Source organism: Flavobacterium franklandianum (assembly GCF_007097365.1).
Classification (GTDB): domain Bacteria; phylum Bacteroidota; class Bacteroidia; order Flavobacteriales; family Flavobacteriaceae; genus Flavobacterium; species Flavobacterium franklandianum.
Genome location: NZ_VJZR01000005.1, coordinates 1 through 57671, shown reverse-complemented (window position 1 = coordinate 57671; position 57671 = coordinate 1). Strand labels below are relative to the sequence as shown.

Genomic DNA, 57671 nt, shown 5'->3' with positions numbered 1-57671 from the left:
TTTCGATATCCACGGTATTTCGACTGCATTTCCACTTACTAATACCACTCCAATATTTGAATTTACTTTTAAAAGCTCATTCAAAAGTTCATCTTGTCCAAATGGTAATTTATATTCTGTTCTATCTACTCCTTCACAATCTTGAAGGTGATTTTTATTTAATCCGCCAAAAAACAATACAATATCTGCTTTTGAAGCGGCTTCAATGGCCTCTTTTTTTAGTTGATTTGCATCTAAAGTCGAAGGTATAACTCTACCATAAGCAGAAGGGCCAGAAGCATAACCCTTAGCATGTATTATAGTGGCGTTTTTGTATCGATTTTTCAATCCATCTAAAGGAGTTATTTCATTCAAGGCTTTCAATTCAGACGAACCACCACCAATGGTCATTGATTTTGTTGCATTTTCGCCAATCACTGCAATAGTAATTTTTTTGGAGGTATTAATTGGAAAGAACGATGCCTCATTTTTTAATAACACAATTCCTTCTCCTGCAATTTTTCGAGCAACATCAATATGTTCTTGATTGTTTATTCTTCCTAAAGTACGATCCTGGTGCATATTGGTTCGGAACATCAAACGTAAAATTCTTCTCACTTTATCGTTTAAAATTTCTTCTTTAATTTCGCCACTTTTAAGCATTTTCAAAAAGGGATTGGCTAGATAATACGAATCGTAGGCGTTTTTAGTAGAGGTTGTTAATCCATCTGTACCAGTTCCCATTTCTATATCTAATCCATTCAGGGCTGCTTGTTTAGTATCATGTGCGCCACCCCAATCGGTGATTACTACTCCGTCAAAATTCCAATCTTTTTTTAATATTTTATTCAATAATAGATCATTGTGGCAACAAAATTGTCCTCTAAACTGATTATAGGATCCCATAATAGACCAAACCTTGCCTTCTTCGACAGCAGCTTTAAATGCAGGTAAATAAATTTCGTGTAAAGCTCTGTCACTAACTTCTACGTTGATATGACCTCTCCATAATTCTTGATTGTTGAGTGCATAATGTTTGACACAAGCTGCAACTCCATTTTGTTGAACGCCTTGAATGTAAGGAACCACCATTTTTGAAGCCAAATAGGGATCTTCTCCCATATATTCAAAATTTCGACCATTTAGCGGAGTTCGATACATATTTACTCCAGGACCTAATAACACATCTTTTTTTCTGTAACGTGCTTCTTCACCAATGCTTATTCCGTAATCTTTAGCTAATTTCGGATTAAATGTCGACGCTAAACATGTTAAAGCTGGAAAGGCAGTTATAGAATCATTAGTCCAATTGGCATATCCCCAATTGTCCCAATTTATTTCTCCTCGAACGCCGTGAGGCCCATCAGACATCCATAATTCTGGGATGCCAAGTCTTTCTACTCCAGGCGAACTAAATTTGGATTGAGCATGACACATAGCTACTTTTTCCTCTAAAGTTAAGGAAGATATTATAGCATCTATTTTAGCTTCAATTGACTTTGAGTTTTTATTTTCCTGGGCTTTGGTGCTTATAACTAGCATAGTGTTACAAATAATTACAAATAATAATTTTTTAAAAGTGCTCTTAAACATAAATGTCATTTTTTTTTGTTTTTGTTTTGTTTCCTAAATTTTATATTTTGTTACTACTAATTCAACATAAACAGGCAGGTGGTCAGACGGATATTTTAAATCTTTAGAATCGCTTAAAATGGCATATTTCCAGACTTTGAAGTTGCTGTTTTTTGAAATAAATATATAATCTATGCATTCTGTCACGGGTTCATTGTGTTTAAAATCATTGAATGTTCCGGTGGGTCCAAAAGGTTTTTCTCTTGAAATTTCCCTTGTGTCTAACATTTCTTTTTTTAGAGAAATAATCCGCTCTTCTTTTGGTTTTGAATTAAAATCACCCATAAAAATCACGGGATATTTTTTTGTATTCAGTGACGCTATTTTCGAAAGAATGAGTTGAATTCCGTTTGTCCTAGCCAATTCTCCCATATGATCTAAATGGGTATTGAAAACCCAAAAGCTGGTTTTTGTTTTCAAATCTTTAAATAAAGCATAGGTGCACACCCTATTGAATGCTGCATCCCAACCCTTAGAAATTTTATCTGGGGTTTCTGATAACCAAAAAGTGCTATTTTGTACTACTTTGAAACGCTTTTTTTTATAATAAATATTCGAAGATTCGCCTTGGTTTACACCATCTCTTCCGATGCCAATTACATTATATTGAGATAGGGCAGCAGCTATATCAATAACTTGATTGGGTTTTGCTTCTTGAACTCCAAAAATATCGGGTTCGTAAAAATGTAGTTGCGATGTTAAAAACTCTTTTCGATTTGACCATTTATTTTCTCCATCACTCTCAATGTCTAAACGGATGTTGTAGGTCATTAACTTTACTGATTGTGCATTCCCTAAAAAGAGAAAGAATAGTATCATTAAAGTCCATGAATATTTCATTTGAATATCGTAAATGTGAGTAAAGAAAACTGAAAAAGATGATTTGGGGTTTAAAACATTTTGTTTTCATTATTGCTTCTGTTAAGGGAAACAGAAGCAAATAATGAAAAGCTAACTAACCAAAACCATTAATTATAAACTCTAATGTAATCTACTTGCAAGGTAGAAGAAGTAAAATTCGGATCTACAGGTCCTCCCCAAACTCCTCCCATTGCTAAATTTACAATTAAGTAAAAATTTTTGTTGAATGGAAATTTATCTGAATTTACGAAAGTGTAATAAACCACATCATCAACAGAAAATTTTATATAATCTGCACGCCAATCTGCTGTATAAATATGAAATTCTGTGTTGTCATTTGGTACCTTAATAGTGCTTGTATCTGGTGTATTTCCAGAACGTCCAGGCGAGTGTAAAGAAGAATGATTTTGGTTCGGATTTTTCCCAACAGATTCTAAAATATCTATCTCACCACAAGCAGGCCAACCAACACTGCCAATATTACTACCGAGCATCCAGACTGCGGGCCAAGTCCCAACTCCTGTAGGTACTTTTGCTCTAATTACTATTTTGCCATAAGTAAAATCAAATTTTCCATTGGATTCTAATCTAGCTGAAGTAAAGTCTCCTTTTCCATATTTTTCTCGGATAGCTTTTATTTTCAAAACGCCCCCTTCTATAATTACGTTTTCTGGACGATTGGTATAGGATTGAAGTTCGTTATTAACACGCCCTGGATCCCATAATTGAAGAGCCCATTTATTACTATCTGGAGCGCCATCTATATTAAATTCGTCGCCCCAAACTTGGATAGTAGCAACAAAAACTACAATTGATTTTGTAGCGGTAAAATATTTTAAACCATTGAAAACGGTAACATCTATAGTGTAAGTTTTTGTTCCACTTGATTTATACGTATGCGTAATTGTTCCGGTAGTGGTTTCTGCTATTTCACCGTCACCAAATACAATTTTATAAGATACTCCACTACTAGGTGTAATATTAAATTTCACCAATCCATTTCCATCGCCATTTAGCATTTGAACAGTAGTTCCTACTATTTCGGTGTTTATTGCAACATTTATTTGTGGATTGTCTGGGGTTTTACCACCTCCGCTATCGCCAGAGCTACAGCTTATTAAAACACACAACAGTAACGTTGGAAAAACGAGAATTTTTTTAAACATTTTTATTATTTGGATTGAATTTTATTCAGGAAATAACTTAAAAATAATTTTAACCAATACCGTTTTAGTTCTTAGTTAAGATTACTTTTCTTTGGATTATTTAAAAATAAAATTTTGTTAGAATAAGTAGTAATCAATTTAAAATTTCTTATAAATTGCTATTATTATAAAACTAAAAAATTTGTTATTCAAAAAAGGGAAGCATTATAACTTCCCTTTTTGATAACATATTAATTCACTAATTCACTATAGCGGTTTGAAAACAAAAGTCCAACCTGTGCCATTTGCTTCGTTATTGCTTAAATAAAGAACCATTTTAGTTGGTGTAAGTTCAATAATTTGATATACACCATCTTTGTTTCCAGCTGAATAACCTAACATTTTTGATCCAGTAATAATCAATTTTTTATTAGGCACATCTAATACAAAACTTCCTTTTTTAGGTGTAGCAGAAGTAGTTTCATAATGGTTGAAATTGGCCGCCCCATTTAAATCGAAGTGCATTTTTCCACCTGCATCAGAAGGAGGACAACAATTATTTGCATCCCACCAAGCTCCCATTGCGCCATCAGGGTTGTTTGGAGCAGACATGAACCACCATAGATTTACAGCTCTATCAAAAACCCAAGTTTTACCTGTAGCAGTGTTATTACTTACTAAATCATACCAATCTTGATTTAAAGGTGTATCTAGTTTGTCGATTTGAACATCAATAGTTTTTGAGAAGAATTGTGAACCTAAAGTACCTACATAAGTAAATGTGTTTTTTCCTGGTATAGGATAAACAACTGTTACTTCATTCGTTAGGGCTTTTCCTAAGTTAAAATTCCAATATCCTGTAATGCCAGGTGTAACCATTTTAAGAGTTACCTTATTTCCGCCTGGGGTACTTTGGGTAGCTACTAATTGAACACCCTCAACATTAGTAGAGTCTACTAAGCTTGTTTCATCTACTATAGGTTCGCAAGCCGAAAAAATCAGCACAAACGAAGCTAGTAAAAGATACATTATTTTAATATTTTTCATAATTATATTTTTTTAATGATTATTAAATATTACCAACCTGGGTTTTGAGTATAAACTCCATTTGACAATCTTATTTCCGTTTCCGGAATTGAAAGCAATCCTTTTGTTTCAGCTCTATATTTTGCACTATAAGTGGCAGTTACTCCTACATTTTTTACAGGAAAAGAATCGTTATAAGCTGTAGTTACATCTCCCCAACGAACTAAGTCAAACCAGTGTAATGCTTCGAATGCAAACTCATGTAAACGCTCTTCTTTTATAGCGTCCACAGAATAGGCAACAGCTGGTAATCCTGCTCTAGACCTTACAGCATTCATGCCAGTAGCTGTTTTAGTAATTTCAGAGTGCATTAACAATACATCGGCATAACGCATATAGATAAAATCTTGTGCATGCATTAATTGCATATCAGCGTTACCCCAACCATACATTTGTACAAACATTCCTTTAGTTCCTGTTGATGAACCATGTTGCAAAGGAGTGTATTTTTTGTTCCAATATCCTGTTTCGTGAAAACCTTTGTCTCCTACGTAACCGGCTGTTCCTTGTGCTGCTTGCCCCACTTGAAGAATAGATCCTTCTTTTCTTGGATCGGCATCAGACCATGTGTTCCATATTTTTGGATTTACAGTACACCATCCCCAACCTTGACCAAACGGTATGAGTGAATTATCACGCATTCCGTTAAATAAGCAAAGTCTATTGGTGTAGATATTTCCATTGCTCCATCCCCAATCTCCAAAAGAGAATCTTTGAGAGAACATAGTTTCGCGATTCCCTGTTCCGAAAGTGGGTGTGATACCATCTTGTCCAACCCAAGACAAATTATTAGTTTTTGCCCAAGGCAATATATCTGAACCAGCACTTTTGTTTAAATAAGAGTAAGGCCATAAATTTCTAAAATCAGACACTAAAGCGTGTCCACTATTTGTCATACAGTCACTCAAATAGGCAGTAACATCTGTTGCAGATAATTTTGCACCACCCACTAAAGGTAAATCAGTGGTTGCAGCTTTTTCGATATTGGTCATGTAACCAGTATAAAACAAGTAAACACGTGCCATATAGGCTTCAGCAACCCATTTGTTGGCATGGCCATATTGCGATGTTGGAATGCTTGTAAATGGAGTAGCTGGAATTGTCTCGATTGCTAATTTCAAATCACTGGTGATTTGTGCAAACGTTTCAGTGTAGGTAGCTCTTGGAACAAATCTGTCACCGTCTGTTTTTACAATAAGAGGAACGCCTCCAAAAAATTTGGCCAATCTAAAGTAAAAGAAGCCTCTCATAAATAAAGCCTCACCAATAGCTTGCTTTTTAAATTTATCAGCTTCTGCTTTAGTAGTAAAAAAGGTAGAAAAATCTGCAACCTCAGTTTTTTCAATAATAGCATTGGCTCTCGAAATTCCATTATAAGATTGAACCCAAACATCACGATATGTATCGTCTGTCGGATCTTCAAAGTTATCAGCTCGTTGTGCTCCTGCATCATCTGCACCACCACCACCAAGCATCATATTATCCATCAAATTGGCAGCCATTTGTTCTTCGCTAAAAATTCCACTCACGTAAATTGCGTTGTAAACACCTGACATTGCCTCGGTAATATCTGTTGGAGTTTTATAATAAGTCTCCAAACTTTTTCCGTAAAGATTCTCAGAGTCTAAGTAGTCTGAGCAACTTGAAGCAACAAAAAGGGTTGCAATTGCTACAAAATTTATTATTTTTTTCATGTTCTTTATTTTAATATTAAAAATCTGCACTTAATCCAAACATTACAGTTCTGGCTTGAGGATACAATCCAAGGTCAACTCCTGATGCCCAGCCGTTGTCTCCAAAACGAACCTCAGGATCCATACCGTCATATTTTGTAAAGGTATATAGGTTATTAACTGCCATATATAATTTTAGGTTAGACAAAAATTTGACTTGCGAAAGAAGTTCTTTGAAATTATAGCCTAAAGTTAAATTATTAATTCTTAAATAATCTGCATCTTGCATAAAAATATCGGAAACATTTTGTGTGTTTCTATTGGAAGTTGCAGACAATCTAGGCATTGTATTCGAAGTGCCCTCACCATGCCAACGATTAAATACATCAGAGGTGTAATTTTGTTTAGGACTATCAGCAAATGATCTGTATGATTGCATTACTTGCATTCCAAATTTACCAGCCATAGTAGTATTCATATAGACTCCTTTGTATTCAAAGTTCAATTGGATACCCAATTCGAAATCTGGATTAGGATTTCCTAGATATACTTTGTCTTTATCGTCAATTGCTCCATCTTGATTTTGATCTACAAAACGAACATCTCCGGGACGTTGATCCGCAAAGTATGGAGCTCCATCAGGAGTTACATAAGCGTTAACCTCTTGTTGGTTTTGTAAGATACCATCAGTTTTGAATCCATAGAAAAATCCAATAGGTTGTCCTACTTGTACTCTAGAAACTGGCGCTGTTCCTTGTGCGAGAACATTGCCTGGTCCTTGAATTATTCCATCTGAGTTTGCAATTCTTGTTACTTTATTTTTGTTATGAGCACCACTTAGAGTGATTCCATATTTAAAATCACCCGCTTTGTCATTCCAGTTTACAGAATATTCAAAACCTGAATTCTCCACATCACCACCATTAACGAATGGAGCGCCAGCACCAAATGTTCCTAAAATAGGCGCTACTACCAACCAGTCTTTGGTTACTTTTTTATACCAGTCTAATGTCAATCCTAATCTTGAATCAAATAGTTTGGCATCAAGACCAAAATCTAACTGCTCAGAAGTTTCCCATTTAATATCAGGATTTGGCACTGTTTGAGGATAAGATGTTGTGCCAGAAACTGGTTTGGTATCTCCAAAAAAGTATCCTGGAAAAGCATAAGCAATTTGTGAAGAATATTGAAAAGGACTAATAGATTGATTTCCGTTTTGTCCCCAACTTGCTCTAAATTTGGCAAAATTAAGAACACTTGAAGTGCTTGACATAAAATCTTCTTTTGTAATTACCCAACCCGCAGATACTGAAGGAAAGTAACCCCATCTATTCTCTGGAGCGAAATTAGAAGATCCATCAGCACGCATTGTAGCAGCAAGTAGGTATTTTTCGTTATAATCGTATTGCGCTCTAGCAAAGAAAGAGTGAATGCCACCACCACCTGCAGCCCAGTCAGCACCATTAGTGTTAATATCACTGATTGTTTTAGGAGATGAAGTATTGTTTAGATACGCATATTTTGGGTCTTCACCAAATAATAAATTGTTTCTAGAACCGCTAACGTTGTTGTTAACTTGATTTTGTAATAATTCTGTTCCAATTACACCGTTAATTTTATGTTCTCCAATTTTTTTGTCATAAGAAACAGTATTGGTCCAAGTGGTATTCGCCCCAAAGTACGAGTTTTGAGAAGCGCCATTTACAGCATCATTATACAGTACCCCTAAATGATTGGTTGGATTCATAGATCTACCATAACCAAACCAAGAATCAACGCCATAAACAGATCTAAATTTTAAATTTAAAAAAGGCTCAATTTCTAAAAACGCATTTCCTATAATATTGTTTCCTTTACCGTAATTAAAGTTGTGTCTGTAAAACATCACCGCTAATGGGTTGGTTTGCCCAGTTGACAATCCGTCTAAAGTAGGAGTAAATCCAAACGGACTTATGTTTCTATCAATTGAAGTTTGCCAATAAGCAGGTTGCAAAGGATTTTGAACTAAGGCATTGTGTAAATCGTTATAATAAATGTTACCAGTTCCTACACCTCTATTTTGTGTATTTGTATAAGTGAAATTTTCACCAACAGTAATAATGCTGTGGCTATCATTCTTTTTCAATACCATTTGAGTGTTGAATCTTGCAGTCAGTCTTTTGTAGCCTGCATCTGTAAGATTACCTCCAAGTACACCATCTTGATCAAAATACGAAAGACCAGCTGCATAAACAATGTCATCACTACCACCAGTAATATTCATAGAGTGATTTACTATCGGTGCATCTTTTTTGGTCATTTCTTTTATCCAATTGGTACCTAAACCACCAGCCTGTATATTCGCCCAAACCTCATCGCCCAATTGTTTTCCTGCGCCTGGGTAATTTGTTTCTAACCAACTGTTGTTATGAACAATGGTGTTCCAGTCGTTTGGAGCTAAACCATCATTAACCATTCCCTCATCCATAATATACATGTATTCTTGGGCATTCAATGGATCCAAGTTTTTGTAGGTGTTTTGGATTCCATAATAGTAATCATAGCTAATTTTTGCTGGACGACCTTTACGACCTTTTACAGTAGTAACTAAAACAACACCATTTGCTGCTCTAGATCCATAAATTGCTGCTGATGCCGCATCTTTTAAAACATCAATAGACTCAATGTCCGATGGGTTTAAATAATCGATATTTCCTACAGGTACTCCATCAACAATGTATAATGGATTTGAGTTACCAATAGTTCCTATACCACGAATGGTTACTCTAGTTCCTGCCCCTGGGGATCCATTATTTTTCGTAATGTTTACACCCGCTGCAATCCCTTGAAGAGCATCCATTGCCGATCCGGTATTCAAAGCTGCAAGATCTTCCCCCTTAAAGTTGGAGCTAGCTCCTGTAATAAGGCCCTTTTTTTGTGTACCATATCCTACAACAACAACCTCCTGTAACGATTGCGATTCAGGATTAAGTTTTGCATTAATGGTAGTTCGTCCTTTAATGGATTCTTGAACTGTTCCGTAACCTACGAAACTAAAAACTAAAGTGCCATTTGAATCTGCCTTTAATTGATAATTTCCATCCATGTCCGAAGATGTTGCCTTAGCGGTTCCTTTAATTAAAACGGAAACACCTGGAACAGGTAATCCGTTTTCGTCAATTACTTTTCCTTTAATGGTAAGATCTTGTGCTTGCCCATAAACTGAAAATAGAACGGATAAGAAACAAAAAATAATTAATTTTGTTAATTTCATTTTTCTAAAATTTTGGTTAGTTATTTGTTAATTGTATTGTTTCCTTATTAGAAAAAGCAATACATTTACAAATGTAAATATTATGTTAAAGTTATATTAATTGATTTTTGTCATTTATTAATCAATTTTTTACTAATCATGAAATTAATTCCACTATTAATTATTGTATATAAAATTTAATTATGATTAAGGACGCCTACAGAGAAATTACTAGACTGATCCCTGAAGATAGTTTTTTGGTGGAGCAAAGGGTAAAAGATGATTTTGATTTTCCCATACACTTTCATCCCGAATATGAACTTAACTTTATTTATAGAGGAAAAGGAGTCAGACGAATTGTTGGAGATCACTCTGATGAAATTGACGATTTAGAGCTGGTAATGGTTGGCCCAAACGTGGTTCATGGTTGGGAGCTTCATAATTGCACTTGTAAAGAGATTTATGAAATCACAATTCATATTCACAATGATTTGCTAGATAAAAAAATGTTATCTAGAAGAATATTTAAACCTATTAGTGATATGTTTAGTAGGGCAAAACATGGCATTCTTTTTTCTCGTGAAACGACAAATCTAATGATGCCTAGAATAATGCTTTTGTCTCGAATAACAGGTTTGCAATATTATTTAGAGTTTATCTCTATTTTGAATGACCTAGCCATTTCTGATAGTCAAAAATCACTTTCTATATCAAGTGATGAAAGAGAAGATTTCCATAATAGTGACAAGATTAAGAAAGTGTACGATTACATTCAGGAAAATTTTTCGAAGACCATTACTTTGGATCAAATTTCAGAATTGGTCAACATGAGTTCTGTTTCATTCAACAGGTTTATCAAACAAAGAACAGGAAAAACTTTTATTCATTATTTAAATGACACCCGAATTAGTTTTGCCTCTAGATGGTTATTAGAAACCGAATTAAGTATCGGTGAAATAAGCTTTAAATGTGGGTTTAACAATATTGCTAATTTCAACAGATTGTTTAAACAGGCAAAAAATACAACGCCTAAGGAATTTAAAAAACAGTTTATAGGAGTAAAAAGAGTGTTGTAGTTTACCAATAAAAAAACTCCCAAAGATTAAATCCAAGGGAGTTCTCACTACTAACTAATCAAAACTAACCCATGATTACTTTAATTTCATGAGTTTTATTTTTCTCTAATATTGGAATAATAGTAGAATGTATTGCTATCCCGTTGACAACTATTTTTTCGACCCCTTTGCTGATGTGTTTTGGGTTTACTACTTCGATGTTATAAGTTGCTCCTCTGAATTTTCTTGTCATCTTGAAACCATCCCATTTTGCTGGAATACAAGGATTTATTGAAAGTCCGTTGTAATCAGGTTTTACTCCTAAAATATATTGGGTTATGGCATAAAAGTTCCAAGAAGCAGTTCCCGAAAGCCAAGAGTTTTTTGCTTCGCCCGGTTTAAAAGCTTCTTTTCCAGCTATCATCTGGCAATACACATAAGGTTCCACTTTGTGCAATTCCGATATGTCTTCTAAAAAGCTTGGAGCAATTTTAGTATAATAATCATAAGCCGCATCGCCACGTCCTATCATCGTTTCGCCAATCATAATCCAAGGATTGTTATGACAAAAGATGCCGCCGTTTTCTTTGTAACCTGCCGGATAGGTTGAAATCTCACCGTATTCGATATAATATTTAGTAAATGCTGGACTGTTCAAAACAATTCCGTATTCGCAATCCAAATGTTCTTTCACTGAATTTAAAGATTTTTCGACCAAGCCTTCTTCTTTGCCAATCTCGGCCATTGAGCACCAACCTTGCGATTCTATAAAAATCTTTCCTTCTTCATTTTCGTTTGAACCAATTTTTTTGCCATAATAATCATAAGCTCTCAAATACCAATCGCCATCCCAGCCGTGTTGTTTCACGGCTTCAATCATATTATTTACATGATTTTCGGCTTCTAATGCTTCGGCGTCTTTTCCTATTTGGCGACATAATTTCACAAATTCTTTTCCATAAACTACAAATAAGCCAGCAATCATTAGCGATTCGGCAGTCTCTCCTTTTTTATTTCCTGTAGTTTGAAAAGATTCATTAGGATCATTAGAAAAACAATTCAAGTTCAAACAGTCATTCCAATCGGCTCTTCCTATTAATGGTAATTGATGAGGTCCTAAATTATTTACTACGTGGTAAAACGACACTTTTAAATGTTCGAAATGGGTTTTTGCTTTTGATGCATCATTATCGAAAGGCACTAATTCATCAAGCAAAGTAAAATCGCCAGTTTCTTTGATGTATTCGGTAGTTGAAAGAATTAGCCAAAGCGGATCATCATTAAAATCGCCTCCAATTGCTGCATTTCCTTTTTTGGTCAAAGGCTGATATTGGTGATAGCAAGATCCATCTTCAAATTGGGTGGATGCAATATCTATGATACGTTCTCTAGCTCTTTCCGGTATTTGATGTACAAAACCAATTAAATCTTGATTAGAATCTCTAAAACCCATTCCGCGACCAATTCCTGATTCGAAAAACGAAGCAGAACGCGACATATTAAAGGTAACCATACATTGATATTGATTCCAGATATTGACCATTCTATCAAGTTTGTCATCACGGGATTTGATATTAATGGTGCCAAGTAAGTTATCCCAATAAGTTCTCAATTCATTAAATGCGGCTTCCACTTTTTCGACAGTATTGTATTTCTCAATCATTGCCTTTGCAGGTTTTTTATTGATGATTGATTTACTTTCCCATTTATCATCTGCTGCAACCTCAACATAACCAAGCATAAACACATAATCTTTGCTTTCGCCAGGTTTCAATTCGACTTCAATGTAATGTGAAGCGATTGGAGACCATCCGTGAGCAATCGTGTTTTTAGGCTTTCCATCAGTCACTACTTCTGGAGTATCAAACCCATTGTATAAACCTACAAATGAATCTCTATCGGTGTCAAAACCCTTGATGGCCTCGTTTACCGAATAAAAGGAATAATGGTTTCGGCGTTCTTTAAACTCAGTTTTGTGATAAATTACTGAATCTTCAACTTCAACTTCTCCCGTGCTGAAATTCCTTTGAAAATTAGTCATATCGTCTTCTGCATTCCAAAGAGCCCATTCTATGAATGAAAATAATTTTAGTTTTTTTGTTTCGCTGGAATTATTGGTAAGACTCACTTTTTGAATTTCACCCCAAAATCCTAGTGGAATAAACTGTAAAACTTCGGCTTGAACTCCGTTTTTAGAGCTTTTAAATTTAGTGTAACTCATACCATGACGGCATTCATAACTGTCCAATTCGGTTTTTACGGGTTTCCAACCTGGAGACCAAACTGTATCTCCTTCTTTAATATAAAAATATTTTCCACCATTATCCACAGGAACATTATTGTATCTGTAACGCGTTAATCTTCTGAATTTGGCATCTTTATAAAAAGTATATCCACCTCCAGTATTTGAAGTTAGTGAGAAAAAATCTTCATTTCCCAAATAATTAATCCAGGGGTAAGGTGTTTTAGGGTTGGTGATTACATATTCTCTCGAATCATCATCAAAATGTCCGTATTTCATTTTTATTTTTTTAAATCAACTTCAAAAACGTAAGCAATGCTTTTTTTTGGGGTTAATAGTAATTAATTCGTATTTTAGTATTGCTTTTTTTGTTAATTTATCAGTAGACGGCTAGGATAATTTGTATTTTTCAAAATTAATTAACTAACTAATTATTTCTTTATACTATTTTGTCTATTATATATCCTTTTTTTACTTAAAAAGTTATAGGAGGAGTTTTTAAGTTTCAAAATATTTTAAGGTTTTTAGTTTTATTCTTAATTCCTTTACTCTGTTAGTTGATATTTTATAATTTTATAAAAACTACATTTCTGTTCTCTTTTTTTGTAATTTTATACCTCAAAAAAATAATATGCGATTATTTATTAGCAGTTTTCTTCTACTCTATATTATTCCAGTTTTTTCGCAAGAAAAAGCGACTGCAGAGGAAGTTCCCAAAATAAAAATCGACTCTTTATACAGAGAAGATCAATTTTATTTTAGTTTTACTCTCAACACCTTGCAAAACAAACCTATGGGTTTAACTCAAGATAAATTTTCTTCAGGATTTTCTGTTGGGTTTCTTAGGGATTTTCCTGTCAATAAAAATCGGACGGTTGCAATAGCTCCAGGAGTTGGGCTTTCATACAATAACTACAATCAGAATCTGAAGATTACAGAATTGAATCAAATTCCTGTTTATTCCATTATTGAATCGAATGCTACGTATAACAAAAACAGATTCAGTCAGCTGCTAGTCGAAATGCCAATTGAGTTCAGATGGAGGTCATCGACTTTTGAAAGTCATAAATTTTGGCGAATTTATGGCGGATTTAAAGTAGGTTATTTAATTTATGACAAATCAATTTATGAGGATTCTATTGGTCAAATGGAAGTACATAATAATAATGATTTTAATAAATTTCAATACGGAACTTATATATCAGTTGGATACAATTCGATAAATATTTTCGCTTATTATGGTTTGAATTCGCTTTTTGAATCAGCAAAAACTACTACTGAAACTATAGATATGAATTCCTTTAATGTTGGAATTATGTTCTATATTTTATAACCAAAAAGACAACAAAAACAATTGCGGAAGCAGACCTGATATAAGGCCAATCACCAATTCTTTGGGTGTATGCGCTTTCATTTCTAGTCTTGAGGAAGCCACAAAACCATTCATAAGCACAAGAAAAGCAATCACATCGATGTTCCGAGCTTGATTGTGAATACTTAATCCAATAACAAAAACAGTTAAGGCACTTACAGCAATCATATGAAGGCTGGCTTTTATTTTGTAAAACAAGAAAATCAAAGCTATAATAGTACTTAGTAAACCTGCCAAAAAGAAAAAATACAATTCAGGAAAATGGTAGATAGTGATACTTTTTTGTATCAATAAAATAGTCAAAAAACACTGTATAACTAAAGGTATTTTGCGCTGCGAAATGTCAGCGAGCATTATAGAGTTGACTTTTCCGGTAGCACGCAATAAGAAAAAAATAAGAATCGGAAGAATAATCGTGACAATAACTATCTGAAAAATGGCAAAGTATTTTTCTGAATTTGTATAGTAGGAATCGTAGCCAAAAAAGTAAAACATGGCGGTATAAACCGGAATGAATATCGGATGAAATAAATAGGAAAAAATAGGAAGGATTTTTTTTAAATTCATTACTTTTAATAAAAAGTTTATTTGTCATTTCGATAAGCGGAAGAAATGACAAAATCTCAATTCCAAAATCTGCGAACTAAAATCTGCAATCTTACATTTTCTTCCTCATTCTCGCCACAGGAATGTCCAATTGTTCTCTATATTTTGCAATGGTCCTTCTTGCAATAGGATAGCCTTTTTCTAATAGTATTTCAGCCAATTGATCGTCGGGAAGTGGTTTTTGTTTGTCCTCGTCTTCAATTACATTTTGTAGAATTTTCTTGATTTCAAGCGTTGATACATCTTCGCCTTGATCGTTTTTCATCGCTTCGGAGAAGAATTCTTTGATCAATTTAGTGCCATAAGGTGTTTCTACATATTTGCTATTGGCAACTCGAGAAATGGTCGAAATATCCAAACCAACCATATCGGCAATGTCTTTTAAAATCATCGGTTTTAGCTTGGTTTCATCGCCTTCCAAAAAATATTTATTTTGGTAATGCATAATCGCATTCATCGTTACATAAAGCGTTTCCTGACGTTGTTTGATGGCATCAATAAACCATTTGGCCGAATCTAGTTTTTGTTTGATGAACTGAACTGCATCTTTTTGCGCATTCGATTTGTCTCGGGAACTTTTGTAAGTCTGCATCATTTCCTGATAATCTTTGGAAACGTGTAGTGATGGAGCATTTCTTCCGTTTAGGGTCAAAACCAATTCGTCTTCTACAATTCGAATGGCAAAATCAGGAACTACATGTTCCGTGATTTTGTTGCTTCCCGTGAAAGAACCTCCAGGTTTTGGGTTTAGTTTTTCTATTTCGTGAATGGCAGTTTTGAGTTGCTCATTCGAAACAGCCTGTTTTTGCAACAGTTTGTCGTAATGTTTTTTGGTAAAAGCATCAAACTGGTTTTCGATAATATCCATTGCCAAAGCAACGTATTCCGTAGGGGTTTTGTGTTTCAATTGCAACAACAAACATTCTTGCAAATCGCGCGCGCCAACGCCCGAAGGTTCTAATTCGTGAATGATGTTCAGCATTTTTTCGACGGTTTTTTCATCGGTATAAATACCTTGAGTAAACGCCATATCATCCACTAAATCGGGAATGCTTCGTCGAAGATATCCAATATCATCAATACTTCCGACCAAAAATTCTGCAATTTCACGCTCGGAATCATTCAATATAAAAGTGTTCAACTGATTGATTAAATCTTGGTGAAAACTAATTGGGGCTACCAATGGCGACTCACGTTCCTCGTCGTCTTCGCTGTAATTATTGGCTTGGGTTTTGTAATCGGGCGTTTCGTCACTGCTAAGATATTCGTCAATGTTAATGTCGCTAGTATCTTCGCTGTCGTTATCATCATAATCATCGAATTCGTCGTTAGTGTCATCGTTATCAAATTCATCTTTATCGTAAATCTCTTCCTCCTCGGTTCCTGTTTCCAATGCTGGATTTTCGTTCATTTCTTCCAACAAACGTTGTTCGAAAGCCTGCGTTGGCAATTGAATTAACTTCATCAACTGAATTTGTTGAGGAGATAATTTTTGGGATAATTTAAGATTTAGAAATTGTTTTAACATAATAAGACGCTAATTTAATTTGCCACTAAGGCACTAAGGCACTAAGGCACTAAGTTTTTTGTTTTATTAAAAAGAAAAAGTCTGCAAGTTTTATTAATAATTTGACTTTGTATTTATGAATCTTTTAATTCCGTTTTTTATTAAGGGAACATTAAAATTAATTAAAAATCCCAATTGATTATCAGTTAATTTTAAATGACTTATGATTTGTGCTTGCCAAACAGGATTTACAGTTTCGACAGCTTTTACTTCCACAATCACTGAATTTTCAACTATTAAATCAAGTCTTAATTTCTCTTTAAGGGTTACTCCATCATAAATAATTGGTACATCAATTTGACTTTGAACATTTAATCCTGCTTTTTCTATTTCATAGGCTAAACAAACTTCATAAACTCTTTCCAATAGTCCAGGCCCAAGATTTTTATGAACCTTGAAGGCAGAATTTACGATTATTTTGGCTATTTCCTCTGTTCTTTCGTCTATCATTTTTTATCGCCGCTAAGACGCAAAGGCGCCAAGTTTAATTTATTTAGTATATTCTATAAAAAATTTCATTTAGAATAATTATTGAAAAACCTTTGTGACTTTGAGTCTTCGTGGCAAATCTCTCGTGTCTTAAAAATCTGCATTTTGCGGCGTTCTCGGAAAAGGAATTACGTCACGAATATTGGACATTCCAGTTACAAAAAGCACCAATCTTTCGAATCCAAGTCCAAAACCAGAGTGAACCGCGCTTCCGAATCTTCGGGTATCAAGATACCACCATAATTCTTCTTCGTCAATTCCTAAGGCTTTCATTTTTTCGACTAAAACGTCAAAACGCTCTTCTCTTTGTGAACCTCCAACAATTTCCCCAATTCCTGGGAAAAGGATATCCATAGCTCGAACTGTTTTTCCATCTTCGTTCAAACGCATATAAAACGCTTTTATGTTGGCTGGATAATCGAATAAGATTACCGGACATTTGAAGTGTTTTTCTACCAAATAACGCTCGTGTTCTGATTGTAAATCAGCGCCCCATTCGTTGATGATGTATTGAAACTTTTTCTTTTTGTTTGGGGTACAATCTCTCAAAATGTCAATCGCTTCGGTGTATGAAACGCGTTTGAAATTGTTTTCCAAAACAAAATTTAGTTTTTCCAGTAAAGCCATTTCGCTTCTTTCGGCTTGTGGTTTTGATTTTTCTTCGTCCAATAATCTTCCTTCTAGGAATTTCAAATCATCACCACATTTATCCATTGCGAATTTGATTACATATTGGATAAAATCTTCGGCCAAATCCATATTGTCGTCTAGATTATTAAAAGCCACTTCTGGTTCAATCATCCAAAATTCAGCCAAATGACGAGAAGTATTCGAGTTTTCAGCTCTGAATGTTGGTCCAAAAGTATATATTTGACCCAAAGCCATCGCGAAAGTTTCGCCTTCCAATTGTCCAGAAACAGTAAGATTGGTGTGTTTTCCGAAGAAATCTTTCTTGTAATCGATATTGCCTTCTTCATTTTTAGGCAAATTATTCAATGGTAACGAAGTTATTTGAAACATTTCGCCAGCACCTTCAGCATCGGCTCCAGTGATGATTGGCGTGTTGACATACACAAAACCTTTTTGTTGAAAGTAGCTGTGAACGGCGAATGACAAAACCGAACGAATTCGCATAATTGCACCAAAAGCATTAGTACGAACTCTTAAATGTGCATTTTCACGCAAGAATTCCAAGGAATGTTTTTTGGGTTGCATTGGGAATTTCTCTGCATCTGAATCGCCAAGAATTTCCAGTTTTTTAACCTGAATCTCATATTTCTGTCCAGCACCTTTGCTTTCAACCAAATTTCCCGTAACCGAAATCGCAGCTCCCGTGGTAATTCTTTTCAAAGTTTCTTCGGCTGTGTTTTCAAAATCGACAACACATTGTATATTATTGATGGTTGAACCGTCGTTCAATGCGATAAATTGATTGTTCCTAAAAGTTCTTACCCATCCTTTTGCATTTACTTCGTGAAGCGTATTGTTACTGTTTAGTAGGTCTTTAACTCTAGTATGTTTCATTTTCATTTTAGATATTAGATTGTAGGTTTCGGATTTTTCAATCGAATTACAAATATAATTGATTATTGTGATTTTTAGCCCCGATAGCAGTGGAAATCCTTTTGTGCCGGAGTTCGGCACAAAAGATTAAAACGGATAGCGGGATTAGCTCCAAATAAAAAAAACTATTTTTTCTTTTCTAAATTGTCAATTTCTTCGTCGCTTGGTTCGATGATGTCAATTTTTGGTTCGATGAATTCCTGTTCGTTGGCCAAAGTTTTGTTCAAGGTTAAAACTAAAGCCGGCAACAACATTAAATTCGAAAGCATTCCGAATAACAAAGTCAATGAAATCAGTCCGCCAAGGGCAATTGTTCCTCCAAAACTTGACAACATAAAGACCGAAAATCCAAAGAACAAGACGATTGAAGTATAAAACATACTCAACCCAGCATCGTTAAAAGTAGCATAAACGGATTTGCGAATTTTCCAGTTATTTTTCTTTAATTCTTCTCGATATTGCGCCAAGAATCGCACGGTATCATCGACCGAAAGTCCAAAAGCGATTCCGAAAACCAATATGGTTGACGGTTTCAACGGAATGTCAAAAAAGCCCATAATTCCTGCGGTAAGCAACAACGGTAAAAGATTTGGGATTATGGAAACCAAAATCATTTTGAACGATCGGAACATAAATCCGATTAAAAGTGCGGTCAGGAAAAAAGCAAAAATTAAGGACGAAAGTAAGTTGTCTAGCAAGTAGTTTGTTCCTTTTTGGAAAACCAAAGCTTTTCCGGTAATCGAGACATTATATTGATTTTTTGGAAAAATTTTATCAGCTTCTTTTCGGATTTCAGTTTCAATTTTCGGAATAGCATCCCCATTTTCATCACGCATAAAAGTGGTAATTCGAGCAAATTGACCAGTCGAATCTACATAGCTTTTCATCAGGTTTTGTTTCGAGTCTTTGGTCGCATTTTTAGCATACGACAAAATGAAAGATTGCTCTTGTGAAGTGGGTAATTCGTAGTAATCTGGATTTCCGTTATAATAGGCTTGTTTAGAATATTTGACCAAATTGACAATCGAAATGGGTTTTGATAACTCTGGAATTTCGTCAATGGTTTGTTCAAGTTCCTCCATTCGCTTGAGCGTTGACAGTTTCATAACGCCTTTTTTGCGTTTGGTGTCTATCATAATTTCAAGGGGCATCACGCCGTCAAATTCTTTTTCGAAGAAAATAATGTCTTGAAAAAACGCTTCTTTTTTTGGCATATCTTCTATAATACTGCCCGAAATCCGCATTTTATAAATCCCTATAATACTAATGACAAGTAGAGAAATTGCAACTACGTATATCGAAAAGCGGTTGTATTTCACATTTCGTAGAATCCAATCCATAAATGATTTTACATAACCTCGATCTAAATGCTCGATGTGACGGTCTTTTGGAGCGGGAATGTAACTGTGAAAAATGGGGATTACGATGATGCACAAAAAGAACAATGCCATAATGTTGATGGAAGTCACATTTCCAAATTCAATAAGAAGTTTGTTATTGGAAGAAATAAAGGTAAAAAATCCAATAGCGGTGGTTACGTTGGTTAGTAAAGTTGCCATACCTACCTTGGTAGTTACGCGTTGTAGGGCTTTGACTTTGTTTCGATGGACTTTGTATTCCTGATGATATTTATTAGTCAAGAATATACAATTGGGAATTCCGATGACAATAATTAAAGAAGGAACCAGGGCGGTTAAAACCGTTATTTCATAATTCAATAATCCTAAGAAGCCAAAAGACCACATCACACCAATAATCACAATAATTATCGAAATTAAAGTAGCTCTAAAACTTCTAAAAAAGAAAAAGAAAAGCAAGGAAGTTACCAGTAATGAAGCTCCAATGAAAATGCTGATTTCGCCAATAATAGTCTGCGCATTGAGCGTTCGAATGTAGGGCATTCCCGAAACGCGAAGATCTATTTTGGTTTCTGCTTCGAATGCTTCTACTGCGGGAACTAATTTATTTAGGATAAAATCTTTTCGGGCAGGAGTATTTACAATTTTCCTATCCAGATAAATGGCAGAGCGAATCGTGCCTGATTTTTTATTAAAAAGTAATCCTTCATAAAAAGGTAAATCATTAAAAAGTTCCTTTTTTATTTTCTCTAGATAAAACTTATCGGTGGTTCTATTTAGATCGACAAAAGGAACTAATTCGAATTTTTCAACCGATTCGTTTTTTTGTAATTTTTTTAAATCGTTTATAGAAATTACTAAATCAACGGCTTTGTCCTCTTTCAGGCTATTCATTAATTTAGTCCAAGATTTAAAAGCTCTTGGAGTAAAAAATGTCTTGTCCTTTATGCCAATGACAACTAGATTTCCTTCTTCTCCAAATTTATTTAAAAAAGCATTGTATTCTACATTGACAATATTATCGTCGGGAAGCATATTGGCTTCAGTTTGGGTAAAACGGATGTTTTTCCATTGCAATGCCAATAAAACCGTTATCACTAAGATAATCGACAGCATTAAAATTCTATTTCTAAGTACGACGCGGGCGATTAATTCCCAAAATCCTAAACTAAACCACTTGATCATTATTTAATTTTAAATGCTGCAAAGGTAGTTAATAGACCCTGTATTTTATTGGTTTTAAACGAACCTTTATGTTAATTTATGTGTTAATTTTTTGTTTTTATTTTACAATAAATTAAATGTATGGGATGTAATTTATATATTTGGATTTTGCATCTTTGTTTGAAAAATATTGACATAGAACCTTATGAAAAACCATAGAAACACCATATTTTATTTAGTAATTACAGGAGGATTTACCGCTTTGATTTATTGGTTATTGAGTATAGGAAAAGGTTTAGAAGTTCATAAAAAATTCTTGTTACCCGTAGTTGAAAACGGTCATTGGAATGATTTTATCGATTCGATGTCACTCAATTTACATCATCCTCTTGCTATCCTTTTGGCACAAATTATAACCATAATAATAGTTGCCCGTTTTTTTGGTTGGGTTTTTAGAAAAATTGGACAACCATCTGTAATTGGTGAAATTATTGCTGGAATAGTCCTTGGTCCATCGCTGTTGGGTTTGTATTTTCCTGAATTTTCATTAACCTTGTTTCCTGTTGAATCGTTAGGAAATTTGCAGTTTTTGAGTCAAATAGGGTTGATACTTTTTATGTTCGTCATAGGTATGGAACTCGATTTAAAAGTTTTGCAAAACAGAGCCAAAGATGCCATTGTGATTAGTCATGCTAGTATTATATTCCCTTTTGCGTTGGGTATTGGTCTAGCTTATTTTGTTTATTTTAAATTTGCTCCAGAAGGCGTTGCTTTTATGCCCTTTGCTCTGTTTATGGGAATTGCGATGAGCATTACTGCCTTCCCAGTCTTGGCGAGAATAGTACAAGAAAGAGGGATTCATAAAACCAAATTGGGAGCGATAGTTATTACCTGCGCTGCTGCCGACGATATTACCGCTTGGTGCATACTTGCCGCAGTAATTGCCATTGTAAAAGCTGGAACTTTCGTGAGTTCGCTATACATTATTGGAATGGCAGTTGTTTATGTTCTTGTGATGCTTTTTGTAGTAAAACCATTTTTAAAGAAAATTGGGGAATTATACGCGACCAAAGATAGTTTGAACAAACCTGTAGTTGCCATTTTCTTTTTAACATTAATAATCTCCTCTTACACTACCGAAATTATCGGGATTCACGCCCTTTTTGGCGCTTTTATGACGGGTGTAATTATGCCAGATATAACTAAATTCAGGAATCTTTTTATAGAAAAAGTCGAAGATGTTTCTGTGATATTATTGCTTCCTTTATTTTTTGTTTTTACAGGTTTGCGAACAGAAATAGGCTTGATTAACGATCCTTATCTTTGGAAAGTTACTGGATTTATAATACTTGTTGCTGTTGTAGGTAAGTTTTTAGGAAGTGCTTTGGCGGCCAAATTTGTTGGGCAAAGCTGGCGAGATAGTTTAACTATTGGCGCTTTGATGAACACACGTGGTTTGATGGAATTGATTGTTTTGAATATTGGTTTGGATTTGAAAGTGCTAACTCCCGAAGTATTTACAATGATGGTAATTATGGCATTGGTTACTACTTTTATGACTGGACCTACGCTGAATATTATAAATTATATTTTTAAGACTAAAGATGACGTTGTTTTAGAAGAAATTTCTAATTTTAAAAAATATAAAATTTTACTGTCATTTGGAAATAACGAAAAAGGCAAATCGCTTTTGAGACTAGCAAATAGTTTGGTGAAAAAGCAAAAAGACAAGTCGACCGTTACCGCAATGCATCTTACATTGAGTGACGAAGTGCATGCGTATAATTTAGAACAGTACGAAAAAGACAAATTTTTACCTTTGATTGTCGAATCCAAAATGTTGAATCAAGAAATTACAACTTTGTTTAAAGCTACGGTAGATATCGAATCTAATATAGCTGAAGTTGCTAATAATGGAGAATATGACTTGCTTTTGGTGGGTTTAGGGAAATCTATTTTTGAAGGTTCTTTGCTTGGAAAAGTGTTAGGATTTACTACTAGAATTATAAACCCAGACCGTTTGATTGATAAATTTACAGGAAAAGAAGGCTTGTTCGAAAATTCTCCTTTCGATGAAAGAACAAGACAAATTATCTCTAAAACTAAGACTCCGTTGGGGATTTTAATTGACAAAGATTTGCAGCAAGTAAATCAGGTTATTATTCCAATTTTCAGTCCAGAAGACACATTTTTGATTGATTATGCGCAGCGATTAATTTACAACAATGATTCCCAAATCATGATTTTGGATGTAAACGGAAACATCAACACTAATTTTGTACTGAAAAGCGCCATCGATTCATTGAAAGAAAAATATCCTAAAAACATCACTTTTATGGACACTAAGATCATAAAAAAAGATTTTTTAGCAAAGTTAGATCTAATGATTATCAGTGTCGAAAGTTGGAAAGTGCTTTTGGATAAATATAGTATTTGGTTAAGGAGAGTTCCTTCGGTATTGATATTTAAACATTAAGACAATAAAAAATCCGCTCGATAGCGGAATTTTTATTGTTTTTTCGAAAGAAGTTATACTTTCATAATTTCGGCTTCTTTAATAATAAGATGCTCGTCAATTTTTTTGATAAAACTATTGGTTAAGTTTTGAACTTCTTCTTCGGCACTTTTGCAAATGTCCTCGGAGGTTCCTTCTTTTTCTAGTTTTTTAATTTCATTATTCGCGTCTTTACGGACATTTCTGATTCCTATTTTTGCGTCTTCAGCTTCTGATTTTGCTTGCTTTGCCAAATCGCGCCTTCTATCCTCGGTCAAAGGAGGAACACTGATGATAATTAAATCTCCATTATTCATAGGGTTGAAGCCAAGATTGGCAATCATAATTGCTTTTTCTATTGTGTGCAACATGTTTTTTTCAAAAGGTTGAAGTGTAATGGTTCTAGCATCGGGAACGCTAATCTTGGACACTTGAGAAAGCGGAGTAGCGGATCCGTAATAATCTACAAAAACGCTTCCTAGCATTGCAGGAGATGCTTTTCCAGCACGAATATTCAAGAATGCTTTTTCTAAATGCAATATAGAACCCGCCATAGATTCTTGGGTACTGTCTAAAATAAATTCAATTTCTTCAGTCATAATTCTTAGATTTTAGATTTGCTTCGCCAGTTCGTTGGCGCTCGAGTCAGATTTCAGATTTCCTGCTATCTGTAAACTGCAAACTATTATTTATATATTTACTTCAGTTCCAACGTTTTGTCCTTCACAAATTTTCAATAAATTCCCTTCTTTATTCATATCAAAGATTACTATAGGAAGTTTGTTTTCTTGGCTCAATGTAAAGGCGGTTGTATCCATAACATTTAGTCCTTTTTTAAGTACGTCATCAAAAGAGATATAATTGAACTTTGTTGCTGTAGCATCTTTTTCTGGATCAGCGGTATAAACACCATCAACACGAGTCCCTTTCAGAATTACATCAGCGTTAATTTCTACTCCACGCAAAACGGCAGCAGTATCTGTAGTGAAATATGGATTTCCAGTTCCAGCTCCAAAAATCACAATCCTTCCTTTTTCAAGATGTCGGTCGGCTCTTCTTTTTATATAGGGTTCAGCAATAGATTCCATTTTTAGTGCAGTTTGTAAACGAGTTTTCATTCCTTTATCTTCTAATGCGCCCTGCAATGCCATTCCATTAATCACAGTTGCCAACATTCCCATATAATCACCTTGAACGCGATCCATGCCATTGCTAGCGCCAGCAACTCCTCTAAAAATATTTCCTCCGCCAATTACAATGGCAATCTCAATTCCTTTTTCATGAATTTTTTTAATTTCATTAGCGTATTCAGCTAATCTTGCAGGATCAATTCCATATTGTCTATCGCCCATTAAAGCTTCGCCACTTAATTTAAGAAGAATTCTTTTATATTTCATTTTTGATATTATTTAAAATTTGGAGTCTTGCATCTGCTAGCTCAAGTCTTGGCTTGTTGAGTTGTGCAAATATAGTTATAATCTGTTTTTTTAAAATAATGTTTTCTAAAAAAAAATTGTTCATATTTTTTTTATCAATTTTGGTAAAATATTTTATTATTAAAAAATAATTTGTAATTTTGTTATCCCAACCAAATCTACTATTTCAATTTACTTTTTTTATTGGTGTTTAATATTGTTTAACAATTTAAAAAACATCCAAATGAAAGATTTATTTGAAAAATTTTATGATTATATTTCTACTCTACTTTTCGGAGGTAAGAACACCAGTCATTATTAAATAAATGGCAAAATATAATCTCGTAAAGGTTTAAAGTATAATATAAAAATACTTTGATACTAATAAAACGCATCCTGTTTAAGTATGTGTTTTGAATTTTGGATTTCAATTTAGTGGGGCAAACTTTGTTCAAATAAAGTTATGTCAATCGCATTGTCAACGTCATAGTTGCCAATTTTTGTTCTTCGCAATACTATTAAGTGCGAACCAGAATGTATTGCTTTACCAAAATCGTAAGCTAAGGAGCGAATATAAGTTCCTTTACTACAAACAACTCTAAAATCGACTTCAGGCAACGCAATTCGGGTGATTTCGAATTCGTGAATGGTAGTTTTACGGCTTGCTATTTCCACATATTCTCCAGCACGTGCGTGCTCATAAAGACGGATTCCGTCTTTTTTTATGGCCGAAAAAACAGGTGGTTTTTGATCAATTTCTCCCAAAAATTGTTTAACCGTTTCCTGAATCAAAGATTCATCAATATGTGAGGTGTCGAAAGTTTGATCTATTTCGGTTTCAAGATCATAAGATGGTGTAGTGGCTCCAATGAAGAAAGTTCCAGTATATTCTTTGGCTTGACCTTGAAATTCAGTGATTCTTTTGGTAAATTTTCCAGTGCAAACTAGTAATAATCCACTGGCTAAAGGGTCTAAAGTTCCTGCATGACCTATTTTGAATTTTTTAGGAAGCCCAACTTTGTTGATTAAAGCATATTTCATTTTATTGACCGCCTGAAACGAAGTCCAATGCAAAGGCTTATCAATCAAGATGATTTGTCCGTTTATATAATCTTCGGCAGTTTTCAATGTGATTTATTTTATATATGAAAAGTAAATCAACAAGAATGTGCCCATAATGATTCGGTACCAACCCCAAGGTTTAAATCCAAATTTGTTAATGATTCCAATGAAAAACTTGATGGCTATTATGGCAACAATAAAAGCGACTATATTTCCCATCAAGAACATCATTATGTTGTCATTTGATTTTAAAATTAGTTCATAACCTTTCATTTGTGAAGTTTCATAAGTTTTCAGAAACACCGAATAACAAGTAACCGCTAACATCGTTGGAACTGCCAGAAAAAACGAAAATTCTGCAGCTGTGTTGCGTGATAATCCTTGTTGCATTCCGCCAATGATGGAAGCCGCTGACCGACTTGTTCCTGGCATCATTGCCAAACATTGCCAAAAACCAATGATAACCGCTTTTTTTACAGTAATATCTTCTTCATTAACAATTGTAGTTTTGTCTTTGAAATGTTGGTCAACAAAAAGTAAAACGACACCTCCAATAATCAGCACAACGGCAATTGGAATTGGGTCTCCCAAAACGGCTTCAATTTTATCGTCGAATAATTTTCCTAAAACCAAGGCTGGGATTACGGCAAATGCCAATTTAGTATAAAAATTCATTCCGATTTTTAGAGTAGGAAAAGCCAAGAATTTCTTCCAATACAAAGCCACAACGGCCAAAATGGCACCAAATTGAATCGAAACCTGAAAAAGTTTCACAAAATCGTCTTCTTGAATTCCAAAATAGGAACTAGTAAAAATCATATGTGCTGTGGAAGAAATAGGAAGATATTCTGTTAGGCCTTCGACAATAGCAATAATAATAGCTTGGAGTGTATTCATTTTAAATTGTTGATTTTAGATTTCAGATTTCGTTTGTGCTAACTGAACACTAAAAACTGAATACTGTTTACTGTTTTTTCGGGTTTTTAAGAATGGCATAAATGGTGATTCCAAAACCAATTAAAACGGTTGTTGGAGCCAAACGAATTCTTCTGAAATTAAAGATTTCTTCGTTAAATACATTAGGATCATCGCTGCCGCCGCCAGACATCAATATAAATCCTAGTGTAATTACGGCAATGCCAATGAGTAAGATGATATAATTAGTTTTCTCAAAAAGAAATTCTTGTTTTTGTTCTTTGTTTTTCATTTTCAATTTGTTTTTTTTACTGAACACTACTACTGAACACTAATATAAATCGTCGGTTCTTAAATTCAAAAATCGTTGTGTTGCAAAATAAGTGCTTATCCAAGTAATCAAAACGCCTAAGCCGAAAACTAGTAATAACACAATAGCAACAAGCAATTTGTCGTCAAGAATTCCTAAATCAGGAAAATTTGTTTGAAGATAAACTAAAACGCTAATTAACGCAATGATAGCCAATCCCGCACCAATCATCCCTAATTTTATACTTCGTATTACAAATGGTTTTCTAATAAATGCCTTAGTAGCGCCCACCATTTGCATGGTTTTGATTATAAATCGGTGGGAATAAATTGATAAACGCAATGAGCTATTAATCAATAATACGGCAATAACAGTCAAGAAACCACTGATTATTAAAATCCACATACTTACTTTTTTGATATTGTCATTCACCAAATTCACCAATTGTTTGTCATAAACTATATCCGAAACCATAGGGTTTTTATGTAAACGACTCTCAATTTTTGCAATACTATCTTTCTCGACATAATCGGCTTTCAAGTGAATGTCATACGAGTTTTGCAACGGATTTGTGCCCAAGAACGTCATAAAATCTTCGCCAATAATATCGGTATGTTCCTTTGCAGCTTGTTCTTTAGAAACATAAACAAAGGATTTAGTGAACTTGGCCACTTTCAAATCATTTGCAAAAGCTTTAAGAATAGTATCATTTGCATCGTTCTTAAAAAACACTGTCATAGCAATTTCTTCTTTGAAATTGTTTGCTAGTTTTTGAGAATTTATAATAAAAAATCCTAGAATTCCTAAAAGGAACAAAACTAAGAAGACACTTAGTACAACTGAAAAATAGGAGGAGATTAACCTGCGTTTTTGAAACTTATCAAAGTTAGAAGCCATAGTTTATTGGAATTATGGGGTAAAAATAACAAACAATTTCTTTATTTAAAGTTAATAACGCTCAAACTTTCAACTTTCGTACAATAAATGTAAATTTGCCACTCATTTTTAGTTTGTTGTTTATAGTTTTTGGTTTGTTGTTATAAGCCAGAACCCTAAACCACAAGCAATAAACCATTAACAGAATAATGACTTGAGTGTGCGAAAGCATGACTCCATTAAAAAACAATAAAAATCAGGAATGAAATACAATCCGAACGAAATAGAGGCCAAATGGCAAAAACATTGGGCAGACAATCAAACTTTTGCAGCTGAAAACAATTCCGAAACCCGAGGCGAAGCCGAACTGAGCGTAGCTAAACCAAAATATTATGTTTTGGATATGTTTCCTTATCCTTCTGGAGCAGGATTGCACGTGGGACATCCGCTGGGTTACATCGCTTCGGATGTGTATTCTCGATACAAAAGACATCGCGGATTCAATGTTTTGCACCCAATGGGTTATGATAGTTTTGGATTACCAGCCGAACAATATGCCATACAAACGGGTCAGCGTCCAGAAGACACTACTTCGGTAAATATTGACGGTGGCGTGGACAAAGAAGGTAACAAAATTGCTGGATACCATAAACAATTGGATAAAATTGGATTTTCATTCGATTGGAGTCGTGAAGTGCGTACTTCGAATCCTGATTATTACAAACACACGCAGTGGATTTTTATCCAATTATTCAATTCTTGGTACAATAAAAACACGGACAAAGCCGAAGATATTTCGACTTTGGTTGCCATTTTTGCATCAGAAGGAAATGCAAATGTAAAGGCAGTTTGCGACGATAATATTCGAACTTTTTCGTCAAACGAATGGAACGCTTTTTCATCAGAAGACCAACAAAAAATACTATTACAATACCGATTAACTTATTTAGCAGAAACTGAAGTGAATTGGTGTCCCGGATTGGGAACTGTTTTGGCCAATGACGAAATCGTAAACGGCGTTTCGGAACGTGGTGGATTTCCGGTTATTCGCAAGAAAATGACCCAATGGAGTATGCGAATTTCTGCTTATGCAGAACGTTTGTTGCAAGGTTTGAATGATATTGATTGGAGTGAAAGTATCAAGGAAAGCCAAAGAAACTGGATTGGAAAGAGTGTTGGAGCGATGGTTTCTTTCAAAGTCAGCAGTCAGCAGTCGGAAGTCGGAAGTGAACCGCAATACATTGATGTGTTTACCACAAGACCCGATACAATATTTGGAGTTACATTTATGACTTTAGCTCCCGAGCATCCTTTGGTTCAAGAAATAACAACTGCGGACAATTTAGAAAAAGTAAATGATTACATTTTTGCATCATCTAAACGTTCCGAAAGAGAGCGTATGGCGGATGTAAAAACTATTTCGGGCATTTTTACAGGAGCTTATGCCGAGCATCCGTTTACCAAAGAAGCGATTCCGGTTTGGATTGGGGATTACGTTCTCGCAGGTTACGGAACAGGTGCTGTAATGGCAGTTCCTTGTGGCGATGAAAGAGATTATGCTTTCGCTAATTTCTTCAAAGGCAATCCCGAAACTTCGGGAGGAATGCAAGTAATCAAGAATATTTTTGATAAAGATATTTCAGAAAGTGCTTTTGGAGCCAAAGAAGGTTTCCAATTGGTTGATTCTGATTTCTTGAACGGATTGGGATACAAAGAAGGGACGATGAAAGTAATTGCAGAATTAGAAAAAATAAACCAAGGAAAAGGGAAAATCAATTACCGTTTGCGTGATGCGGTTTTCTCTCGTCAAAGATATTGGGGAGAACCATTTCCGGTATATTACGTGAATGGCTTACCGCAAATGATTGATGCGAAACATTTGCCAATCGTATTGCCAGAAGTAGAGAAATATTTGCCAACCGAAGACGGACAACCGCCTTTAGGAAATGCTTTGGTTTGGGCTTGGGATAGTATTCAGTGTTCAGTTGTTAGTGTTCAGTTGATTGATAATTTGACAATATTCCCCCTTGAATTGAACACAATGCCAGGTTGGGCGGGAAGTTCTTGGTATTGGATGCGTTATATGGATGCACACAATGACGGAGAATTTGCTAGCAAAGATGCCTTAAAATATTGGGAAAGCGTTGATTTATACATTGGCGGAAGCGAACACGCAACCGGCCATTTATTGTATTCCCGTTTTTGGAACAAATTCCTGAAAGACAAAGGTTTTGCGCCAACCGAAGAACCCTTCAAAAAACTGATTAATCAGGGAATGATTTTGGGAATGAGTGCGTTTGTTTATATATTAAATCAAAATATCTTATTAAAAAATTCTTCAGAAGGTTTAAAATCATTTAAAGTAAAAAATACAAATTATATTTTTTCAAAGACTAAATATTTAGAATTTTTGAAATCTGGAAACAACGAGATAATTGAAAAGATACTTAAAAACTTTGATAAAGCAGAAATAGATGTTAATTGGTTGAATTCTGAAAACCCTTTTATTATTAAACACGTTGATATTTCATTAATAAATGATGTCACAAATGAATTGGACATTCAAGCTTTTAAAAATCATTCATTATATTCAGATTATAAAGATGCTGAATTTATTACTGAAGAAAATGGAAAATATATAGTAGGTCGCGAAATCGAAAAAATGTCGAAATCCAAATACAATGTGGTAACTCCGGATGATATTTGTAACGAATACGGAGCCGATACGTTGCGTTTGTATGAAATGTTTTTAGGACCATTAGAACAAGCGAAACCTTGGAACACAGCAGGAATTTCGGGAGTTTTTGGTTTTCTTAAAAAATTATGGCGTTTGTATTTTGACGAAAATGGTTTGATTGTCACCAATGATGAACCAACGAAAGACAACTTAAAATCGTTACACAAAACCATCAAAAAAGTAGCAGAAGATATTGAAGGCTTCTCTTTCAATACTTCGGTTTCACAGTTTATGATTTGTGTAAATGAATTGTCAACGCAAAATTGTCATTCTCGTGCCATTTTAGAACCATTAACGATTTTGATTTCGCCTTATGCGCCACATATTGCCGAGGAATTGTGGAGTCAATTAGGGAATTCAGGTTCGATTTCGACAGTAGCTTTTCCAACATTGGACGAAAAACATTTGGTAGAATCAGAGAAAGAATATCCAGTTTCTTTCAACGGTAAAATGCGTTTTACTATGGTTTTGCCTTTGGATTTAACTAAGGAACAAATCGAGGAAATCGTAATGAAAGACGAAAGAACCATCAAGCAATTGGACGGAAAAACACCAAACAAAGTGATTATCGTTCCGGGGAAGATTATCAATTTGGTAGGGTAAAAAATCTAATTTTGAATAGATTAAGAATCTCAAATTTCAATTTCACGATTGGGGTTTGGGATTTTTTATTGTTATGGAATCTTTTTTAAACACATAGAAACATAGATTTTTTTGTTTTAAAAAAGGCGTTTCACTTTATTATAGTAAATCATAGCTATGTGAACCCAAAAAATGGGCTATCAAACTCTTTTTTCTATGTTTCTATGTGTTTCAAATTTTTATTATCTTTTTAAAGAATATTTAACGGATGTCAAATTGACATTTTCTAAATTTGGTTCATAATTTGATGTTCTAGTTTGAAACACATTAAAAAATAAAATTATGGGAATGGGATATATTATTTTAGCAGGTTTAATTATGCTAGGGAGCTGGTTAGTAAGCTCCAGATTAAAAAGTAAATTCGAAGAATATTCTAAGTTGCATTTGCAAAACGGAATGTCTGGAAAAGAAATCGCCGAGAAAATGCTCGCCGATCACGGAATTCGTGATGTAAAAGTAATCTCAGTTGAGGGACAATTGACCGATCATTACAATCCAGCAGACAAAACAGTGAATTTGAGTGAAGCGGTTTACAATCAAAGAAATGCAGCTGCAGCAGCGGTTGCGGCTCACGAATGCGGACACGCAGTGCAACACGCCACAGCTTATAGTTGGTTGACTTTACGTTCTCAACTAGTTCCAGTGGTAAATGTAGCTTCGTCTTATATGCAATGGATTTTGTTGGCTGGAATATTGATGATTAACTCTTTTCCATCGCTATTATTGATAGGAATCGTGATTTTTGCTGCCACGACTTTGTTTTCAATAGTTACTTTGCCGGTAGAATATGATGCGAGTAATCGCGCATTGGCTTGGTTAGAAAACAAAAGAATGTTGACACAACAAGAGCAAGCAGGAGCGAAAGATGCCCTGAAATGGGCTGCCAGAACCTATGTTGTTGCAGCTTTAGGCTCTATTGCTACTTTATTGTATTACGTTTCTATATATATGGGAGGACGAAGGGAATAATAAATAGTTCAAAAAAAAATTCCAAATTCCAATTGTATGTGGAGTTTGGAATTTTTTTATGTTTTTTGAGTTTTATTTTCCTTTATTGGCTTCTGAAATATATTTTTCTAATGCCATAGTCATCGAAGGAGTTTCTGGAGTTGGTGCAAGAATATCAATTCTTAATCCTTTTTCTAAAGCCGCCTTTTGAGTTGTGCTTCCGAAAACTGCAATCCTAGTATCATTTTGTTCAAAATCAGGGAAATTGCTAAACAATGATTTAATTCCTGATGGACTAAAGAATGCCAATACATCATAATAGACATTGGCTAAATCAGATAAGTCACTTACAACTGTTTTGTAAAAAATAGCCTGAGTCCAATCTACTTTAAGATTGTTTAATGTTATTGGAGCATCGGCATTGAGCTGATCCGAAGCGGGCAATAAGAATTTTTCGTCTTTGTATTTTTTTATCAATGGAGATAAATCTGCAAAATCTTTTGGGCCAACGTAAATTTTGCGTTTACGATATACCACATATTTTTGCAAATAAAATGCAATAGCTTCTGATTGACAAAAGTATTTCAATCCCTCTGGTACTTTGTAGCGCATCTCATCGGCCACTCTAAAAAAGTGATCTACAGAGTTTTTGCTCGTCAAAATAATAGCTGTAAAATGATTTAGATCGATTTTTTGAAGTCTAATCTCTTTAGCATTAACCCCTTCAACGTGGATAAAAGGTCTAAAGTCAACTTTTACTTTATGCTTATTTTGAAGTTCAAAGTAAGGGGAATTTTCCACTTTAGGCTCGGGTTGTGACACCAAAATTGTTTTTACTTTCATATTTTACATTTTCTAAGCAATACCTTTTGTGAACCAATAATACATGAAATAATAAGGTCCTATTTCGAGAGCGCAAAGATATAAAATAAAATAAAACAACTTGCTAAATATTACATTTTGATAATTTTTTATTGACACTAAATATGTTAAAACGCACGATAACAATACAATACATATAAGTATAGCCATAAAATTTCTTGAAACAGCTTCGTTGTAGAACAGAATGATGTTAAATGGCAATAAGAATATGCCTATATATGTCCTAAAAACAACTTTTTGAAGGTTGAATTGTTCAACAACCTCTTCAATATCGAAAGCATTAGCAATAATTTTTTCAATTAAAAATTTTGATAAAACGAAGTAAATCAGGAATGTAATTATCTGTATAAATAAAATCCAATCTGTTTTTGAAGCATAGCCAAAGTAAGAAAGCGAAATTTGAATAAAAAATGCAAATGAAATAAGTTGTACCAAAAATAACGCCACGGTAAAATTACTGTTAAGATGACTTCCGTCTTTATAAACATTAGTGTATTTATCGGAATAGATTAATTTTACAAAGTCGGCAAATCGATTTTCAAAAGCCGATTTTGTTATTGCAATGGTGGCAAATGAAAAGACAAACAAGATTGTAGCCCAATCTTTGTTCTCGATTATCCTTAAATGAAGTAAATTGTCAATCATATTGGCGCAAAATTACTAATTTTTTATTTCATTATTTTCATTATAAATTAATTATGAAATCGATGTGAAACAAAAAGATAAATTCATTGAATGAATGGCACTCTAAATTCCTAAATTATATACAATTATTAGCTTTACATAGGAATCAAATCGTATAAAAAGTTTACTTTTGCGGTGAAATTAATCGAAAATATGAATGATTGTATTGTTATAATTCCTACCTATAACGAAATTGAGAACATTGAAAGCATTATTAGGGCTGTGCTTTCTCAACATAAACCATTTCATGTCCTTGTTATCGATGACAACTCGCCAGATCATACTGCAGAAAAAGTCAGCTTGCTTCAATCTGAATTTGAGGGAAGATTGTTTTTAGAAAAAAGAATCGGAAAATTAGGTTTAGGAACTGCTTATGTACACGGTTTTAGATGGGCTTTGGAGCGAAATTACAATTATGTTTTCGAAATGGACGCTGATTTTTCTCATAATCCAAACGACTTAGAAAAATTATACGATGCTTGTCATTTTGGCGGAGCAGATTTAGCGATAGGTTCTCGTTATGTTACAGGTGTAAATGTGGTAAACTGGCCTTTGAGTCGAGTTTTAATGTCTTATTTCGCATCAGTTTATGTTCGATTTATAACTGGAATGCAAATTCACGATGCCACAGCTGGATTCATTTGCTATAAGAGCGAAGTTTTAGTGGGAATCAATTTAGATAAAATAAAATTTGTGGGTTATGCGTTTCAAATTGAAATGAAATACAGAACTTTTTGCAAAAAATTTGAGATTGTAGAAGTCCCAATTATCTTTACCGACAGAACAAAAGGGCAATCCAAGATGAGCAGTGCCATTTTTAAAGAAGCTGTTTTGGGGGTTATCGCTTTACGTTTAAAAAAAATATTTAACACCTTATAAAAGAACTCACAATGAATAAGGTTTTAATCAAAAATGCCAAAATAGTAAACGAGGGAACTATTTTTGAAGGCGATGTTTTAATCGAAAACGACTTAATTGTTGAAATTTCGGAAAGCATTAGCGCAAAATCATCCGAATGTAAGATTATTGATGCCGAAGGAAATTATTTAATTCCAGGTGCTATTGACGATCAAGTGCATTTTAGAGAACCAGGATTGACGCACAAAGGAGATATAGAATCTGAGTCAAGAGCCGCAGTAGCTGGTGGGATTACTTCATTTATTGAACAACCCAACACGGTTCCAAATGCGGTAACGCAAGAAATCCTAGAGGATAAATATCAAATTGCTGCCCATAAATCGTATGCGAATTATTCGTTTATGATGGGTGCTACCAATGACAATCTCGATGAAGTTCTAAAAACAAATCCGAAGAATGTTGCAGGTATAAAAATATTTTTAGGTTCTTCGACTGGAAATATGTTGGTGGATAATGAAGAAGTTTTAGAAAAAATATTTTCAAGTACACCTATGCTAATTGCTGTGCATTGCGAGGATGAAACTACCATAAAAAACAACTTAGAAAAATTCAAAGCCGAGTTTGGCGAAGCAATACCAGTAACGGCGCATCATCTAATTCGAAGCGAAGAAGCTTGTTATATTTCGTCTTCCAAAGCGATTGCTTTGGCCAAAAAGACAGGCGCTAGATTGCATGTTTTTCATCTTTCGACAGCTAAAGAAATGGAATTGTTTACCAATAAAATTCCATTAGAAGAAAAGAAAATCACTGCCGAAGTTTGTGTTCATCATCTTTGGTTTACCAATGATGATTATGCTACCAAAGGCAATCTCATCAAATGGAATCCTGCTGTAAAAACGGCCAATGATAGAAAAGCGTTGTGGGAAGCCTTGAATGACGGTAGAATTGACGTGATTGCTACAGACCACGCACCACATACTTTAGAGGAAAAAAAACAATCTTATTTGAAAGCTCCCTCTGGCGGACCACTGGTTCAACACGCTGTTGTTGCTATGTTTGAAGCCTTTCATCAAGGAAAAATAAGCATTGAAAAAATTGTCGAAAAAATGTGTCACAATCCCGCCAAGATTTTCAAAATCGAAAAACGTGGTTTTATCAAAGAAGGTTATTATGCTGATTTGGTTATCATAAATTCAGGTTTGCCTTGGAGTGTGAAAAAAGAAAATATTTTGGCAAAATGTGGATGGTCACCTTTTGAAGGATTTACTTTTAAATCTCGAATTACACATACTTTTGTCAACGGACAATTGGTTTATTCCGCTTTTAAAGTAAAAGATATTCGAGCCGGAAAACGATTACTATTTGATCGATAATTTGCTTATATGAAAAAAATAATATCATTTTTTATTCTTTTGATAGTTCTAACTGCCTGTAAAAAAGAGCTAGTCAAGGAACCTAAACGTCTTATCGAAAAAGAAAAAATGGTAAACATTATGTGTGATTTGTCACTTTTAGATGCAATGAAAGTCGAGAATCCCGCTCTAATGGACTCTTTTAAAAATAATTCGAACAAATACATCTATAAAAAATATAAAATAGACAGTGTTCAATTTGCTCAAAGCAATATCTATTATGCTGCAGATTACAAGGAGTACGAAAAAATGTACAATCAAGTTAAAGCAAGAATAGATAAAAACAAATCTGAGGTTATTTCCTTGATTAGAGCTAAGGCTAAGAAAGAAATGCAAAAGGAAAAGATCAAGAAAAAACTAAAAGAAAAGAAAGTAAGGGATTCAATAAAAAAAGCAAAGCAAAATCTGAACTTAAAAAAACAAACCGATTCTATTAAAAAAGCAAACCTACTCAAAGCTTCAAAATCATCGGATTCATTAAAGAAAATAAAAAAATAAGGATTTATAAACTTGAATTATCTTCTATATATTGCTGAATATCCAAAAAATCTAGTTGCAATGCGTTTTTGATTTTTTCGTTTGAGTACAAATTTTTTGAATAAGAAGCGATAGCAGTTTCTTTATCTAATATTCTTTTTGTTCGAAAAAAAGTCGAAAAAAACCAATCTATTCTCCATAAAATGCAAATTAAAAAAGGATTAATATAAACAGAAGGTTTTTTTGTTTTGAGGGCATCTGCCATAGCATTAAACAATTCTTGATAGCTAATCGTATTGGCAACGAGAGCAAACCGTTCGTTTTTAACTTCGCTTTTCATCAGTTGCACCATGATTTTTATTACATCAGGCACGGCTATGAATCCAGTTGTTCCTTTGGTATAAAATGGGAATCCGGTTTCTATTTTCTTAAAAAAAATGCCGCTTCCTTCTTCCCAAATTCTTGGTCCAAGTATGACTCCTGGATTAACAATTACGGAATCTAAACCTTCTTGTTGTCCTCGCCAAATTTCCATTTCGGCTCCAAATTTCGAAATAGCGTAGTCACTATGCGATTTTTCGGGATTCCATTCGGTTTCTTCTGTGATAATTTTTTCGTTTTCCTTTAAATCACCAAGAGCGGCTATTGAACTTATGAAACAAAGTTTTTGTACATTTTTAGCAATACAAAAATTAACAATATTGGCAGTTCCTTCTATATTTGTCTTTCGAATTATAGCTTCATCTTTTGGGTCGAAAGAGATAAATGCAGCACAATGGTAAACGTATTTAATATTTTCGAAAGCTATTTCCAAAGAAGGAACATCAAGAATATCAGCTTGAAGCCAATCTATTTTTTCGAATAAATTTTCTTTTTTGTAGTGTGAAAAGAGATGCTGGGTTTTTTGGATAGTTTCCAATTTTCGATAAATGGCACGAACACTTTCTCCATTTTCAATTAAATGAAGTAGTAAATGTGAGCCGACTAAACCAGTTCCTCCTGTGACTAAAACCATTTTGTAAATGTAGTAAAATCAATGTCAATATCAATTTCAACGGCAAAAATCAATACCAATTTTGAAAGTAAAAAAATAATTTTAATGGCAAAAAACAAATTCAGTTTTCAAAACTTCAAAATTTTCTCATCGCATTGAAATTTTTATTGCCATTGATATTTTGAAATTGCCATTGCCATTGAAATTCTTATCTTTGCGCAAATTGATTAAAAAGATGAAGAATTTTATTGAAGAAGTGACTTGGAGAGGAATGCTCCACGATGTTATGCCTGGCACACAAGAACATTTGATGGAACAAATGCGTGTGGCGTATGTGGGGATTGACCCAACTGCCGATTCATTGCATATAGGACATTTAGTTGGCGTGATGTTGTTGAAACATTTTCAAATATCAGGGCACAAACCATTAGCCTTAGTCGGTGGCGCAACAGGAATGATTGGTGATCCTTCAGGGAAATCAAATGAAAGAAATTTATTGGACGAAGCCACTTTACGGCACAATCAAGAAGCCATAAAAGGACAATTATCTCGTTTTTTAGATTTTACTTCCGATGCTCCGAATGCTGCCGAATTAGTGAATAATTACGACTGGATGAAGAACTTTTCTTTTCTGGATTTCATTCGTGACGTTGGCAAACACATTACTGTAAATTATATGATGGCAAAGGATTCTGTTAAGAAACGTTTGTCTTCTGAAGCTGCAGAAGGAATGTCTTTCACAGAGTTTACCTATCAATTAGTTCAAGGATATGACTTTTTACATTTATATAGAGCCAAAAGTTGTACGCTTCAAATGGGCGGAAGTGACCAATGGGGAAACATCACCACAGGAACCGAATTAGTGCGAAGAATCGCCAGCGGAAAAGCCTACGCATTGACTTGCCCGTTAATCACCAAAGCCGATGGAACTAAGTTTGGGAAATCCGAAGGCGGAAATATTTGGTTGGATTCCGCCAGAACTTCGCCTTATAAATTTTACCAATATTGGTTGAACACTTCCGATGTGGATGCCGAAAAATACATCAAGATTTTCACATTTTTATCTAAAGCTGAAATTGAAGAATTAACTCTAAAACACAGAGAAACACCGCATTTACGTTTGTTGCAAAAACGTTTGGCCGAAGAAATTACGGTAATGGTTCATTCTGCAGCAGATTTAGAAAATGCTATAAAAGCATCAGGAATTCTTTTTGGAAATGCCACAGCCGATGATTTAAAACAATTAGACGAAGCAACTTTCTTGGAAGTTTTTGACGGAGTTCCACAAGCTGAAATTGCAAAAAACGAAATCGAAACCGAAATCAACATCGTTGACGTTTTAAACGAAAAAACAGGATTTCTAAAATCGAATGGTGAAGCGAGACGCGCTTTGGCTGCCAATTCTATTTCGGTAAACCGAGAAAAAGTTACTGAAGAATTCGTGCTTTCGACCAAAGATTTAATCAACAACCAGTTTGTGTTATTGCAAAGCGGTAAGAAAAATTATTTTGTGATTCGAGTTATATAGCTATCAAATTATACCCACGAATATTACTATTATCAAAACGTCCCAATACCTCGAAGCAGTTGTTGGGATTTTTTTTAGTTTTCATACAAATCCCTAAAAACCAAATGATATAAAAACAATCAAATAAATTTCTATTGTATGTGTTTGTTGTTTAGGACAAAATATTAATAGTTTATTTGTGCTAAAAAAGAGTTCAATAATTTAGAATCGGAATCCTCTTAATTCGAATTTTACATTGAAAACAAAACAAATAAAGTCTTATTTTACCTTATTTATTCTTTACTACCCTCGGTTTTTTACCTTGTTTTAGCCAGTCTCAAGTTATATTTAATAAAATAAATCAAACCAATGGATTGTCTAATGATAGAGTAAGCAGCATTATAAAAGAGAAAAATGGTTTTGTTTGGATTGGTACGGAAAATGGATTAAATCGGTTTGATGGCAATAAAATAAAAATTTACAATAAGCAAAACAGTGCTTTAAGTTCGACAACATCCTTAAATAATTATGCTATCGATGTTTCTAATTTAAGTTCAGGAGTTTGTATTTTGTAGGTAAGTTCAAAAGAAGGAGCAAAACAATTTAAATTTTACAAAAAGTAGAAATATAGAAATCTTTCTATATAAAGTGAAGATTTCATAAATAGTTTTTTAAATTTATAGACTGTTAGTTTTGGTTCAAACAGTGTTTTAGAGAACGCAGTTAAGCTGTTTTTTATTTTGATTTATGAAAGAAATACTATTAAAGTAAATCCATGATTGGCTTTATATGTTAAGTTTAAATTTATCAATATAAAAATACGGTACGAAGTAAAATATAACTAACAGTCTTATAATTTTTTAGAACAAACGTAAAACTAAATTTTACACACTTTTTATAAATATCATGAATAAAATAATCCTGCAATTTCGATTAATTTTAATGCCATTTCTAATGTTTGTGACTTATTTTAGTAGTAACGCACAAACTGTCACAACTCCTGAATTTTCAAAAGGAGGTGATGTGAGTTGGTTGCCACAAATGGAAGCTACGGGATACAAATTTTACGATATTGATGGCACTGAAAAAGACTGCTTGCAACTGCTGAAAGATAGGGGAATGAATACCATTAGGCTTCGTGTTTTTGTTAATCCATCAAATGATAAAACCAACGGTCATTGTAGTCCAACGGAAACTGTTGCGTTAGCGGTTCGTGCTAAAAATATGGGAATGCGGATTATGATTGACTTTCATTATAGTGATACTTGGGCTGATCCCGCACATCAAACTAAACCAGCAGCTTGGGCAAGTCATTCCTTTGCAGACTTGCAAAATGATGTTTACAATCATACTTATGATGTGCTAAATGCGCTAAAAGTAGCTGGAGTAACTCCAGAATGGGTACAAATTGGTAACGAAATTCCAGGAGGAATGTTATGGCCAGAAGGAAGCACTACAAACTGGAGTCAATTGGCTCAATTACTAAATAAAGGATACGAAGCGACAAAAGCGATTGACACTGCGATCAAAGTGATTATTCATATTGACCAAGGCAATAATAATGCTAGATTCAGATGGTTTTTTGATAATGTAAAAACAAATAATGTAAAATATGATGTCATCGGTATGTCTTATTACCCCTATTGGTTAAACAGCGATTACACTGTCACAATTACCAATTTAGAAAATAATTTAAAAGAGATGGTTTCACGATATGGCAAAGAAGTGATGGTTGTAGAAGTTGGAGGCGATTACACCAAAGTTCAAAATACCTATGATATGCTACTTGCGGTAATTGTAGCCGTAAAAAAAGTGTCTGATAACAAAGGTCTTGGTGTAATTTATTGGGAACCTCAAGGAGAAAAAAGTTGGAGTGGATATCAATTGAGTGCCTGGCAATCCAATGGTAAACCCTCGGTTGCGCTAGATGCTTTTAAAAACGATGTAAACTTGGTTATCGAACAAGTGAAAATTGATGGGTTTGCTGCTAATCCTGTAGAAGAAGAAAAAAATGTCAGTATAAATTTAACCTATACAGCAAATACTGCCACCGATTATTTTTATGTGGGATTATTCAAAAGAAATTCAAGTGGTGAATGGTTACAAACAATTGTGGAAAGTTCGGGAAATCAATTTTTAGTACCATCAGCTGGAACGAATGTTGCCACTCAATTAACACTTGGCATACCTTTGGCCACGACTCCAACTGCAAGTTTAACCAATGGAGAATATTATGATATGTATGTGGAACTTTGGACAGCGAATTGGGGAACGAAGCTAGGGTCTAGTTTATCTTCTAAACTAACTATTGCGGCAAGAGGATCATTAGGAGTTGAGGAAAATAACTTGGCTAAAGAATTAATTGTATACCCTAATCCTGTTACAAATACTTTAAGTTTTAAAAACACTAATAACGAAATAATTAAATCTTTAAAAATTACAAACATCGAAGGAAAAACTGTTTATTCTAATGTCAATTCAGAAGGCCAAAACACCATCGATGTGTCTAAATTAAGTTCTGGTATTTATATTTTATCAATTGTTGCAGAAGATGGAACACAACAGTTTAAATTCATCAAAAAATAAACAACAAAATTCATTTTATAAATCCATTGAAGCGTTTATTCAATTTAATATATAACAACGATTCAAACCTTTTTTAACTAAAATATGAAGAAATCAAGAGTACAATTTCGATTCGTATTAATGGCAGTAATCACAATGCTAATAACTTCTAGCAGTGCCGCACAAACACCTGAACCATCCGCTTTTTCTTTTTCTAAAGGAGCAGATGTGGGTTGGTTGCCACAGATGGAAGCCACTGGATACAAATTTTACGATTGGGATGGTTCGCAAAAAGATTGTTTGCAACTCCTAAAAGACAGAGGAATGAATACTATTCGTCTTCGAGTTTGGGTAAATCCATCTAATGATAAAGCAAGTGGCCATTGTAGTCCAGCAGAAACAGTAGAGATGGCTGTTCGTGCACAAAAATTAGGAATGCGAATTATGATTGATTTTCATTACAGCGACACTTGGGCAGATCCTGGAAAGCAAGCAAAACCAGCTGGATGGGCTAATCATTCTTTTCCAGAATTATTAAATGACGTTTACACGCATACTTTTGATGTTTTGAATTTGTTAAAAGCAGCTGGAGTTACTCCAGAATGGGTGCAAGTTGGTAACGAAATTCCTGGTGGTATGCTATGGCCGGAAGGCAGTACAAATAATTGGCCTCAATTGGCACAATTATTAAATAAAGGTTATGATGCCACAAAAGCTGTAAATTCAAATATCAAAGTAATCGTGCACGTTGATGAAGGAAATAATAATTCCAAATTCAGATGGTTTTTTGATAATGCCAAAGCCAATAATGCAAAATATGACATCATTGGACTTTCGTATTACCCGTATTGGATAAAAAGTGATTACACAACCACGATTCTTGATTTGGAAAACAATCTAAAAGATATGGTCTCCAGATACGGCAAAGAAGTTATGATTGTTGAAGTTGGAGGTGATTTCACCTTAGTTCAAAACACCAAAGATATGTTGACTGCCGTCATAAAAGCTGTAAAATCCGCTCCAAATAACAAAGGGCTTGGCGTGATTTATTGGGAACCTCAAGGCGAAAAAAGCTGGAGTGGTTATCAATTGAATGCTTGGAAATCTGACGGAAAACCTTCACCAGCATTAGATGCTTTTAAAAATTAATAAAAACAATAATGAAATTCATTTTAAGAAACACATTTCTTTTAGTATTCCTTTTTTCTGTTGGAAACATAAATTCGCAATTCAGAACCAAAGTTAATTTTGGTTCAGATTGGGAATTTAAACGAGCTGAAACAAATTCCAATTGGGAGAAAGTTGTCATTCCGCATACGGCCAAAATAGAACCTTTAGTGGTCAACAACCAGTTTCAAGGAACCTGTTGGTATCAAAAAAAGTTCGACGTTTCCAATTCAAAAAACAAGAAAGTCTTTCTTTATTTTGAAGGCGTGATGCAGGAAGCCGATGTTTGGATCAACGACCAAAAAGTGACCAATCACAAAGGTGGTTATTTGCCTTTTACGGTTGATGTCACACCTTTTTTGAAATCGAAAGGCAATACAATTAAAGTCAAAGTTAACAACGAAGACAATCCAGAATTTCTTCCGGGCAAACCATTAAAGGATTTGGATTTTAATTATTATGGTGGAATTTATAGAAATGTATATCTCATTACAACCGATAAATTATACATTACCAATGCGATTCAGGCGAATAAAAAAGCCAGCGGCGGAATTTTTGTGAATTTTGACAATGTCACCAAAAGCGAAGCTTCGGGAACAATTCAGGTTCATTTAAAAAATGAATATACTAACAATAAGAATGTTTCGCTGAAATATATTCTGACCAATAATGAGGGTGAAAAACTCGAATTTAAGTCGGAAACATTCCTAATAAATGCCAATTCAAATAAAGCGATTACGCAAAATATTGAGGTAAAAAAACCAAAATTATGGTCGATTTCAAAACCTAATTTATATAGTCTAGAAGTCCAAGTAATTGTAAACAATAAAATTATTGATACCTATTCAGAGACAATAGGAATTAGAAAATCCGAAATAAAAGAAGATGGTTATTATCTAAACGACGAGAAATTATACATAACAGGAACGAACGAACATCAGGAATATCCTTATTTAGGCTATGCCATTTCGGACGAAGCGCAATATCGTGATGCCGTAAAAATTAAGAATGCAGGCTTTGATTTGGTTCGAATGTCCCATTATCCTCACGCCGAAGCTTTTTTGAATGCTTGTGACGTATTGGGAATTTTAGTAATGAATAGCCTAACGGGCTGGCAGTTTTTTGGCAGCGAAACCTTCCAGAAAAATGCACTTCAGGATATTCGCGAAATGGCAAGAAGAGATAGAAATCATCCGAGTGTCATTTTTTGGGAAGCCTCATTAAACGAAACTCAAATGAGCGAAAGTTTTATGAAAGATGCGGCAAAAACATTAAAAGAGGAAATACCATTTGCAAATAATTACACCGCCTGTTGGATTGACAACGAAAATTATGATATTTTTATTCCGGCACGACAACACGGAAAAGCACCTGATTATTGGACAAAATACAACAACGGAAAGCGCAAAATTTTTATTGCTGAATATGGCGATTGGGAATATTACGCACAAAATGCGGGATTCAATCAAACCGAATTTTCGAATCTAAAAGATGACGAAAGAACCTCACGACAATTACGTGGTTTTGGTGAAAAACGATTGTTACAACAAGCCTATAATTTTCAGGAAGCGGCCAATTCCAATAGAAAAGGATCCCAGACTATTGGCGAAGCCAATTGGGCAATGTTTGATTACAATCGCGGCTACAGCAATGATTTAGAGAGTTCAGGAATAAGCGATATTTTCAGAATACCAAAATTCGCTTACTATTTTTATCAAAGTCAACGTGATGCAAATGTTATTTTAGATTGCAAATTAGTTTCTGGGCCAATGATAAATATTGCCAGTTACTGGACAGAAAACTCTTCATTGAATGTGACAGTTTATAGCAATTGTGACGAGGTTGCAATGTATCTTAATGATGTTTTAATAGCTAAAGAAAAACCTGCAATTAACACGAATAGTGATCAATTAATTCACCCTCCATTTATTTTTAAATTGGATAAATTTATTCCTGGAACATTACGAGCAGAAGGATATATTAATGGCGAAAAAGTAGTTTCTAATAGTGTTAAGACTCCTGAAAAACCTACTAAAATTGAGCTGACTTATGATATTTCTTCAAAAAAAATCAATCCAAATTATCCAGATATGGTTTTTGTATATGCCAAAATCACGGATGCAAACGGCACAGTAATCCCTACAGCAACAGATGAAGTAACCTTTTCTTTAACTGAAGGAAATGCTGAATTAATTGGAGAAAATCCAGTAAAAGCTGAAGCTGGAATTGCGACAATTATTCTTAAAACTACTCATTTCAAAAAACCAATATCGATAATCGCCACTGGAGCAAATTTACAAAACGGACGCATAGAAATTAGACCGTTACAAAAAAACTATTAAATGAAATCCTTATTTATTTTAGTTATAAGATTTTTGAGTTTAAATTCTTATTCATCGCTAATTGATTGGTCATCTATAGAAAATAAGTTTAAAATGTATCTTCATCCACACGCTATCGTTTTAATGCATAATTATGATTTCGGAAAATAAGATGAAATGTTAGCTTCTTTGGGGAAAATGATACTTTATGGAAAACCGCAAGGATACAAGTTTGTAACAATTGATAAGATTAAGTGATAACACTAAGACTTTCCTTAAATTTTATTGGTTAGCTAAAAGAGTTTCAAGAAAAAAAATATAAACGGCTTGTTTTTTAAATCACCATCAAATTACAGCCTCGAATATCAGAATTATCAAAACGACCCAATACTTCGAATGAATTATTGGGATTTTTTTTTCCCAAATCTTGAGTCGCGATAAAAGAACACGAATTAATGTTGGCCAAATCTATCACATTGATTCCGCCCGATTTTCCTTCTTCAACATAAGTCAATGCGTCTTCGGTGTTGCGAACAAGAATTTGCATCCAAGAAGGACATTCAAACACTCCGTTTCCAAGTGAATAAGCTTGCGAAAGCAATTCTGTCATACCATATTCAGAATGGATGGCTGTCACGCCAAAACCTTGGCAAAGTTTTTCGTGCAATTCTTCCCGAATCATCTCCTTGCGTTGGCCTTTCATTCCGCCGGTCTCCATAATGATTGTATTTTGTAACTGGAAAGGATATTTCTCGATTAAATCCAACAAGGCATAAGTTACGCCAATTAGAATCACGTTTTGTCCAGCATTATCTAATCTTTCTAATTTCTCGATTAGTTCTTTGTGGTTGTGAAGGTAAAATCCGCTTTCAGGATTGTGGGTCATTTGTATTAAATCTTCAACCATATAAATCAAAGAGGAACCTTCGCGCTCTAAATAGGACGGAAGCAAAGCCAATATCACATAATCCTCGATATTTCCATAAAATTGGGAGAAACCTTTTCGATAGCTTTCTTCGTATAAAGAGACGTCGGTAATGAAGTGATTGCTAGTAGCCATTCCGGTTGTTCCGCTGCTGGTAAAGGTTTTCTGAATGGGATTTTCATTAGAAACAACTGTATGACTTTTAAAAAACTGGATAGGTAAAAACGGAATTTGCTCTAATGATTTAACTTTTTGAGTATTAGTTTTCAAAAAATCGCAAAATTCCCGATAGACTACGTTGTTTTCGTATTGAAAGCGAAATACTTTCAGCGCTATTTTTTCAAATTGCTTTAGGCTTGAAATAGAAAATATGTCAGGAGTTGGAGTCAAGTTTTTTTTGCAAAAGTAATTAAATAAAAAAACTCCAACTTTACAATTGGAGTTTTTTAGAAAATAGGTTGAAACTAATTATTCGATAATTAATTTTCTAGTATCAGTTTTTCCGTCTTCGGTGACTCTTACAATGTATGCACCTCCTTTAAGGTTAGAAACATTTACAGCATTGTTTGAAATTTTAGTATTTAAAACTTGTTTTCCTAAAATGTCAAAAACTGTAACTGATTTTGCATTGTTGCTATTTGAGGTAATGAATAAATTACCGTTTTTTACGGGGTTTGGATAAACGCTTAGACCAGATATTGTGTTTTGTTTTAAGGATAAAACAAGTGCGGAAGTTGTTGCATAGGCCCAGGTGCTACCAGCTCTTACGTCATCGTATTCTACATTTCCTGTTCCAGCTGTAACATTGCCAGCCTGTCTAAAACAAACACTTGCAATTGATGCAGGAGCAGCAGTTGTTCCTGTTGCGTTTGTTAGACTTGGTACAGGTTCAGTGCTATCTAATGCTGGATTTACAAATAAATAAGCTGTATTATTTGATCTGTCATATTTAACAACAATAAAAATAGGGGTTCCAATAGGGTAATCTGTTGCCATATAATTAGCTGTAGAACCTGTGCTAGTATTTACAATTCCAATATTAAAAGTATTAGCAGTGACTCCAGTTTTTAAAAATAATCGTCCGTATAATCCAGAAACACTAGCTCCAACTTGTGCGCCAAGAGCGATTGAATAATCCCCAGTAGTTGTTAAGCCAGTAATGTTAGGAAAGTTTAAAATCGCTGAATAGTATGCGGCAGTGGTGATAGCTGTACCAACGCTTTTATTTACATCTTCAGTACTACCCGCAACTAATGTAACTTTATTTCCAGTAGGAGTTAACCCTGCATAAGTTAATGATCCAGATGAAATAGTTAGTTGACCGGCAGTTCCACTGTGAAGTGTCCATCCATTAGTACTTAACAAGCCTGTTCCACTAAACGTTTCTGTTAATTGTCCAAAAGACAAAGTAGTCAATAAAATAAAAGATAAAGTGTAAATTTTTTTCATAACAATTTTTTTAAATTAGTTATGCAAATGTAGCAATACTTTAGCTCCTTAAGAGAGGGCCAATGTAAAAAAATCATTAATTTAACAAAATCGGTAAGATTTACTTATTTGACAATAAGTTTTCGTGTAGCGGTAGATTGCTCTTCGTCTATCTTAATAATATAAACGCCTGGAGATAAATTAGAGATGTTGAGTTCCTTTGAACTCATTGTAGTTTGAAGGACTTTTTTTCCAAGAACATCAAAGATAATAATGTTTTTGTCTAAATCATTTTTTGATGTAATATAAACTTTGCCATTACTTACAGGATTAGGGTACAAGTTCAGCCCTTCGATAACCGTAGTTTCTTGAAGTTTGGAAATTTGTTTGCCATCTTGTGCCGAAACACTCAAAGTAATGAAAAAACCCAATAAAAGTGTAATATAAAAGTAATTTTTTGTCATCATTTCGATTTGGAGTTGTAAAGATATGAAAAAAACTTTTCAAAATTCGTACCAAAAACTTTAAATTTACGTTAATGTTGATTTCTTACAAGAAAATCAGTAAAAAGGGTTTATTATATTTGTTCATTTTAATCGCCTTTAAAGTTTTACCCACAAAATTTATGGAGGTTAACTTTGTTATTATTTAGAAATTACATTTTTGTTTTAATTGCGCGATTGCTTCATTCTTTTCAATAAAAAACGCAAATTTTAGATCCTTTTGCAGTAAAATTTTAACGAATATGGTGGATGTGTTTGTTTTAATCATCATTATGAATTTGTTTATACCGTATTACCAAATTGTTAACTTATAATAAATAGTTTAACACATACACTGTTTTTGATTTACATTTACCTTTACAAACCAAAAAGCAGCATTGTAATATTATGAAAAAACAAAATACAAAGATTTTATTAGTCGATGATGAACCGGATATTTTAGAAATTGTTGGCTATAATCTTGCTCAAGAAGGCTATCAAATTTTCACAGCATCAAACGGAAAAGAGGCTGTCGCCAAAGCAAAAAAAGAAGAACCAGACCTTATTATCATGGATGTAATGATGCCAGAAATGGATGGGATGGAAGCATGTGAAATGATTCGAAAAATTCCTGAATTGAATAATGTAATCATTACATTTTTGACTGCCAGAAGCGAAGATTATTCTCAAGTAGCAGGCTTCGACGCTGGAGCTGACGATTACATAACCAAGCCTATAAAACCAAAAGTGCTTGTAAGTAAAGTAAAGGCATTGTTGAGAAGATTAAAAGAACAAGAAAAAAATAGTGAAACCCTTAATGTAGGTGGAATCGAAATCAATCGCGAAGAGTATCAAATCGTTAAAGACGGTATTGTAATTGCCTTACCTCGAAAAGAATTCGAATTGTTTTATTTGTTGGCATCAAAACCTGGAAAAGTATTTAAACGCGATGAAATTTTAGATAAAGTTTGGGGCAATGAAGTGGTTGTTGGAGGTAGAACTATAGATGTTCACATTCGCAAACTTCGAGAAAAAATTGGCGATGATTTCTTCAAAACAATAAAAGGAGTTGGATATAAATTCGAAGTGTAATTTTTGTGGTAAATTTGCACAACACTTCGAATTTAAAAAAAATGAAAATAAGTTTTCAAAAAACATATAAGTTTGCCGTTATATCGGCATTATACATCAGTGTTTTTGCGTCTTTTTTTGCGATGTTTTTGGCAAAAGCGATGTTTAAATATCCATTCAAAAGTTTACTTTCGTTTGGGCTTGTCTACCTACTCATTATTTATATCTTTTCATTTGTAGCCATACAATATAGAGTAGAAAGATTTATTTACCGAAGGGTGAAAAAAATCTATGACGATATTTCACTTTTAGAATCCAGTACTTTTATTGATCAGCATATCACTACCGATATGGAGGCCTTGACTAGAGAAGTTAAAAAGTTTGCCACCGACAAAAAAATGGAAATCGAAATGCTTAAAGTTCGAGAAAAATACCGAAGAGAATTTTTAGGAAACGTTTCTCACGAACTTAAAACCCCTTTATTTACAGTGCAAGGTTACCTGTCAACGCTTCTTGACGGCGCAATGGAAGATAAAAACATTCGAAAAAAATACCTAAAACGTGCCGAAAAAGGAGTGGAACGATTGATCTATATCGTCGAAGATTTAGATATGATTACCAAACTTGAAGTAGGCGATTTAAATCTTGAATTTTCTGAATTTGATGTTGTCGAATCGATTCAAAACGTTTTTGACTTATTAGAAATGAAAGCCGATATAAAGAAAATTACTTTGGCATTCGAAAATTATCACATTCAACCTGTTTTTGTAAATGGCGATAAAGACAAATTGCAACAGCTTGTAGAGAACTTGATTGTCAACTCTATAAAATACGGTAAAGAAGGTGGTTTGACCGAAGTGAGTGTCATCAATTTAACCAAGAAAAAAGTCTTGGTTCGAATTACCGATAATGGAGAAGGAATAGAAAGTCAAAATCTTCCAAGGATTTTCGAACGCTTTTATAGAGTTGATAAAAGTGGCGCTCGCAGCGAAGGTGGCTCAGGTTTGGGTCTTGCCATCGTAAAGCACATTGTCGAAGCGCATAAAGAAAAGATTTATGTAGAGAGTGAATTCGGCATTGGTTCAGAATTTTCTTTTACTTTGACAAAAGCCAAGTTAATTAGCAAAACAAATGATGAGGTTTAATTAACCTTCGGATAGTGATATTGTTTTATTTAAATAATCGAAAATCATTGTTTTGCATTATAATTTTTGGGCTCTTACATTAAATTATCGTCAACACATCATTAATTTATTATCAATATAACGTTATGTTAACATTAGCTTAACATAGTAATCTACCTTTGCAAAAAATTAAATCATAAAAAATGAAAAAGATTTTATTTGCAAGTTTACTATTTGTTTCATTTGCAACCCATGCACAAGATGTCAAAAAAGACGAAATCAAAAAAGAAGTAGTTCGTATTTTAGATTCAATCAATTCTTTAAACAAGGAAAAGCAAACTGAGAAAGAAAAACAAGTTGCAAAAGAAAAGGTAGATAAAGAAAAAGCTGACAAAGAATCTTGGTACAACAAATTGTCCATTCGTGGTTATGTTCAAGTTCGTTACAACGGATTAATTTCTACAAACGACAAAGTGTCTTGTGATCAATGTGATAAATCTTGGGGAACAACTTCAACCGCTCCTGATGCCAAATCCAACAATGGGTTTTTTATAAGAAGAGCTCGGATTGTGTTTTCGGGTCAAGTTCATCCTAATGTGTATGTTTACATTCAACCTGATTTTGCTAGTTCTCCAGGTTCAGGGATAAATCATTTTGCTCAAATTAGAGATGCTTATGCCGATATTTCTTTTGACAAGAAAAGAGAATTCAGAGTTAGATTGGGACAAAGTAAGGTTCCTTTTGGTTTCGAAAATTTGCAATCAAGCCAAAACCGTTTGACCTTAGATCGTAATGATGGTTTGAATAGTGCGGTAGTTAACGAAAGAGATTTGGGAGCATTTTTTTACTGGGCTCCAGCCGAAATCAGAGAGCGTTTTGCAATGCTTGTAAAAGATGGATATAAAGGTTCAGGTGATTATGGTGTGTTCGCTTTTGGAGCTTATAATGGTCAAACAGCTAACAAATCTGAGGCTAATAGAAATTTACATGTGGTTACTAGAGTTACTTATCCTTTTGTTATTGGAAACCAAATTATAGAGCCAGGATTACAAGCATATACTGGGAAATGGGCATTTACAAGCGAATTATCTACAGGCGTGACAACTCCAAATAAAATAAATACTCTTGACCAACGAGTTGGAGCGACTTTTGTATTGTATCCAAAACCATTTGGTATCCAAACAGAATACAACATTGGAAAAGGACCGCGTTATGATAAAGTTACCAATACAGTCGATGTTTCTAGTTTAGAAGGTGGTTACATTACTTTGAACTACAAATGGGATATAAATTTAGCCAAACACCATTTTTTATATCCTTTTGCTAAGTTTCAATATTATGATGGTGGAAAGAAATTTGAGAAAGATTCTAGAAGTTATATCGTAAGAGATTATGAAATTGGTCTAGAATGGCAACCAATCAAAGCATTCGAATTAGTAGCTGAATGGGTTATTGCTGACAGAACTTTTGAAGATAGCGCATTAAAAAATAATAGACAACAAGGTAACTTGTTGAGATTGCAAGCACAGTTCAACTTTTAATTTATGAATCATAGGAAGGGGCTTTTTCACAATTTATGAACGAGTCTCTTTTTTAATGTTTATGAGTTTATTGTATTTAAAATCAATATTTTACAATTAACTTTGGTTAAATTTGCATATTCTTATTGTTAAATTATTGTAAAAACTATCCAAATAGTAAAGATTGAATAATATTTACTTAACACAGACTTAACCTTGCCGCTATACTTTTGTCAAAAATTAAAACAAATTTTAAAAATGAATACAACTAAATCAAGAATTGCAGCCCTATTAGTAGTCGTAATGACTTTTGGATATTCGTTTACAAGTTTAAATAAAATAACGATTAAGGGTTCGGATACTATGGTAATTTTGTCTCAACAATGGGCAGAAGCATATATGAAAAAGCATCCAGAAACAACCATTCAAGTTACAGGTGGTGGATCAGGTGTAGGTCTTGCAGCATTAATCAACGGTAGTACAGATATTGCTAATTCAAGTCGTCCAATCAAACCAGCAGAATTAGAAAAAATAAAAGCGAAATACAAAAAAAGTGGTGTTGAAATCGCTTGTGCTAAAGATGGTTTATCAGTTTTCTTGAATAAAGGAAATACTGTTTCTGAATTGACAATTCAACAAATAGGGGATATTTTCTCTGGTAAAATAACCAACTGGAATGAAGTAGGTGGAGTAGATGCTAAAATTCAATTGTATGGAAGAGAAAGCAGCTCAGGAACTTTTGAATTCTTCAAAGAACACGTAGTAAAAACCGATTTTTCTCCAAGATGTCAAACTTTGCCTGGAACTGCAGCGATTGTAAACGCAGTGAAAAAAGACAAATACAGCATTGGTTATGGTGGAGCTGCTTACGCAGAAGGCGTGAAAGATTGTAAAGTAAAAAAAGATGCTAAAAGCAAAGGAGTTTTACCAACTGAAGCAACAATAAAAAACAAAACCTATCCGATTTCAAGATACTTGTATATGTATTTGAAAGAGAAACCAACAGGCGATACAAAAAAATTCATTGATTGGATTTTGAGCTCAGAAGGTCAAAAAATGATTGCAACTGTAGGATATTTTCCTGTAAAATAAAAATTTTAAAAAATCCCTCTCTTCATTAGGGAGGGATTTTTTATTTACATAAATGAATTCTTAAATCTATTAAATGAATTCTCCACTTCCAATTAAACAAACTTTCACCAAAGAGAGTTTGAAAAAACAATTCAGACTTTCTGAATTTCTGGCCGAAAAGATTATTTCTTCGGTAGCCTTTCTCTCGATTGCCATTATTTTCCTGATATTTATTTTTGTTTTCAAGGAATCTTTGCCATTATTCAGTTTTGGCGATAAAGCAAAAACCGAAATACAAACCACTACAGGAGCTGAAGTTGAAACTTATGGAGCTGAAACTTCTACTGAAGAAATACAACCTGAAACCTATGGTGCTCCTGCCGAAAATCTAGAACCTGAAAGTTATGGAACCACAACCGAGGATTTGAATCCAGTGGTTGAAGAAATAGCAGTAACTGAACCAGAAACTTACGGAACGGTAACCGAAGATTTAAACCCTGATTCCGCTTCGGAAGAAGTAGTTGCTATTGACGAAAAAGTTACTGGAAACAAAGAAGGTGCAGACAAAACATGGAGTACTTTTTTCTCTACAGAATGGGTTCCCGTTTCCGATAATCCCCGTTTTGGACTGATTGCTTTGCTTATTGGAACTTTAAAAGTTACTGTTATTGCAATGCTTATTGCAGGACCTTTGGCAATATTAGCAGCAGTTTATACTTCTTGTTTTGCATCCAATAGAAGAAAAGAAATCATAAAACCCATTATCGAAATGCTAGCCGCTTTTCCATCAGTAGTAATTGGATTTTTTGCAATGATGGTGTTGGCTACTTTTTTTCAAGATATTTTTGGCTATGATTCACGATTGAATGCTTTTATAGGTGGTGTTGCAATGGCATTAGCAGCAATTCCAATTATTTATACGATTTCAGAAGATGCACTTTCAGCGGTTCCAAAAACGTATACCGAAGCCAGTTTGGCATTGGGAGCCAGCAAAGCACAAACCGCTTTTTCGGTGATTTTGCCAGCGGCGACTCCGGGAATTTTTGCAGCCTTGCTTTTGGGTGTGGGTCGTGTTTTTGGGGAAACAATGATTGCTCTTATGGCAACAGGAAACGCAGCTTTATTATCGGCAAATCCGTTTGAAAGTGTGCGAACTTTTGCAGCAACTATTGGTTCTGAAATGGCAGAAACTGTTTTTGGAGAAACTCATTACAGCGTTTTGTTTTTTATTGGATCGTTACTTTTCATTTTTTCTTTCATATTAAATGCAGTAGCAGAATTTTATGTCAAAGGAAAATTAATCAAAAAATTCCAAGGTAAATAGAAATGGAAAATACAAATACTATATTGGTAAATCCGTTTGCCAAGACGAGCGGCAAAGGAAAAGATATTAAAGAAACGGCCGTTGTGGGAATTACTCAAGTTGCGGTACTTTTGATTATTGCCATTCTGTTTGTCATCTTAGGTATTATTATTTACCAAGGACGAGATAAATTTTCTTGGGAATTCATCAGTTCTTTTCCAACTGACGGAATGACCAAAGGTGGAATTTTCCCTGCTTTGATAGGAACTTTTATTCTAGTTATCGTAATGTCGATAGCGGCGGTTCCTTTCGGTACAATTACGGCAATTTATTTGACAGAATATGCCAAGGAAAATTCAAAATTTGCTGCAGCCGTGCGATTTTCTATACGAACTTTGGCAGTTGTTCCTTCGATAATCTTTGGGCTTTTCGGATTGGGTTTTTTCATCCAATTCGTGGGGACAGGAATGGATACAGCTTTCAACGGAGGCGAATTGCATTGGGGACAACCCAATATCCTTTGGGCGAGTTTAACCATGGCATTATTGACGCTTCCGGTGATTATCGTTTCGGTAGAAGAAGCTTTGAAAACAATTCCGAGAGAATTAAGAGAAGCCAGTTTAGCATTAGGAGCCACCAAATGGCAAACAATAAAAAAAGTAGTTTTTCCAGGTTCTATTTCTGGAATTATGACAGGAACAATTCTTGCCGTGAGTAGAGGCGCTGGTGAAGTTGCACCCATTTTATTTACTGGAGCTGCTTATTATTTGGCGACTTTGCCAGAATCATTGAGCGATCAATTTATGAATTTGGGGTATCACGTTTACATTATGTCAACCCAATCTTCGGATGTTGAAAAAACAATGCCAATTCAGTTTGCAACCACTTTGGTATTATTAATTCTAACTTTGTCATTAAATTTAGTGGCTGTAGTTATCCGATCCAGAATTAGACGAAAAGCAAAATAATTTCCTATAGCGAAACTATATTATTTTAGATATAACAAAAATAAAATGAGAGATATAAAAATACAGGTTAACGATTTGTCATTATACTACGGCGAGAAAAAAGCATTAAATAATATTTCGATGCAAATCCCAGCCAATAAAGTTACTGCTTTAATCGGACCATCGGGTTGTGGAAAATCTACTTTTTTGAGGTGCATTAATCGAATGAATGATTTGATTCCGAGTGTGAAAATCACGGGAGAAATGCTTGTGGAAGGCGTTGATATTTACGATAAAAACGTGGATGTGGTTAATATTCGAAAAAAAATCGGAATGGTTTTTCAAAAATCAAACCCTTTTCCTAAATCCATTTATGAAAATGTCGCTTATGGACCGAGAATTAATGGACTGAAAGACAAAACTCAATTGGACGAGATCGTAGAAACTTCATTGCGTCAAGCAGCGATTTGGGATGAATTTAAAGATAGATTAGACGATTCAGCTTTGGGATTATCGGGAGGACAACAGCAACGTTTATGTATTGCACGAACATTGGCGGTAAGCCCAGATATTATTTTGATGGATGAACCCGCAAGCGCTTTAGATCCAATTTCAACCTCAAAAATCGAAGAACTGGTTCACGAATTGAAAGAACAATATACCATTATTATTGTGACTCATAATATGCAACAAGCTGCAAGGACAAGCGATCACACCGCATTTTTTTATATGGGAGAATTGATTGAAATGGGAAAAACAAATGCTATATTTACCAAACCAGAGAAGAAGCAAACTGAAGATTATATCACGGGTAGATTTGGATAATGGTTTAAATTGGTTAATCACTTCATTGTTAACCAATTAATTTGTTAACCGATTGATCTTTTAAACTAAAAATTGTAAGATGACACATTTTGAAATGGAATTAGAAAAACTAAAAGACGTAATAAAAAAAATAGGCAATTTGGCCGTAAGCCAAGTTGGCGAATCAGTAAAAGCATTGCTTTTTGAACCTATAGAAGGTAAGGAAGTTAAGAAAACGGAAATGAAAATCGATAAATTAGATGTCAAAATCGATGAAATTTGTCAAAGTATTTTTGCTTTGCAACAGCCAGTAGCTTCTGATTTGCGTTTTATTATGGCATCGCTTCAAATAAGCAACGAGATTGAAAGAATAGGTGATTTGGCCGTGAGTGTTATAAAAAGAGCCAAAAACATCAAAGAAAAGCACGACTTAATTTCAAAATTTGAAATAGTTGATTTGGCCAAAGAGGTTGAATTAATTACCGCAAAAGCCAATGAGTGTTTATCGACACAAGACGAGAAAACGATTTCAGAAATTTTGACTTTGAAAAAAAGCATCAAATCGAAAGGTGATATTATTATTGAACACATTATTGAAGAAATGAAAGCCCATTCAAAAGTGGTCGTTTCCGGAACTAATTTGGTTATTGCATTAAAACATTTGGAACGTATTTCGGATCATTGTTCTAATATTGCAGAGTATGTGTATTTTATGGTGAATGCTAAAATTATCAAACACGAAAAACACGAAGATTTAAATATTGATAAGTTAGAATAAACTCTATTTTAATGTATTCTAAATAACAAAGCCAATTTCATTATCAAAATGAAATTGGCTTTCTTGTATCAAATGGTTTAATGAATACTAAAAACTTCCTTTTTTCTTATCGTCTCTCCAAGTAATATAGCCAAGAATAGCGTTGAAGAAATAGAAAGTATATTTGGCAACATTTGCTATATTCATCAACATTAGGTTCTGAATGGCTTTTGTTAAATTGTAAAATTGCCACAGAAACCAATTGTCAGGGTACATTCTTGCGGTGTTGAATGTTCCTCCAAAAGTGATTCCTGCCGGAATAGTTATAGCAAAAAACAACTTCCAATCAATGGGTTTTTCAGATAAATATTTGAAGGCAATGTAATTTAAGACAAAAGAAAAGAAAAAACCTAAAATTATATTTCTATAAAATATAAAATCTATTGAACGTAGAATTTTGCTTTTTTTCCAAGCTTTGAAAACGACATAATTTCCAATAAACGACACAGGATAGGTAAGAATTGCACCGGCATTTCCAAGTAAATAATCAATCGAACCACTCAAGAAAGTATTGCAAGTGGTGATGAAATTCCCAATATTGTTTTTCTTGGTAACCAATCGATTTCCCATCATCGAAAAACCAGTATTCAAGATGGAAATATAACCCAAATAAAAAACGTATTTCTGATGCTGAAAGGTGAAATTGAAAACCGTTTTATGATATTCTAAAATAATTGATGCTGTGATAACTATGGTTAAACCAATAACATCCAAATAAGTGCTATTGGTAATCGATTTGATAGTTTTTATTGATTTTTCAGAAAGCGAAAGTAGACTCATCTAATTTTGTTTAGGCAAATATATAAAGATTATTATGACTATCCGTTACTTGTACCAAGTTGTTTCTAATGCTGCAATCAATAACCTATCCGATAGTCTGTCCCCGAAA

At 34.1% G+C, this 57671-nt stretch carries 46 protein-coding genes (1 of these 46 running past the window's edge); 21 read left to right on the top strand and 25 right to left on the bottom strand.

Annotation, left to right across the window (positions count from 1 at the left end; translation table 11 throughout):
• The 6 genes from FNW17_RS07825 to FNW17_RS07800 all read right to left on the bottom strand — a co-directional run.
• A protein-coding gene (locus FNW17_RS07825) for a beta-glucosidase family protein (protein WP_235893261.1) crosses the window boundary here: on the bottom strand, window positions 1-1521 show its 5' portion. The gene continues 630 nt to the left of window position 1, outside the view; 1521 of the gene's 2151 nt are visible here — the first part of the coding sequence; the start codon lies at window positions 1519-1521; the stop codon falls past the left edge of the window.
• Window positions 1522-1605: 84 nt separating this feature from the next.
• Window positions 1606-2451, bottom strand: coding sequence for an endonuclease/exonuclease/phosphatase family protein (locus FNW17_RS07820; protein ID WP_143389276.1), 846 nt, complete (start codon window positions 2449-2451; stop codon window positions 1606-1608).
• A gap of 128 nt (window positions 2452-2579) precedes the next feature.
• On the bottom strand, window positions 2580-3638 hold the full coding sequence (locus tag FNW17_RS07815) for a glycoside hydrolase family 16 protein (RefSeq protein ID WP_235893260.1): 1059 nt from the start codon (window positions 3636-3638) through the stop codon (window positions 2580-2582).
• Window positions 3639-3884: 246 nt separating this feature from the next.
• Complete coding sequence (locus FNW17_RS07810) at window positions 3885-4664, bottom strand: hypothetical protein (protein ID WP_144071361.1); 780 nt, start codon at window positions 4662-4664, stop codon at window positions 3885-3887.
• 29 nt (window positions 4665-4693) lie between these two features.
• On the bottom strand, window positions 4694-6397 hold the full coding sequence (locus tag FNW17_RS07805) for a RagB/SusD family nutrient uptake outer membrane protein (protein WP_143389278.1): 1704 nt from the start codon (window positions 6395-6397) through the stop codon (window positions 4694-4696).
• A 16-nt stretch (window positions 6398-6413) separates the two neighbouring features.
• Window positions 6414-9629, bottom strand: a complete 3216-nt coding sequence (locus FNW17_RS07800; protein ID WP_143389279.1) for a SusC/RagA family TonB-linked outer membrane protein — start codon at window positions 9627-9629, stop codon at window positions 6414-6416.
• A gap of 182 nt (window positions 9630-9811) precedes the next feature.
• Between FNW17_RS07800 and FNW17_RS07795 the strand changes: the two genes are divergently transcribed.
• Entirely contained in the window at window positions 9812-10684 is an 873-nt protein-coding gene (locus FNW17_RS07795) for a helix-turn-helix domain-containing protein (protein WP_143389280.1), read from the top strand.
• A gap of 64 nt (window positions 10685-10748) precedes the next feature.
• Here the strand turns inward: FNW17_RS07795 and FNW17_RS07790 are convergent, their stop codons facing one another.
• Complete coding sequence (locus FNW17_RS07790) at window positions 10749-13184, bottom strand: GH36-type glycosyl hydrolase domain-containing protein (protein ID WP_143389281.1); 2436 nt, start codon at window positions 13182-13184, stop codon at window positions 10749-10751.
• 352 nt (window positions 13185-13536) lie between these two features.
• Between FNW17_RS07790 and FNW17_RS07785 the strand changes: the two genes are divergently transcribed.
• On the top strand, window positions 13537-14238 hold the full coding sequence (locus FNW17_RS07785; protein ID WP_126563222.1) for a porin family protein: 702 nt from the start codon (window positions 13537-13539) through the stop codon (window positions 14236-14238).
• Here the strand turns inward: FNW17_RS07785 and FNW17_RS07780 are convergent.
• From FNW17_RS07780 to FNW17_RS07760, 5 genes are all read right to left on the bottom strand, one after another.
• On the bottom strand, window positions 14233-14844 hold the full coding sequence (locus FNW17_RS07780; protein ID WP_144071360.1) for a hypothetical protein: 612 nt from the start codon (window positions 14842-14844) through the stop codon (window positions 14233-14235). The two genes, FNW17_RS07785 and FNW17_RS07780, sit on opposite strands and share 6 nt — an antisense overlap.
• Window positions 14845-14935: 91 nt before the next feature.
• Entirely contained in the window at window positions 14936-16411 is a 1476-nt protein-coding gene (gene rpoN / locus FNW17_RS07775; RefSeq protein WP_143389283.1) for an RNA polymerase factor sigma-54, read from the bottom strand.
• 93 nt (window positions 16412-16504) lie between these two features.
• Window positions 16505-16900 (bottom strand): GxxExxY protein, encoded by a 396-nt coding sequence (locus tag FNW17_RS07770; RefSeq protein ID WP_144071359.1) that lies wholly within the window; start codon window positions 16898-16900, stop codon window positions 16505-16507.
• Window positions 16901-17029: 129 nt separating this feature from the next.
• On the bottom strand, window positions 17030-18463 hold the full coding sequence (asnS, locus tag FNW17_RS07765; RefSeq protein ID WP_144071358.1) for an asparagine--tRNA ligase: 1434 nt from the start codon (window positions 18461-18463) through the stop codon (window positions 17030-17032).
• A 164-nt stretch (window positions 18464-18627) separates the two neighbouring features.
• Entirely contained in the window at window positions 18628-21045 is a 2418-nt protein-coding gene (locus FNW17_RS07760; protein WP_144071357.1) for an efflux RND transporter permease subunit, read from the bottom strand.
• A 184-nt stretch (window positions 21046-21229) separates the two neighbouring features.
• On the opposite strand from FNW17_RS07760, the gene FNW17_RS07755 reads away from it, so the two are divergent.
• Window positions 21230-23500 carry a cation:proton antiporter gene (locus tag FNW17_RS07755; protein WP_143389286.1) on the top strand — a complete coding sequence of 757 codons (2271 nt, stop codon included), beginning with the start codon at window positions 21230-21232 and terminating at the stop codon, window positions 23498-23500.
• Window positions 23501-23553: 53 nt separating this feature from the next.
• Here the strand turns inward: FNW17_RS07755 and frr are convergent, their stop codons facing one another.
• The 6 genes from frr to FNW17_RS07725 form a co-directional block, all read right to left on the bottom strand.
• Window positions 23554-24117 carry a ribosome recycling factor gene (gene frr / locus FNW17_RS07750; protein WP_143389287.1) on the bottom strand — a complete coding sequence of 188 codons (564 nt, stop codon included), beginning with the start codon at window positions 24115-24117 and terminating at the stop codon, window positions 23554-23556.
• A gap of 90 nt (window positions 24118-24207) precedes the next feature.
• The gene (gene pyrH, locus FNW17_RS07745) at window positions 24208-24915 is read right to left on the bottom strand and encodes a UMP kinase (protein WP_143389288.1); all 708 of its coding nucleotides are present in this window, start codon (window positions 24913-24915) and stop codon (window positions 24208-24210) included.
• A 450-nt stretch (window positions 24916-25365) separates the two neighbouring features.
• Entirely contained in the window at window positions 25366-26061 is a 696-nt protein-coding gene (gene truB, locus FNW17_RS07740; RefSeq protein ID WP_144071356.1) for a tRNA pseudouridine(55) synthase TruB, read from the bottom strand.
• A gap of 6 nt (window positions 26062-26067) precedes the next feature.
• On the bottom strand, window positions 26068-26892 hold the full coding sequence (locus FNW17_RS07735) for an undecaprenyl-diphosphate phosphatase (protein WP_144071355.1): 825 nt from the start codon (window positions 26890-26892) through the stop codon (window positions 26068-26070).
• Between the two features lie 67 nt (window positions 26893-26959).
• Window positions 26960-27202, bottom strand: a complete 243-nt coding sequence (locus FNW17_RS07730; RefSeq protein WP_143389290.1) for a DUF3098 domain-containing protein — start codon at window positions 27200-27202, stop codon at window positions 26960-26962.
• A 39-nt stretch (window positions 27203-27241) separates the two neighbouring features.
• Entirely contained in the window at window positions 27242-28117 is an 876-nt protein-coding gene (locus FNW17_RS07725) for a cell division protein FtsX (RefSeq protein WP_143389291.1), read from the bottom strand.
• 241 nt (window positions 28118-28358) lie between these two features.
• On the opposite strand from FNW17_RS07725, the gene FNW17_RS07720 reads away from it, so the two are divergent.
• Both FNW17_RS07720 and FNW17_RS07715 read left to right on the top strand, forming a co-directional pair.
• Window positions 28359-31436: a leucine--tRNA ligase gene (locus tag FNW17_RS07720; RefSeq protein WP_144071354.1), complete on the top strand. Its 3078-nt coding sequence runs from the start codon at window positions 28359-28361 to the stop codon at window positions 31434-31436.
• A 321-nt stretch (window positions 31437-31757) separates the two neighbouring features.
• Window positions 31758-32444, top strand: coding sequence for a zinc metallopeptidase (locus FNW17_RS07715; RefSeq protein WP_144071353.1), 687 nt, complete (start codon window positions 31758-31760; stop codon window positions 32442-32444).
• A 72-nt stretch (window positions 32445-32516) separates the two neighbouring features.
• Here the strand turns inward: FNW17_RS07715 and FNW17_RS07710 are convergent, their stop codons facing one another.
• The gene (locus FNW17_RS07710; protein WP_143389294.1) at window positions 32517-33266 is read right to left on the bottom strand and encodes a uroporphyrinogen-III synthase; all 750 of its coding nucleotides are present in this window, start codon (window positions 33264-33266) and stop codon (window positions 32517-32519) included.
• 12 nt (window positions 33267-33278) lie between these two features.
• Window positions 33279-33950 (bottom strand): DUF4271 domain-containing protein, encoded by a 672-nt coding sequence (locus FNW17_RS07705; protein ID WP_144071352.1) that lies wholly within the window; start codon window positions 33948-33950, stop codon window positions 33279-33281.
• A 192-nt stretch (window positions 33951-34142) separates the two neighbouring features.
• Between FNW17_RS07705 and FNW17_RS07700 the strand changes: the two genes are divergently transcribed.
• The 3 genes from FNW17_RS07700 to FNW17_RS07690 are packed head-to-tail and all read left to right on the top strand — an operon-like array spanning window position 34143 to window position 36757.
• A complete protein-coding gene (locus FNW17_RS07700; protein ID WP_144071351.1) occupies window positions 34143-34868 on the top strand; it encodes a polyprenol monophosphomannose synthase in 726 nt (241 codons plus the stop codon).
• Between the two features lie 11 nt (window positions 34869-34879).
• Window positions 34880-36220 carry a dihydroorotase gene (locus tag FNW17_RS07695; protein WP_143389297.1) on the top strand — a complete coding sequence of 447 codons (1341 nt, stop codon included), beginning with the start codon at window positions 34880-34882 and terminating at the stop codon, window positions 36218-36220.
• A 9-nt stretch (window positions 36221-36229) separates the two neighbouring features.
• A complete protein-coding gene (locus FNW17_RS07690; RefSeq protein WP_143389298.1) occupies window positions 36230-36757 on the top strand; it encodes a DUF4296 domain-containing protein in 528 nt (175 codons plus the stop codon).
• Window positions 36758-36761: 4 nt separating this feature from the next.
• Here FNW17_RS07690 and FNW17_RS07685 read toward each other — a convergent pair whose 3' ends face one another.
• A complete protein-coding gene (locus tag FNW17_RS07685; protein ID WP_144071350.1) occupies window positions 36762-37751 on the bottom strand; it encodes an NAD-dependent epimerase/dehydratase family protein in 990 nt (329 codons plus the stop codon).
• A 214-nt stretch (window positions 37752-37965) separates the two neighbouring features.
• Between FNW17_RS07685 and tyrS the strand changes: the two genes are divergently transcribed.
• The 5 genes from tyrS to FNW17_RS07660 all read left to right on the top strand — a co-directional run bounded on the left by tyrS (window position 37966) and on the right by FNW17_RS07660 (window position 45311).
• Complete coding sequence (gene tyrS, locus FNW17_RS07680) at window positions 37966-39258, top strand: tyrosine--tRNA ligase (RefSeq protein WP_144071349.1); 1293 nt, start codon at window positions 37966-37968, stop codon at window positions 39256-39258.
• A 353-nt stretch (window positions 39259-39611) separates the two neighbouring features.
• On the top strand, window positions 39612-39812 hold the full coding sequence (locus FNW17_RS07675) for a two-component regulator propeller domain-containing protein (RefSeq protein ID WP_235893259.1): 201 nt from the start codon (window positions 39612-39614) through the stop codon (window positions 39810-39812).
• 331 nt (window positions 39813-40143) lie between these two features.
• Entirely contained in the window at window positions 40144-41823 is a 1680-nt protein-coding gene (locus tag FNW17_RS07670; protein WP_144071347.1) for a glycosyl hydrolase 53 family protein, read from the top strand.
• A gap of 84 nt (window positions 41824-41907) precedes the next feature.
• Complete coding sequence (locus FNW17_RS07665) at window positions 41908-42951, top strand: glycoside hydrolase family 53 protein (RefSeq protein ID WP_144071346.1); 1044 nt, start codon at window positions 41908-41910, stop codon at window positions 42949-42951.
• 11 nt (window positions 42952-42962) lie between these two features.
• Window positions 42963-45311, top strand: coding sequence for a glycoside hydrolase family 2 protein (locus FNW17_RS07660; protein WP_143389304.1), 2349 nt, complete (start codon window positions 42963-42965; stop codon window positions 45309-45311).
• Window positions 45312-45624: 313 nt separating this feature from the next.
• On the opposite strand, the gene FNW17_RS07655 is transcribed toward FNW17_RS07660, so the two are convergent.
• The 3 genes from FNW17_RS07655 to FNW17_RS07645 form a co-directional block, all read right to left on the bottom strand.
• On the bottom strand, window positions 45625-46605 hold the full coding sequence (locus FNW17_RS07655; protein ID WP_143389305.1) for a LuxE/PaaK family acyltransferase: 981 nt from the start codon (window positions 46603-46605) through the stop codon (window positions 45625-45627).
• A gap of 78 nt (window positions 46606-46683) precedes the next feature.
• The gene (locus tag FNW17_RS07650; protein ID WP_143389306.1) at window positions 46684-47664 is read right to left on the bottom strand and encodes a T9SS type A sorting domain-containing protein; all 981 of its coding nucleotides are present in this window, start codon (window positions 47662-47664) and stop codon (window positions 46684-46686) included.
• A 104-nt stretch (window positions 47665-47768) separates the two neighbouring features.
• Window positions 47769-48107 carry a T9SS type A sorting domain-containing protein gene (locus FNW17_RS07645; protein ID WP_143389307.1) on the bottom strand — a complete coding sequence of 113 codons (339 nt, stop codon included), beginning with the start codon at window positions 48105-48107 and terminating at the stop codon, window positions 47769-47771.
• Window positions 48108-48533: 426 nt separating this feature from the next.
• Here FNW17_RS07645 and FNW17_RS07640 point away from each other — a divergent pair, with 426 nt between their 5' ends.
• The 8 genes from FNW17_RS07640 to phoU all read left to right on the top strand — a co-directional run bounded on the left by FNW17_RS07640 (window position 48534) and on the right by phoU (window position 56743).
• A complete protein-coding gene (locus tag FNW17_RS07640; RefSeq protein WP_143389308.1) occupies window positions 48534-49217 on the top strand; it encodes a response regulator transcription factor in 684 nt (227 codons plus the stop codon).
• A 41-nt stretch (window positions 49218-49258) separates the two neighbouring features.
• Window positions 49259-50341, top strand: coding sequence for a sensor histidine kinase (locus tag FNW17_RS07635; protein WP_144071345.1), 1083 nt, complete (start codon window positions 49259-49261; stop codon window positions 50339-50341).
• A 182-nt stretch (window positions 50342-50523) separates the two neighbouring features.
• Window positions 50524-51861: a porin gene (locus FNW17_RS07630; RefSeq protein WP_144071344.1), complete on the top strand. Its 1338-nt coding sequence runs from the start codon at window positions 50524-50526 to the stop codon at window positions 51859-51861.
• 237 nt (window positions 51862-52098) lie between these two features.
• Entirely contained in the window at window positions 52099-52932 is an 834-nt protein-coding gene (locus FNW17_RS07625) for a phosphate ABC transporter substrate-binding protein (protein WP_144071343.1), read from the top strand.
• A gap of 73 nt (window positions 52933-53005) precedes the next feature.
• On the top strand, window positions 53006-54235 hold the full coding sequence (pstC, locus tag FNW17_RS07620) for a phosphate ABC transporter permease subunit PstC (protein WP_144071342.1): 1230 nt from the start codon (window positions 53006-53008) through the stop codon (window positions 54233-54235).
• A 2-nt stretch (window positions 54236-54237) separates the two neighbouring features.
• Window positions 54238-55182, top strand: a complete 945-nt coding sequence (gene pstA, locus FNW17_RS07615) for a phosphate ABC transporter permease PstA (RefSeq protein WP_144071341.1) — start codon at window positions 54238-54240, stop codon at window positions 55180-55182.
• 45 nt (window positions 55183-55227) lie between these two features.
• Complete coding sequence (gene pstB, locus FNW17_RS07610) at window positions 55228-55986, top strand: phosphate ABC transporter ATP-binding protein PstB (protein ID WP_143389314.1); 759 nt, start codon at window positions 55228-55230, stop codon at window positions 55984-55986.
• Between the two features lie 79 nt (window positions 55987-56065).
• Entirely contained in the window at window positions 56066-56743 is a 678-nt protein-coding gene (gene phoU / locus FNW17_RS07605) for a phosphate signaling complex protein PhoU (protein WP_144071340.1), read from the top strand.
• Window positions 56744-56830: 87 nt separating this feature from the next.
• On the opposite strand, the gene FNW17_RS07600 is transcribed toward phoU, so the two are convergent.
• Entirely contained in the window at window positions 56831-57562 is a 732-nt protein-coding gene (locus FNW17_RS07600; RefSeq protein WP_144071339.1) for a nicotinamide mononucleotide transporter family protein, read from the bottom strand.
• Window positions 57563-57671 lie beyond the last annotated feature (109 nt).

Bases quoted from the DNA above. Each gene is read 5' to 3' on its own strand.
- FNW17_RS07820 (WP_143389276.1), bottom strand. From the start codon at position 2,451: ATGAAATATTCATGGACTTTAATGATACTATTCTTTCTCTTTTTAGGG.
- FNW17_RS07815 (WP_235893260.1), bottom strand. From the start codon at position 3,638: ATGTTTAAAAAAATTCTCGTTTTTCCAACGTTACTGTTGTGTGTTTTA.
- FNW17_RS07810 (WP_144071361.1), bottom strand. From the start codon at position 4,664: ATGAAAAATATTAAAATAATGTATCTTTTACTAGCTTCGTTTGTGCTG.
- FNW17_RS07805 (WP_143389278.1), bottom strand. From the start codon at position 6,397: ATGAAAAAAATAATAAATTTTGTAGCAATTGCAACCCTTTTTGTTGCT.
- FNW17_RS07800 (WP_143389279.1), bottom strand. From the start codon at position 9,629: ATGAAATTAACAAAATTAATTATTTTTTGTTTCTTATCCGTTCTATTT.
- FNW17_RS07795 (WP_143389280.1), top strand. From the start codon at position 9,812: ATGATTAAGGACGCCTACAGAGAAATTACTAGACTGATCCCTGAAGAT.
- FNW17_RS07790 (WP_143389281.1), bottom strand. From the start codon at position 13,184: ATGAAATACGGACATTTTGATGATGATTCGAGAGAATATGTAATCACC.
- FNW17_RS07785 (WP_126563222.1), top strand. From the start codon at position 13,537: ATGCGATTATTTATTAGCAGTTTTCTTCTACTCTATATTATTCCAGTT.
- FNW17_RS07780 (WP_144071360.1), bottom strand. From the start codon at position 14,844: ATGAATTTAAAAAAAATCCTTCCTATTTTTTCCTATTTATTTCATCCG.
- rpoN (WP_143389283.1), bottom strand. From the start codon at position 16,411: ATGTTAAAACAATTTCTAAATCTTAAATTATCCCAAAAATTATCTCCT.
- FNW17_RS07770 (WP_144071359.1), bottom strand. From the start codon at position 16,900: ATGATAGACGAAAGAACAGAGGAAATAGCCAAAATAATCGTAAATTCT.
- asnS (WP_144071358.1), bottom strand. From the start codon at position 18,463: ATGAAACATACTAGAGTTAAAGACCTACTAAACAGTAACAATACGCTT.
- FNW17_RS07760 (WP_144071357.1), bottom strand. From the start codon at position 21,045: ATGATCAAGTGGTTTAGTTTAGGATTTTGGGAATTAATCGCCCGCGTC.
- FNW17_RS07755 (WP_143389286.1), top strand. From the start codon at position 21,230: ATGAAAAACCATAGAAACACCATATTTTATTTAGTAATTACAGGAGGA.
- frr (WP_143389287.1), bottom strand. From the start codon at position 24,117: ATGACTGAAGAAATTGAATTTATTTTAGACAGTACCCAAGAATCTATG.
- pyrH (WP_143389288.1), bottom strand. From the start codon at position 24,915: ATGAAATATAAAAGAATTCTTCTTAAATTAAGTGGCGAAGCTTTAATG.
- FNW17_RS07735 (WP_144071355.1), bottom strand. From the start codon at position 26,892: ATGAATACACTCCAAGCTATTATTATTGCTATTGTCGAAGGCCTAACA.
- FNW17_RS07730 (WP_143389290.1), bottom strand. From the start codon at position 27,202: ATGAAAAACAAAGAACAAAAACAAGAATTTCTTTTTGAGAAAACTAAT.
- FNW17_RS07725 (WP_143389291.1), bottom strand. From the start codon at position 28,117: ATGGCTTCTAACTTTGATAAGTTTCAAAAACGCAGGTTAATCTCCTCC.
- FNW17_RS07720 (WP_144071354.1), top strand. From the start codon at position 28,359: ATGAAATACAATCCGAACGAAATAGAGGCCAAATGGCAAAAACATTGG.
- FNW17_RS07715 (WP_144071353.1), top strand. From the start codon at position 31,758: ATGGGAATGGGATATATTATTTTAGCAGGTTTAATTATGCTAGGGAGC.
- FNW17_RS07710 (WP_143389294.1), bottom strand. From the start codon at position 33,266: ATGAAAGTAAAAACAATTTTGGTGTCACAACCCGAGCCTAAAGTGGAA.
- FNW17_RS07705 (WP_144071352.1), bottom strand. From the start codon at position 33,950: ATGATTGACAATTTACTTCATTTAAGGATAATCGAGAACAAAGATTGG.
- FNW17_RS07700 (WP_144071351.1), top strand. From the start codon at position 34,143: ATGAATGATTGTATTGTTATAATTCCTACCTATAACGAAATTGAGAAC.
- FNW17_RS07695 (WP_143389297.1), top strand. From the start codon at position 34,880: ATGAATAAGGTTTTAATCAAAAATGCCAAAATAGTAAACGAGGGAACT.
- FNW17_RS07690 (WP_143389298.1), top strand. From the start codon at position 36,230: ATGAAAAAAATAATATCATTTTTTATTCTTTTGATAGTTCTAACTGCC.
- FNW17_RS07685 (WP_144071350.1), bottom strand. From the start codon at position 37,751: ATGGTTTTAGTCACAGGAGGAACTGGTTTAGTCGGCTCACATTTACTA.
- tyrS (WP_144071349.1), top strand. From the start codon at position 37,966: ATGAAGAATTTTATTGAAGAAGTGACTTGGAGAGGAATGCTCCACGAT.
- FNW17_RS07670 (WP_144071347.1), top strand. From the start codon at position 40,144: ATGAATAAAATAATCCTGCAATTTCGATTAATTTTAATGCCATTTCTA.
- FNW17_RS07665 (WP_144071346.1), top strand. From the start codon at position 41,908: ATGAAGAAATCAAGAGTACAATTTCGATTCGTATTAATGGCAGTAATC.
- FNW17_RS07660 (WP_143389304.1), top strand. From the start codon at position 42,963: ATGAAATTCATTTTAAGAAACACATTTCTTTTAGTATTCCTTTTTTCT.
- FNW17_RS07650 (WP_143389306.1), bottom strand. From the start codon at position 47,664: ATGAAAAAAATTTACACTTTATCTTTTATTTTATTGACTACTTTGTCT.
- FNW17_RS07645 (WP_143389307.1), bottom strand. From the start codon at position 48,107: ATGACAAAAAATTACTTTTATATTACACTTTTATTGGGTTTTTTCATT.
- FNW17_RS07640 (WP_143389308.1), top strand. From the start codon at position 48,534: ATGAAAAAACAAAATACAAAGATTTTATTAGTCGATGATGAACCGGAT.
- FNW17_RS07635 (WP_144071345.1), top strand. From the start codon at position 49,259: ATGAAAATAAGTTTTCAAAAAACATATAAGTTTGCCGTTATATCGGCA.
- FNW17_RS07630 (WP_144071344.1), top strand. From the start codon at position 50,524: ATGAAAAAGATTTTATTTGCAAGTTTACTATTTGTTTCATTTGCAACC.
- FNW17_RS07625 (WP_144071343.1), top strand. From the start codon at position 52,099: ATGAATACAACTAAATCAAGAATTGCAGCCCTATTAGTAGTCGTAATG.
- pstC (WP_144071342.1), top strand. From the start codon at position 53,006: ATGAATTCTCCACTTCCAATTAAACAAACTTTCACCAAAGAGAGTTTG.
- pstA (WP_144071341.1), top strand. From the start codon at position 54,238: ATGGAAAATACAAATACTATATTGGTAAATCCGTTTGCCAAGACGAGC.
- pstB (WP_143389314.1), top strand. From the start codon at position 55,228: ATGAGAGATATAAAAATACAGGTTAACGATTTGTCATTATACTACGGC.
- phoU (WP_144071340.1), top strand. From the start codon at position 56,066: ATGACACATTTTGAAATGGAATTAGAAAAACTAAAAGACGTAATAAAA.
- FNW17_RS07600 (WP_144071339.1), bottom strand. From the start codon at position 57,562: ATGAGTCTACTTTCGCTTTCTGAAAAATCAATAAAAACTATCAAATCG.